Annotated in this window: 57 protein-coding genes and 2 other annotated features (1 of these 59 cut by a window edge); of the genes, 44 read left to right on the top strand and 13 right to left on the bottom strand. The window is 38.7% G+C overall.

The annotated features are described in order from the left end of the window. From polA to FLK20_RS01720, 4 genes are all read left to right on the top strand, one after another. Window positions 1-226, top strand: the final stretch of a protein-coding gene (gene polA, locus FLK20_RS01735; RefSeq protein ID WP_152654833.1) for a DNA polymerase I. It extends 2411 nt beyond the left edge of the window; only the last 226 of its 2637 coding nucleotides appear in the window; its start codon lies off the left edge, out of view; it ends in the stop codon at window positions 224-226. A 12-nt stretch (window positions 227-238) separates the two neighbouring features. Then, window positions 239-1081, top strand: a complete 843-nt coding sequence (gene mutM, locus FLK20_RS01730; protein WP_152654832.1) for a DNA-formamidopyrimidine glycosylase — start codon at window positions 239-241, stop codon at window positions 1079-1081. Further along, window positions 1081-1683 carry a dephospho-CoA kinase gene (gene coaE / locus FLK20_RS01725; protein ID WP_152654831.1) on the top strand — a complete coding sequence of 201 codons (603 nt, stop codon included), beginning with the start codon at window positions 1081-1083 and terminating at the stop codon, window positions 1681-1683. Before mutM ends, coaE begins: the two co-directional genes overlap by 1 nt. A 171-nt stretch (window positions 1684-1854) precedes the next feature. After that, complete coding sequence (locus FLK20_RS01720) at window positions 1855-2886, top strand: glyceraldehyde-3-phosphate dehydrogenase (protein ID WP_152654830.1); 1032 nt, start codon at window positions 1855-1857, stop codon at window positions 2884-2886. Window positions 2887-3110: 224 nt separating this feature from the next. On the opposite strand, the gene FLK20_RS01715 is transcribed toward FLK20_RS01720, so the two are convergent. Then, window positions 3111-4799, bottom strand: coding sequence for a methyl-accepting chemotaxis protein (locus FLK20_RS01715; protein WP_152654829.1), 1689 nt, complete (start codon window positions 4797-4799; stop codon window positions 3111-3113). A 451-nt stretch (window positions 4800-5250) separates the two neighbouring features. Between FLK20_RS01715 and FLK20_RS01710 the strand changes: the two genes are divergently transcribed. Genes FLK20_RS01710 through dnaI form a run of 4 tightly spaced genes read left to right on the top strand, consistent with a single transcriptional unit; the run spans window position 5251 to window position 8424 of the window. Continuing rightward, a complete protein-coding gene (locus tag FLK20_RS01710; RefSeq protein WP_152654828.1) occupies window positions 5251-5637 on the top strand; it encodes a cytosolic protein in 387 nt (128 codons plus the stop codon). A 16-nt stretch (window positions 5638-5653) separates the two neighbouring features. Next, window positions 5654-6133: a transcriptional regulator NrdR gene (gene nrdR, locus FLK20_RS01705; RefSeq protein WP_152654827.1), complete on the top strand. Its 480-nt coding sequence runs from the start codon at window positions 5654-5656 to the stop codon at window positions 6131-6133. Window positions 6134-6146: 13 nt separating this feature from the next. Continuing rightward, complete coding sequence (locus FLK20_RS01700; RefSeq protein ID WP_152654826.1) at window positions 6147-7472, top strand: replication initiation and membrane attachment family protein; 1326 nt, start codon at window positions 6147-6149, stop codon at window positions 7470-7472. Window positions 7473-7494: 22 nt separating this feature from the next. Beyond that, window positions 7495-8424: a primosomal protein DnaI gene (dnaI, locus tag FLK20_RS01695; protein WP_152654825.1), complete on the top strand. Its 930-nt coding sequence runs from the start codon at window positions 7495-7497 to the stop codon at window positions 8422-8424. A 350-nt stretch (window positions 8425-8774) separates the two neighbouring features. Here the strand turns inward: dnaI and FLK20_RS01690 are convergent, their stop codons facing one another. Further along, window positions 8775-9422: an HAD family hydrolase gene (locus tag FLK20_RS01690; protein WP_152654824.1), complete on the bottom strand. Its 648-nt coding sequence runs from the start codon at window positions 9420-9422 to the stop codon at window positions 8775-8777. Between the two features lie 245 nt (window positions 9423-9667). On the opposite strand from FLK20_RS01690, the gene ytxC reads away from it, so the two are divergent. The 7 genes from ytxC (at window position 9668) to FLK20_RS01655 (ending at window position 15710) form a co-directional block, all read left to right on the top strand. Beyond that, complete coding sequence (gene ytxC, locus FLK20_RS01685; protein WP_227994825.1) at window positions 9668-10501, top strand: putative sporulation protein YtxC; 834 nt, start codon at window positions 9668-9670, stop codon at window positions 10499-10501. 58 nt (window positions 10502-10559) lie between these two features. Next, window positions 10560-10798, top strand: a binding site (T-box leader). Between the two features lie 176 nt (window positions 10799-10974). Then, window positions 10975-12909: a threonine--tRNA ligase gene (thrS, locus tag FLK20_RS01680; protein ID WP_152654822.1), complete on the top strand. Its 1935-nt coding sequence runs from the start codon at window positions 10975-10977 to the stop codon at window positions 12907-12909. A 322-nt stretch (window positions 12910-13231) separates the two neighbouring features. After that, window positions 13232-13362: a sequence feature (ribosomal protein L20 leader region), on the top strand. A gap of 65 nt (window positions 13363-13427) precedes the next feature. Continuing rightward, window positions 13428-13934 (top strand): translation initiation factor IF-3, encoded by a 507-nt coding sequence (gene infC / locus FLK20_RS01675; RefSeq protein ID WP_152654821.1) that lies wholly within the window; start codon window positions 13428-13430, stop codon window positions 13932-13934. A gap of 32 nt (window positions 13935-13966) precedes the next feature. Next, window positions 13967-14161 (top strand): 50S ribosomal protein L35, encoded by a 195-nt coding sequence (gene rpmI / locus FLK20_RS01670; protein WP_042146308.1) that lies wholly within the window; start codon window positions 13967-13969, stop codon window positions 14159-14161. A 38-nt stretch (window positions 14162-14199) separates the two neighbouring features. Next, complete coding sequence (gene rplT / locus FLK20_RS01665) at window positions 14200-14556, top strand: 50S ribosomal protein L20 (RefSeq protein WP_152654820.1); 357 nt, start codon at window positions 14200-14202, stop codon at window positions 14554-14556. A gap of 127 nt (window positions 14557-14683) precedes the next feature. Beyond that, window positions 14684-14959 (top strand): DUF1294 domain-containing protein, encoded by a 276-nt coding sequence (locus tag FLK20_RS01660; RefSeq protein WP_152654819.1) that lies wholly within the window; start codon window positions 14684-14686, stop codon window positions 14957-14959. A gap of 118 nt (window positions 14960-15077) precedes the next feature. After that, window positions 15078-15710, top strand: coding sequence for a TVP38/TMEM64 family protein (locus tag FLK20_RS01655; RefSeq protein ID WP_152654818.1), 633 nt, complete (start codon window positions 15078-15080; stop codon window positions 15708-15710). Window positions 15711-15981: 271 nt separating this feature from the next. Here FLK20_RS01655 and FLK20_RS01650 read toward each other — a convergent pair whose 3' ends face one another. Further along, window positions 15982-16380: a sigma-w pathway protein ysdB gene (locus FLK20_RS01650; RefSeq protein WP_152654817.1), complete on the bottom strand. Its 399-nt coding sequence runs from the start codon at window positions 16378-16380 to the stop codon at window positions 15982-15984. Between the two features lie 281 nt (window positions 16381-16661). On the opposite strand from FLK20_RS01650, the gene FLK20_RS01645 reads away from it, so the two are divergent. The 8 genes from FLK20_RS01645 (at window position 16662) to FLK20_RS01610 (ending at window position 24343) form a co-directional block, all read left to right on the top strand. Beyond that, the gene (locus tag FLK20_RS01645) at window positions 16662-17369 is read left to right on the top strand and encodes an MBL fold metallo-hydrolase (RefSeq protein ID WP_152654816.1); all 708 of its coding nucleotides are present in this window, start codon (window positions 16662-16664) and stop codon (window positions 17367-17369) included. Continuing rightward, complete coding sequence (locus FLK20_RS01640) at window positions 17366-17938, top strand: TetR/AcrR family transcriptional regulator (protein WP_152654815.1); 573 nt, start codon at window positions 17366-17368, stop codon at window positions 17936-17938. The genes FLK20_RS01645 and FLK20_RS01640 overlap by 4 nt, the downstream gene beginning before the upstream one ends. Window positions 17939-18007: 69 nt before the next feature. After that, window positions 18008-18496, top strand: a complete 489-nt coding sequence (locus FLK20_RS01635) for a dUTP diphosphatase (RefSeq protein WP_152654814.1) — start codon at window positions 18008-18010, stop codon at window positions 18494-18496. A 27-nt stretch (window positions 18497-18523) separates the two neighbouring features. Then, complete coding sequence (locus FLK20_RS01630; protein WP_152654813.1) at window positions 18524-19609, top strand: M42 family metallopeptidase; 1086 nt, start codon at window positions 18524-18526, stop codon at window positions 19607-19609. Window positions 19610-19985: 376 nt separating this feature from the next. Beyond that, complete coding sequence (locus FLK20_RS01625) at window positions 19986-20969, top strand: ring-cleaving dioxygenase (protein ID WP_152654812.1); 984 nt, start codon at window positions 19986-19988, stop codon at window positions 20967-20969. 112 nt (window positions 20970-21081) lie between these two features. Further along, the gene (locus FLK20_RS01620; protein WP_152654811.1) at window positions 21082-22692 is read left to right on the top strand and encodes an IS1182 family transposase; all 1611 of its coding nucleotides are present in this window, start codon (window positions 21082-21084) and stop codon (window positions 22690-22692) included. A gap of 335 nt (window positions 22693-23027) precedes the next feature. Continuing rightward, complete coding sequence (locus tag FLK20_RS01615) at window positions 23028-23639, top strand: dihydrofolate reductase family protein (RefSeq protein ID WP_152654810.1); 612 nt, start codon at window positions 23028-23030, stop codon at window positions 23637-23639. Window positions 23640-23941: 302 nt separating this feature from the next. Beyond that, window positions 23942-24343, top strand: a complete 402-nt coding sequence (locus FLK20_RS01610) for a dihydrofolate reductase family protein (protein WP_152654809.1) — start codon at window positions 23942-23944, stop codon at window positions 24341-24343. 19 nt (window positions 24344-24362) lie between these two features. On the opposite strand, the gene FLK20_RS01605 is transcribed toward FLK20_RS01610, so the two are convergent. From FLK20_RS01605 to sspI, 6 genes are all read right to left on the bottom strand, one after another. Continuing rightward, window positions 24363-25007, bottom strand: a complete 645-nt coding sequence (locus FLK20_RS01605; protein WP_152654808.1) for a lytic transglycosylase domain-containing protein — start codon at window positions 25005-25007, stop codon at window positions 24363-24365. Window positions 25008-25106: 99 nt separating this feature from the next. After that, a complete protein-coding gene (locus FLK20_RS01600) occupies window positions 25107-25781 on the bottom strand; it encodes an ABC transporter ATP-binding protein (protein ID WP_227994810.1) in 675 nt (224 codons plus the stop codon). Then, the gene (locus FLK20_RS01595; RefSeq protein WP_152654807.1) at window positions 25765-26910 is read right to left on the bottom strand and encodes an ABC transporter permease; all 1146 of its coding nucleotides are present in this window, start codon (window positions 26908-26910) and stop codon (window positions 25765-25767) included. Before FLK20_RS01595 ends, FLK20_RS01600 begins: the two co-directional genes overlap by 17 nt. After that, the gene (locus FLK20_RS01590; RefSeq protein ID WP_152654806.1) at window positions 26907-28130 is read right to left on the bottom strand and encodes an ABC transporter permease; all 1224 of its coding nucleotides are present in this window, start codon (window positions 28128-28130) and stop codon (window positions 26907-26909) included. The genes FLK20_RS01595 and FLK20_RS01590 overlap by 4 nt, the downstream gene beginning before the upstream one ends. 47 nt (window positions 28131-28177) lie before the next feature. Beyond that, a complete protein-coding gene (locus FLK20_RS01585) occupies window positions 28178-29776 on the bottom strand; it encodes a DUF6583 family protein (RefSeq protein ID WP_194165491.1) in 1599 nt (532 codons plus the stop codon). 458 nt (window positions 29777-30234) lie between these two features. Continuing rightward, window positions 30235-30450, bottom strand: coding sequence for a small acid-soluble spore protein SspI (gene sspI / locus FLK20_RS01580; protein ID WP_152654804.1), 216 nt, complete (start codon window positions 30448-30450; stop codon window positions 30235-30237). A 101-nt stretch (window positions 30451-30551) separates the two neighbouring features. Here sspI and FLK20_RS01575 point away from each other — a divergent pair, with 101 nt between their 5' ends. From FLK20_RS01575 to pheT, 3 genes are all read left to right on the top strand, one after another. Beyond that, window positions 30552-31289: a TrmH family RNA methyltransferase gene (locus FLK20_RS01575; RefSeq protein ID WP_152654803.1), complete on the top strand. Its 738-nt coding sequence runs from the start codon at window positions 30552-30554 to the stop codon at window positions 31287-31289. A 489-nt stretch (window positions 31290-31778) separates the two neighbouring features. Beyond that, on the top strand, window positions 31779-32813 hold the full coding sequence (gene pheS / locus FLK20_RS01570) for a phenylalanine--tRNA ligase subunit alpha (RefSeq protein ID WP_152654802.1): 1035 nt from the start codon (window positions 31779-31781) through the stop codon (window positions 32811-32813). 20 nt (window positions 32814-32833) lie between these two features. Then, a complete protein-coding gene (gene pheT / locus FLK20_RS01565; RefSeq protein WP_152654801.1) occupies window positions 32834-35263 on the top strand; it encodes a phenylalanine--tRNA ligase subunit beta in 2430 nt (809 codons plus the stop codon). Between the two features lie 78 nt (window positions 35264-35341). Here the strand turns inward: pheT and ung are convergent, their stop codons facing one another. Together ung and rnhC are read right to left on the bottom strand one after the other, a co-directional pair. Further along, window positions 35342-36034, bottom strand: a complete 693-nt coding sequence (gene ung, locus FLK20_RS01560) for a uracil-DNA glycosylase (RefSeq protein ID WP_152654800.1) — start codon at window positions 36032-36034, stop codon at window positions 35342-35344. 13 nt (window positions 36035-36047) lie between these two features. Continuing rightward, window positions 36048-36968 carry a ribonuclease HIII gene (rnhC, locus tag FLK20_RS01555; protein WP_152654799.1) on the bottom strand — a complete coding sequence of 307 codons (921 nt, stop codon included), beginning with the start codon at window positions 36966-36968 and terminating at the stop codon, window positions 36048-36050. A 129-nt stretch (window positions 36969-37097) separates the two neighbouring features. Between rnhC and zapA the strand changes: the two genes are divergently transcribed. The 12 genes from zapA (at window position 37098) to uvrC (ending at window position 50441) form a co-directional block, all read left to right on the top strand. Next, window positions 37098-37358 (top strand): cell division protein ZapA, encoded by a 261-nt coding sequence (zapA, locus tag FLK20_RS01550; RefSeq protein ID WP_152654798.1) that lies wholly within the window; start codon window positions 37098-37100, stop codon window positions 37356-37358. A 5-nt stretch (window positions 37359-37363) separates the two neighbouring features. Next, window positions 37364-37915: a CvpA family protein gene (locus FLK20_RS01545; RefSeq protein ID WP_152654797.1), complete on the top strand. Its 552-nt coding sequence runs from the start codon at window positions 37364-37366 to the stop codon at window positions 37913-37915. 244 nt (window positions 37916-38159) lie between these two features. Next, window positions 38160-39872 carry a DNA polymerase/3'-5' exonuclease PolX gene (gene polX, locus FLK20_RS01540; RefSeq protein WP_152654796.1) on the top strand — a complete coding sequence of 571 codons (1713 nt, stop codon included), beginning with the start codon at window positions 38160-38162 and terminating at the stop codon, window positions 39870-39872. 33 nt (window positions 39873-39905) lie between these two features. Further along, window positions 39906-42251, top strand: a complete 2346-nt coding sequence (locus tag FLK20_RS01535) for an endonuclease MutS2 (RefSeq protein ID WP_152654795.1) — start codon at window positions 39906-39908, stop codon at window positions 42249-42251. 99 nt (window positions 42252-42350) lie between these two features. After that, window positions 42351-42761, top strand: a complete 411-nt coding sequence (locus FLK20_RS01530) for a DUF350 domain-containing protein (RefSeq protein ID WP_152654794.1) — start codon at window positions 42351-42353, stop codon at window positions 42759-42761. A 171-nt stretch (window positions 42762-42932) separates the two neighbouring features. Then, entirely contained in the window at window positions 42933-44636 is a 1704-nt protein-coding gene (locus FLK20_RS01525; RefSeq protein WP_152654793.1) for a long-chain-fatty-acid--CoA ligase, read from the top strand. A 212-nt stretch (window positions 44637-44848) separates the two neighbouring features. Further along, window positions 44849-45433 carry a fatty acid metabolism transcriptional regulator FadR gene (locus FLK20_RS01520; RefSeq protein WP_152654792.1) on the top strand — a complete coding sequence of 195 codons (585 nt, stop codon included), beginning with the start codon at window positions 44849-44851 and terminating at the stop codon, window positions 45431-45433. A 20-nt stretch (window positions 45434-45453) separates the two neighbouring features. After that, complete coding sequence (locus FLK20_RS01515; protein ID WP_370453146.1) at window positions 45454-46227, top strand: enoyl-CoA hydratase; 774 nt, start codon at window positions 45454-45456, stop codon at window positions 46225-46227. A 25-nt stretch (window positions 46228-46252) separates the two neighbouring features. Next, window positions 46253-47026 (top strand): electron transfer flavoprotein subunit beta/FixA family protein, encoded by a 774-nt coding sequence (locus tag FLK20_RS01510; protein ID WP_152654791.1) that lies wholly within the window; start codon window positions 46253-46255, stop codon window positions 47024-47026. A gap of 28 nt (window positions 47027-47054) precedes the next feature. Further along, the gene (locus FLK20_RS01505) at window positions 47055-48029 is read left to right on the top strand and encodes an electron transfer flavoprotein subunit alpha/FixB family protein (RefSeq protein ID WP_152654790.1); all 975 of its coding nucleotides are present in this window, start codon (window positions 47055-47057) and stop codon (window positions 48027-48029) included. A 152-nt stretch (window positions 48030-48181) separates the two neighbouring features. Further along, on the top strand, window positions 48182-48496 hold the full coding sequence (gene trxA / locus FLK20_RS01500; protein ID WP_152654789.1) for a thioredoxin: 315 nt from the start codon (window positions 48182-48184) through the stop codon (window positions 48494-48496). A 136-nt stretch (window positions 48497-48632) separates the two neighbouring features. Further along, window positions 48633-50441, top strand: a complete 1809-nt coding sequence (gene uvrC, locus FLK20_RS01495; protein WP_152654788.1) for an excinuclease ABC subunit UvrC — start codon at window positions 48633-48635, stop codon at window positions 50439-50441. A gap of 117 nt (window positions 50442-50558) precedes the next feature. Here the strand turns inward: uvrC and FLK20_RS01490 are convergent, their stop codons facing one another. Continuing rightward, complete coding sequence (locus FLK20_RS01490) at window positions 50559-51011, bottom strand: DUF2507 domain-containing protein (RefSeq protein ID WP_152654787.1); 453 nt, start codon at window positions 51009-51011, stop codon at window positions 50559-50561. A 545-nt stretch (window positions 51012-51556) separates the two neighbouring features. Here FLK20_RS01490 and FLK20_RS01485 point away from each other — a divergent pair. From FLK20_RS01485 to FLK20_RS01470, 4 genes are all read left to right on the top strand, one after another. Next, window positions 51557-52177, top strand: a complete 621-nt coding sequence (locus FLK20_RS01485) for a succinate dehydrogenase cytochrome b558 subunit (protein ID WP_152654786.1) — start codon at window positions 51557-51559, stop codon at window positions 52175-52177. Window positions 52178-52212: 35 nt separating this feature from the next. Beyond that, window positions 52213-53967, top strand: a complete 1755-nt coding sequence (sdhA, locus tag FLK20_RS01480; RefSeq protein WP_152654785.1) for a succinate dehydrogenase flavoprotein subunit — start codon at window positions 52213-52215, stop codon at window positions 53965-53967. Between the two features lie 15 nt (window positions 53968-53982). Beyond that, window positions 53983-54747, top strand: a complete 765-nt coding sequence (gene sdhB / locus FLK20_RS01475; protein WP_152654784.1) for a succinate dehydrogenase iron-sulfur subunit — start codon at window positions 53983-53985, stop codon at window positions 54745-54747. Window positions 54748-54874: 127 nt separating this feature from the next. Next, window positions 54875-55315, top strand: coding sequence for an acyl-CoA thioesterase (locus tag FLK20_RS01470; RefSeq protein WP_152654783.1), 441 nt, complete (start codon window positions 54875-54877; stop codon window positions 55313-55315). Between the two features lie 470 nt (window positions 55316-55785). On the opposite strand, the gene FLK20_RS01465 is transcribed toward FLK20_RS01470, so the two are convergent. Continuing rightward, the gene (locus tag FLK20_RS01465) at window positions 55786-56010 is read right to left on the bottom strand and encodes a helix-turn-helix domain-containing protein (RefSeq protein WP_040981732.1); all 225 of its coding nucleotides are present in this window, start codon (window positions 56008-56010) and stop codon (window positions 55786-55788) included. Between the two features lie 297 nt (window positions 56011-56307). On the opposite strand from FLK20_RS01465, the gene FLK20_RS01460 reads away from it, so the two are divergent. Both FLK20_RS01460 and racE read left to right on the top strand, forming a co-directional pair. After that, window positions 56308-56724: a MarR family winged helix-turn-helix transcriptional regulator gene (locus FLK20_RS01460; RefSeq protein WP_370453151.1), complete on the top strand. Its 417-nt coding sequence runs from the start codon at window positions 56308-56310 to the stop codon at window positions 56722-56724. A 24-nt stretch (window positions 56725-56748) separates the two neighbouring features. Beyond that, complete coding sequence (gene racE, locus FLK20_RS01455) at window positions 56749-57564, top strand: glutamate racemase (protein WP_152654781.1); 816 nt, start codon at window positions 56749-56751, stop codon at window positions 57562-57564. The last annotated feature ends 107 nt before the right edge of the window (window positions 57565-57671 follow it).

Below are 57671 nucleotides of genomic sequence, written 5' to 3'. Positions count from 1 at the left end.
TATCATAAAAAAAGCAATGATTGATTTGGATTATCGGATCAAAAAAGAAAAATTACAAACCAAGCTTTTACTGCAGGTCCATGATGAATTGATTTTAGAAGCACCGGAGGATGAAATTGACATTTTAAAGGAAATTGTGCCAGAGATGATGGAGAAGACAGTAGAGATTTCTGTCCCGCTAAAAGTCGATTATTCATATGGCGAGAGCTGGTTTGATGCCAAGTAAGGGGAAGAGAAAATGCCGGAATTACCAGAGGTAGAAACAATTAAAGAAACATTAAAATTACTTGTTCAAGGAAAAACGATAGAAAAAGTAGATGTTCTTTGGGCGAATATTATCAAGCAGCCAGACGATGCCGAAATCTTTAAGCATCTTCTCAAAGGACAAACCTTTCAACAGATAAACAGAAAGGGGAAATTTCTGCTCTTTTATCTGGATGATTATGTACTTGTGTCACACTTAAGGATGGAAGGAAAATATCGTTTGCATAAACCAGATGAAGGAATAGAAAAGCATACGCATGTTGTCTTTCATTTAAAGAATGGAGAGACATTACACTATAACGATGTTCGTAAATTTGGAACTATGCATTTATTAACCAGAGGGAGTGAATTCACACAAGCCCCTTTGATTACACTGGGTCCAGAACCATTTGAGGACGCTTTTACGACAGATTATTTTTATGGAAAACTAAAAAGTTCTTCACGATTTATCAAAACAGCCCTTTTAGATCAGAGTCTTGTTACTGGGCTTGGGAATATTTATGTCGATGAAACCCTGTTCCGTTCCGGCATTCATCCCTTAACTAAATGTAATGAACTGACAAGAAAAGAAGCTGCTGCGATCCGTTCTGCTGCAATTGAAACACTTCAAGAAGCTGTGGAAGCTGGTGGTACGACTATTCGCAGCTATGTAGACAGTCAAGGAAATATGGGGATGTTTCAACAGGTATTATATGTTTACGGCCAAGATAAGAAGCCGTGTAAAACATGCGGTGAGGAAATTATAAAAATGAAGGTTGGTGGACGAGGGACCCATATTTGCCTTCGTTGCCAGCCGCAAAAAAAGGTGAATGATTGATGAGTTTAGTGATTGGATTAACGGGAGGCATTGCCAGCGGGAAAAGTACAGTAGCAAAAATGTTTACTGAATTAAACATTCCGGTCATTGACGCGGATGTAATAGCAAGAGAAGTAGTGGAACCTGGCGAAGCGTCTTACAAGCAGATTGTAGAGGTGTTTGGTGAAGATATACTGGGTCCGGACGGTTCCATTAATCGTCCGAAGCTCGGTTCCATTATTTTTGCAAATGAAGAAAAAAGAGAACAGTTAAATCAAATTGTTCATCCGGCTGTCCGTCAACGAATGCTGAAGAAAAAAGCAGATTATATAGAACAGGGAGAAAAATGTATTGTGCTGGATATCCCCTTGCTGTTTGAAAGCAGGCTGACCGCTTTAGCAGATCAAACGCTAGTTGTATTTGCAGATGAAAAAACGCAACTTAAGCGTTTAATGGAAAGAAATCAGTTAAGTGAACAGGAAGCGATGAACCGGATTACATCGCAAATGCCATTAATAGAAAAGGCAAAGCTTGCTGATGAGCTGATCGATAACAGCCACTCCATAGAGAAAAGCAAAGAGCAATTATTCGCTTTACTGAAAAAATGGGAAATAATTGAATAGATAAATAATGAAAACACCATCTGAAGCTTTTAATAAAGCAAAGTTGGTGTTTTTCGTTCAAAAATACTATGAAATATTTATATATTTAATGACACACTTTCTTTAATATGTGTTATACTAATTGCATAAAAAGATAAAAAGTATAACATTATTGGGAGGAATAAAGTGCTTATGGGGAAAACGCGTATTGCAATAACAGGTTTTGGTCGTATTGGTAGAATGGTTTTTCGTCAAGCAATAGAGGAGGATAATTTGGAAGTTGTTGCCATTAATGCAACTTATCCAACAGACACAGTTGCCCATCTAATTAAATATGATAGTGTTCACGGTCCTTTTAAGGGCGAAGTGAAAGCGTTATCGGATAAACTAATCGTTAATCGAAAAGAAATTCAATTAGTTAATTCGAGAGAGCCTGAAAAATTGCCTTGGAAGGAACTTGGTATTGACATTGTTATTGAAGCAACGGGCAAATTTAAAACAAAGGAATCTGCAGGGCTTCATTTACAAGCGGGGGCAAAAAAGGTCATTATAACAGCACCTGGGAAACAAGTTGATAAAACGATTGTAATTGGCGTTAACGAAAACGATTATAGTCCGGAAAAAGATGATGTAATCTCCAATGCATCCTGTACAACAAATTGTTTAGCTCCTGTAGTAAAAGTCATTGATGATCACTTTACAATTAAAAATGGATTAATGACAACAGTCCATTCCTTTACGAATGATCAAAATAATATTGATAATGCGCATAAAGATTTACGTCGTGCGAGAAGCTGTACACAATCCATCATTCCGACAACAACTGGAGCTGCAAAAGCACTGGCAGAAGTAATGCCGCAGCTGAAGGGCAGATTGCACGGGATGGCTCTGCGTGTACCAACACCAAATGTTTCACTGTTAGATTTGGTGATTGATATTGAAGAAGATGTAACCAAAGAAGAAGTGAATACTTTATTTAAACAGGCAGCTGAAGGATATATGCGCGGCGTCATTCAATATTCTGATGAACCTTTAGTTTCTATTGATTATACGACAAGCGCTTATTCTGCAACTATTGACGGGCTGTCAACCATTGTTATGGATAATAATAAATTAAAAATTATTGCTTGGTATGATAACGAATGGGGTTATTCCAAACGTGTTGTGGATTTAGTTCGTTATGTTGGTTATAGGCTGGAGCAGAAGGTACGTTTAACCTCATAACAGGAAACTTCGTTGAGTGGGAGCCTTACAGCCAGTTATGTTGTAATAAATAAGAAAAAACATCCGTATGAATTCCCATACGGATGTTTTTTAATGGAATAATAAAGTATAAAATCTTGTAACGGTTTTAATAGAATCACAGTCCCAGAACATGCCAGTACAGGCGTTGGGACACGGTGTTACGTTGTTAGGCTGTAAGGGCGCTTTTCACTTTTCGTTCTTTTTTATACTTTAAATTTCTGCGTTTCTTCCTGCAGCTCTTGTGCAGTTTCACTCAGGGTTGTGGCAACATGAGCTACTTCATTCATTGTTGCCGACTGCTCTTCCATTGATGCGGCAATCGTATCAATATTTCCAGACATGACTTGAGAACCTGATGAAATTTCTGTAACAGAAGCGGAAACTTGTTCTGCACTTGCCGAGAGCTCCTGCGAGGTTGCTGAAATCTCTTGAATTTGAAGTGACATGCCATTAACAGCTTCTACAATAGATTCAAAGGATGAGCCGGCCTCGGTAATGACCTCTACCCCTTTTTGTACAGCAGGTAAAGCAGTTTGCATGGCTTTCTCAACATTTTCTGTATCATTCTTGATCTCTGTTGTTAACAGGCTGATAGAACTTGCTGATTTTTTGGATTCCTCTGCTAGTTTACGTACTTCATCAGCAACAACTGAAAAACCTTTCCCTTGTTCTCCTGCACGGGCAGCCTCGATTGCTGCATTTAGTGCCAATAAGTTGGTTTGGTCTGTGATATCGGTAATAACTTTGGTGATATTTTCAATTTCTTCTGTTTGCTTTGCCAATTTTAGCACAAGCTCATTTACAGAAGCTGCTGATTCATTAATATGATTCATTTGCTGCTGAGCATTATCAATGACCTTCGTTCCATTTTGAGCAGCCTCACTAGTTTCGCTGGAAGAAGAGTGAAGCGATTGTGCGGATTCGGCAATCCGCTGAACACCCTGGGCAGTTTCACCCATTGCAATAGAACTTTCATTGGCTGCATGTGCGGCTGTTTGGGAAGTTTCTGCGGTATCAGCGGCCTGCTTTGTTACTTCTTCTGTTGTGGCAGATGCTTCTTCAGCACTTGCTGAAAGCTCTTCCGATGATGCACCTAACTGTTCCGCATTTTGTTGGATACGGATAATTAAGTCACGTGTATTATTTTTAGAAGCGTTAAAAATTTCAGCCAGCTGACCAAGTTCATCTTTAGATTTAACTACGATGTCTTCTGTAGATAAGTCCCCATCGCCGAATTTCTTTGCAACATCCATAACACTTAATAATGGAGCTGTAATAGAACGGCGAACATAGAGCATTAAACCAATTCCAATGAGGATACTTACACTTAAAACAATGATTGAAACAACTTGTGCAGTGCCTATTGTTGACTCTATTTCTCTATCAATATTATCCATTTGTTCAATTTGATAGTTTGCCATTGCATCAGAAGCATCAAACATGGTTACATTGACATCCTGTACAGTTGTATTAACGATTTCTGTGGCCTGTTCGATATTATCATCATCGACTGCAGCGATAATATCTGGCATTATCTCATTGAATTCATCATTAGGAGTGTTAGCTTGCTCCCAATACGATCGCATTTCTTCAGATGCTAAAAATTCCTCCAATTCAATTAAATTTTCATCAATTTCCTGAGCAACAGTTAAGAGGTTTTCCCTATGTATGTTTTTCTCCGGCTCTAAAATCATCGACCGGACATGAAGTGCCTGCATAGCTACACCATAGCGGATATCTTCAATCAAAAGAAGCTGCTCTAAGCGCGAATCCATCGCTTCCTCTACTTCACTTTTAATATTTTTCAAATTCATCATGCTGCTGCTGACAGAAATGGCCAGTAAAACAATTAAAACAATAAAAGATAAATTTAACTTCTTTCCTACACTCATTTAAACATACTCCTTTTTAAAATGATAAAGTTCTTGCTAGAGGCTTCCTTAATTAATTCATCGGTATTTTATCGTCAATCTGTAATGGGTCTTTTGGATTATTTTTTTGAGGGTGCGATAAATAATTTCAGTGGAATGTAGATTGCGATAAAAATCAGGCATCTTTTCATATAATATATAGATGATTTTCAATGAAGCTCCACTCTAAGAACACCTTTTTATGTTAAATCGGAATGCTTCTTCATTTTAGGAAAGTAGTTTAAATGTCTAAATCATGTTAAAATAGTATACATGTAAATGTTAAATTTATAGGCGGAAGAAGTATGTGTTCTAAAAAAGCAAATAAAAAAGGATTGCAGGCTAAGGTCTCAGCCGTTATCATGTTGATGCTTCATTTTTGCTGGGCCTTCGAACACACACTTACTAGTGAAAATATAGGATGTGTATGTAAATGTCGATAGGATATAAAATGAAACGTTTTTTTAACAACCATGCAGAAACCAGTGATAATCATATAGATGCGTCTTTAAAAACAAGGTATTTTAAAGCCAGTAAAAATGCAGTCATTCAAGCCGTAGAGGATTATTTTAATGCAAGTCCAGATTTTTTAATTCACGCACGCTCAGATCAGCATGGAGAGATCAGTGCAACAAGCAAGCGAGGTAAAAAAGTATTTATTATTGCTACGGTTGTTATGGTTCGCCCGTATCAGACAGCGCTTGATTTTTCAGTGACAACAGAGACACCTGTCCAGATTGATTTTGGCTACAGCAATAAAGTGATAAAAAAAATCTATCAGCATGTAAGTGAACAGCTGCCAGTAATAGAAGGTAAATGAAGAAGGAGTGAACGAAATGCGTTGTTCCAACTGTAATAACAAAAATACGAAAGTGCTAGATTCTCGCCCGATAGAGGAGGGAGCAGCAATACGCAGACGCAGGGAATGTGAGAAGTGCGGATTTCGTTTTACCACTTTTGAACGAATTGAAGAAGTACCACTCATTGTCGTAAAAAAAGATGGCATGCGTCAGGAGTTTTCCAGGGAAAAACTTACCAGGGGGATTATCAGAGCCTGTGAGAAACGTCCGGTAGCAATAGAAACAATAGAAAGTATTGCTTTAGAAGTAGAAAAGAGTTTGCGAAATACAGGCAATTCAGAGGTATCCAGCCATACAGTAGGGGAGATGGTTATGGAAAGACTTGCAGAAGTGGATGAGGTATCCTATGTCAGATTCGCTTCTGTATATCGTCAATTTAAAGATATATCTGTTTTTCTGGACGAGTTAAAAGAAATTATTAAGACAGATAAACAAACACAGGAAGAGCAACAATAAAGGATGGGTTAACATGAATGCAATCGGAAAAATTCTTCCTATTGATGGGTATCATGTCGTTATGGACGAACAGCCTCCCATTGATTTTAATGCTTCTTTGACGCATTTTTATCAGCCGTTAATCGGGATTCAGGCAATTTCTTTATACTATACATTATTTTATGAGGCGGGTCATACGCAAAAAATGCAGACACACCATACGTTAATGACGTATTTAAATCTGACGCTGGATGATATTTACCGCGCACGTATAAAATTGGAAGCTATTGGATTATTGAAGACCTATAAACGAAGAGAAGACAACACTGACTATTATACGTATAGTGTGCAGAGTCCTTATTCTCCCGGCCATTTCTTGAAGGAAGCAATGCTGTCCCAGCTATTATTACATCATATAGGAGAACAGAAATATAATGCGCTTTACGCACGTTATGTAAAGGAGAGCTATCCTTACGGCGAGGAAGTGACAGCAGATTTTAAAGATGTGTTTGAAACAGTCACGCCATCTGCTTCTGCTGCGCTTAAGATGGAAAATAAGAAACAAAGCTCAGAAGCTGACTTAATGGATTTTTCCTGGATAGAACAATCCCTTCGTCAACGGTTTATTCCTGTGGAAAGAGTATTACACCCTGCAAATAAAAAGCTCATTTATCAGATGAAGGTATTATATGATGCAGAGAGTGTGGAAATAGAAAAAGCAATCCTATGGGCACTTGATGAGGACAATCAGCTGAATCTGGAAGAATTTAAATCAGCATGTCATGATATGTTTATTGCCCGTAATAATGGACAGGCTATTCGATTAAATGAAAAAGCAACAGCAGTCGATTCACAAACTGTAATGAAAAAGCCCGCAACAAAAGAAGAGCAGTTAATTCATGAATTAGAGACCATTTCACCAAAGCAATTGTTAGAAGATCTATCAGATGGAAATCATGCTTCAGAGCAGGATATTAAAGTTGTCCGTGAGGTGATGACGAATCAGGGGCTTCCAGCGCCGGTCATGAATGTACTCATTCATTATGTACTGCTTCAATCGAATATGAAGCTGTCTAAAGCATATATGGAAACCATTGCCGGTCATTGGTCAAGAGTTGGGTTAAAAACAGCAAAAGAAGCGATGAACTTTGCAAAACGAGAGCAGGAAAAATACAAATCTGCTAAAAATAAGCCAAGGAAGACAAATAATTATAATAACAATTATAAAAAAGAGGCCGTTCCGGACTGGTTCCATAATCGGAAAAAGAAAGCATCTAAAAATACAGCAGATACAAATATAAGTGAAAGAGAACAGCAGGAAATTGAAGCTAAACTGCAAAAATATTTAAATGAGAGCTAAGTATTCAAGGGGGAGATGATTGGTGAAGCCGATACAATCAGAATTAAAAGCATGGATAGATAGGAATGAGAATTTCAAATCCAATTACACTAGAATCAAAGAAGAAATTCTAAGTGATCCCTCTATTCAAGCATTTTTGCGCAAGCATCCCGAATTGACTGGTCATGATATTGAAAAGAATTTAATGCGGCTGTATGAATATAAATCACAATCGAAGCAATGCGACCGCTGTGCATCTTTCGGAGAATGTCAGAATATGATTCAAGGATACTCTCCTCTGTTAAGCATGGATAAAAATGAAATCAGACTCAGCTATGAAAAATGCCATTCCCGTATCCAGGCAGAGGAACAGGAGGCACAGCAAAAGCTATTTCAAAGTCTTTATATGCCTAAAGAAATTTTGGAAGCAAAGATGTCTGAAGTGATTCGGGATAAGTCGAGAATTACAGCAATTGGTGAGATTATCAGCTTTTTAGAAGAAGCTAAAACAAGTTTGCCAAAAAAAGGTCTGTATCTTTATGGTTCATTTGGAGTTGGCAAAACATATCTGTTAGGTGCAGTCGCAAATGAGCTGAAAAAAAGAAATTATGCAACGACACTGATTTATATGCCGGAGTTTGTCCGGGAAATAAAAGGCTCCTTTAAAGATGATTCTTTTAACCAAAAGATAGATTTTTTTAAGAAAGCAGACGTATTAATGCTGGATGACATTGGAGCAGAATTACAATCAGCCTGGTTTCGGGATGAGGTATTAGGTTCTGTCCTGCAATATCGGATGATGGAGGGCTTGCCTGTCTTTTTCTCCTCCAATTTTGATTTAGATCAGCTTGAGAAGGAATTGGCTGCGACAAGGAATGGAGTGGAAGAAGTAAAAGCGGGACGGATTATTGAACGCGTCAAGCAAGTAAGCAAAGTAGTAAAAATGTCCGGTGAAAATAGGCGAGATATTTAGAAGCGGATGCTCTCAGCAGCTATTTATCACAGTGTAACTCGCTGCAGGACTCCCGCTTTAAAGAAAGATCGAAAATTTTAATGGGAGTCGTACAGCCAGCAACGGCTCGATTGATTCAGGTCTGGATGTAGATCACAAAGGCATTACAGCAACTCTTTTCGATGGGACGGGTAATTGCAGTGCCAGTACCAGGACATTACGTACTTAGCCAGTGAGGATGAAATTTATAGATTTGTTCAGGAAAAAGGATTTCTGTTAAGGGGAAATCCTTTTTCCTATCTATGGCACTATAGTCTGCTGAAGTGCTCGTCTTTACCCTATTTTAATCCGGATGATCCAAAATAAGTTTGTCAGTTGCTATGTATAGTTTCCATGTACTCCATGAATTTACTCGTTGTATTAAAAAATAGGTCGGGAGCAGGATGGAAATGAGAGGATTGAACATTATCCAACCAATGCACACCAACCGTTACCACTTTAGCGGCTTTCCCAGCTTCGATATCTGCATTACTGTCACCGATAAACATTGCTTCATCATTGCGAAGTTTATACTTATTTAAAATCATATGAACCCCCTCAGGATCTGGTTTTGGATTAGTAACGTCATCTCCCGCTAACATAATATCAAAATATTTTCCAATTCCTAAAAATTTAAGAGATACGTGAAGCGCCCTAGAAGACTTCCCAGTAACGATTCCTAAAATAAAGCCTCTATCCTTTAAGTATGTCAGTAATTGATTAATGGATTCGTTTGATTTTACCAGCTCTAAGTGGTTGTCTTCATAAATTTGAAAGAAATGCTGGATAGCTTCCTCGTGCTGATGAACAGGTAATTCTTTTTTTATAATTTCAGGCTCTGTCGGCCCGAATTTGTTCATCACGTCTTGCGGCAGATAATCTATGCTTTTATACTTCTGAAAGACGGATTGCAGGGCAAAAATGCAGTTTGGCAAGGTGTCGGCCAGTGTTCCATCAAAATCAAAAATAATTGCTTTCATGATAAACGCTCCTTTTGCATCTTATAGTATTAATATTCGTGAAAAATGCGAAGAATCCTTTTCTGACATGTATAAAATCTTTTATAACTATCAGAAAAATGAATCAGGGCAGAGATGACTGAAGTTTTTTCCTATATAACAACAGGTAATTCTGCTAGTCTGACTAGTTTAAGCATTTTTATACAGCCTTGTCCATATAATTGTAACAGTTTGTAAGTGGATGAGGGTGATATGTATTGTTGGAAGTGTATTTTGAATCAGATAAAGAAGTGTCGGTCTTTCGTAATCAGTTAAGTCCATATAGAAAACAGATCAGAGTACATCAACAAGCAAATGCCATGTGGGGCAACCGGTTACGGCTGGAAGGTGATGCAGCGGAGTTAGAATTAATTGATATAATAAGCTCTGTGATGGCAGATGTATTTATAGAAGTGCATCTGTCTGACATCATCATTCGTGGAATTACAGATAAATATTATTTCTCAGACCCTGATGAAATCAATCGTATCTATGATTTTACTATGTGGATTTTATTTGAAACAGATTCGGATAATCAGTATTTACGTGACCATGTGGATACAAGGAAGCTTTTGCAGCATATCTTTTTTCTGCACGTAAAGGAACATAGGAGCATCCATTTCAGTGCTATTTTACATTTTCGATTGTCCCATTTTCTGGACTTTGTTCATGAATGTATCGGGAAAGCTATTGAAGAATTTAAACGGGAAGAGGACCATCAGACATTTATGGATATGCTGCGGCATTATATTGAGAATAAAGAGCACTGTGTAGACCTTGTTCATATAGAACAAGGGGAGAATTTTACTTTCTACAACGAAAAAGGGGAAGTGATTTCTAAAGATATGCTGCGTTTTTGGATGTATCAGGCGCCGTTATATGCGCTAGGCTTACATGAAAATGAATTTAATTTAAGTCCTCTGATTGCAATGTCTCCAGCAAGAATAAAAGTATATGGAAATGACCTTGCAGACCCTAAAACAATGACAATCATCAATATTTTTCAGGAAAGGGTACAGTTTGAACGAAAAGGGATCTCTATCCTTTCAAACCTGGATTAATGAATTGGACTTGCTTTTCAAACTCGGAAGGAATATAATACGGATAGAGTTTGAAAATGAAATTGCTGAGATGAGGACAAGATTATTTTCAGTTTACGTACTTAGAGAGGGAAGTCCAGGCTGCAAGCTTCCTTTCGTAATGAAGTAATTACCACCTCGGAGCATTACTGCTGAAATATTTTGAAGTAGGCAGTAACGTCCTATCTGCGTTAAAGATCAATGAAGCTGAAGGTAAAAGGGCTATTTTTATCTTCGGGAATTAGGGTGGAACCACGACATTAAACGCTCGTCCCTTTGCATAGCGCAAAGAGACGGAGCGTTTTTTTACTTTGAAAAAGTATAAGTACAGCGGTTTTGATGGGACGAGTAATCGCAAAAACTCTTCGGTGGGACGAGTAATCGCAGTCTCAGTCCCAGTTAAAGGCGTGGTGACAACCAAGTTTTCTAATATTTTATAAAGGAGTTCGATGAAAATGGCTGATTTAACAATTATGTTTCCAGATGGAGCTGAAAAGCAATTCCCTGCAGGAACTACAGGAGAAGATATCGCAGCTTCAATCTCTTCAGGGTTAAAAAAACAGGCACTTGCCATTAAGCTGGATGGGGAGGCTGTCGATTTACGCAGACCTCTTACAAAAGGCGGGAAAATTGAAATCATTACGTATCGTGACCAGGAAGGGCTGGAGATTGCACGTCACTCTACTGCCCATCTATTAGCACAAGCTGTGAAACGCTTATATCCTAATGTCCAATTAGGTGTCGGTCCGGTAATTGAAGAAGGCTTCTATTATGATATAGACATGGAGCATTCATTAACGCCGGAGGATCTCCCAAAAATAGAAAAAGAAATGAAACGAATTGTGGATGAGAACTTAGAAATAAAACGTGTGGAAGTATCCCGCGATGAAGCAAAAGCACGCTTTGCAGAAATTGGCGATGAATTAAAATTAGAGCTGCTTGATGCTATACCAGAAGATGAAACAGTAACGATTTACGAGCAGGGAGAGTTCTTTGACTTATGCCGGGGAGTGCATGTTCCTGCAACAAGTAAAATTAAAGCATTTAAATTATTAAGTATTTCCGGTGCTTACTGGCGTGGAGACAGCAATAACAAACAATTGCAACGTATTTACGGAACAGAGTTCGAGAAAAAATCACAATTAGATGAATATCTGCGCATTCTTGAAGAGCGAAAAGAAAGAGATCATCGTAAATTAGGCAAGGAGCTGGGGCTGTTTACTGTATCACAAAAGGTAGGCCAAGGATTGCCATTATGGCTGCCAAAAGGAGCAACTATCCGTCGTAATATTGAACGCTATATTGTTGATTTGGAAGAACGCTTAGGCTATGACCATGTATACACTCCTGTACTTGGTAATGTAGAGCTGTACAAAACAAGCGGACACTGGGATCATTACCAGGAGGATATGTTCCCGCCGATGGAAATGGATAATGAAGAGCTGGTATTGCGACCAATGAACTGTCCGCATCATATGATGGTTTTCAAAAATCAATTATGGAGCTACCGTAATCTGCCAGTTCGTATTGCTGAGCTTGGTACGATGCATCGTCATGAGATGAGCGGGGCGCTTGCAGGCTTGCAGCGTGTTCGTGCGATGACTCTGAATGATGCACATATTTTTGCCCGTCCCGATCAGTTAAAAGAAGAGTTTATCCGCGTTGTCGAACTTGTTCAACGTGTGTATAAAGACTTTGGAATTAATGACTACTATTTCCGTCTTTCATATCGTGATCCAGAGGATAAAGAGAAATATGTAGATAATGATGCAATGTGGGATAAAGCACAGGCAATGCTGAAAGAAACGATGGAAGACATGAATTTGGAGTATGTAGAAGCAGAAGGAGAAGCTGCTTTCTATGGTCCCAAGCTGGATGTTCAAGTAAAAACAGCATTAGGAAAAGATGAAACATTATCTACCGTTCAATTGGACTTCCACTTGCCAGAGCGCTTTGATTTAACATATATCGGTGAGGATGGAAAAGAGCATCGGCCGGTTGTGATTCACCGTGGTGTGGTGTCTACCATGGAACGTTTTGTCGCATTTCTTATTGAAGAATATAAAGGAGCTTTCCCAACATGGCTCGCCCCGGTACAGGCAAAAATTATTCCAGTCTCCTTGCAGGCACATCTTGATTATGCAAAAGAAGTGGAAGATAAATTACGTCAGCAAGGCATCCGTGTAGAATTAGACAGCCGTGATGAAAAATTGGGCTATAAAATACGTGAAGCACAGACGCAAAAAATTCCATTCGCACTTGTTCTGGGTGATAAGGAAATGGAGGCAGGCAGTGTCAACTACCGTCGTTACGGTGAACAAAATACAGAGACACTCGGATTTGATCGGTTTGTTGACTTTATCAAAAGTGAAATTGAGCAGAAGAAATAAGCAGTAATTTTATAGAAGGCTATTTTCATTTTTTTGAGGATATTCAAAAAGTCCAACAATAATGACACGGCGAATTCTATGGTTAACGTGTTTTTCGATGGGACTGCGATTACTCGCCCCATCGAAAAACATTGCTTTTTGAACGCACTTTAATGAGAATAACCTTCTTTTTATATTGCAATCGTGAATGGATTATTTTCAGAAAAACCATTGACATCCCTATATAACCATGCTATGATTCAATAGTTGTTTAAAACAAAGGATACAGTCCTTGACAGGAAAACGATAAAATGCTATATTGTAAAAGTTAATGATATGATCTAACGACAAGCAGAAGCACCCGCTTCTCACCTGATTGACACCTGTATAGGTAGTTGACTGGTTCATCACGATTCATGTTTACGAATGAGGAGATGTGTGGGTGCAAGTATGTACCGACACTTTTTTTATGTATTGAAATGACTTGTCAAGATAGATCAGTAACAAAATTTCGGAGGTGGCTGGCTATTAGCAAGGATATGAATGTTAATGAAAAAATTCGTGCAAGAGAAGTTCGTCTCATTGATTCAAATGGAGATCAGCTTGGAGTAAAATCTCGTAATGAAGCATTGGATATTGCTCAGAAGCGCAACCTTGATCTAGTATTAGTTGCTCCAAACGCAAAACCGCCGGTATGTCGTATTATGGATTACGGGAAGTATCGTTTTGAGCAGCAGAAGAAAGAGAAGGAAGCTCGTAAAAAGCAAAAGGTAATCAATGTGAAGGAAGTACGTTTTACACCTGGGATTGGTGACCATGACTTTGAAACGAAGCTTAAAAATGCACGTAAGTTCCTGGAAAAAGGGGATAAAGTAAAAGCTGCAGTTCGCTTCCGCGGACGCGCGATTACCCACAAAGAACTAGGAAAAGAAGTACTGGACCGTTTCGCTGAAGAAGTGAAGGATCTCGGCTCAGTAGAAACAAAACCGAAAATGGAAGGCCGTAATATGTTTATGGTGGTCGCTCCATTAAACGAAAAAAAATAAGCTTTTTTTGCAATGACTAGGAGGAAAAAATTATGCCTAAAATGAAAACTCATAAAGGTTCAGCAAAACGCTTCAAAAAAACTGGATCTGGAAAAGTAAAAAGATCTCATGCATACACTAGCCATATGTTTGCACACAAATCTCAGAAGCAAAAACGTAAATTACGTAAAGGAACGCTTGTTTCTTCTGGAGACTACAAACGTATTAAAGCAATGCTACCAAAATAATTAATTTAGATATGTAATTGAATCAGGAGGGATTTCTTATGCCACGTGTTAAAGGTGGAACAGTTACGCGTCGTCGTCGTAAACGCGTCTTAAAATTAGCAAAAGGTTATTATGGTTCGAAACGAACTCTATTTAAAACAGCGAAACAACAAGTTATTAAATCAGGTCAATATGCTTATCGTGACCGCAGACAGAAAAAACGTGATTTCCGTAAACTTTGGATTTCCCGTATTAATGCTGCTGCTCGTTTAAATGATATTTCTTACAGCAAATTAATGCACGGCTTGAAGCTTGCTGGTATTGATATTAATCGTAAAATGCTTTCCGATTTAGCTATTAATGACGAACAAGCATTTGCTCAATTAGTATCTCAAGCAAAAGACGCTTTAAAATAAACCAAAAAAGATCGCATCCAATTGGAGCGATCTTTTTTGATTTTCAAGGTCAATACACTTTAACATTGCAGGAAGCTAAGAGTTTCTTTATGATGAAAGGGTATCGTCATCTGAGCAGGAGGAGAATATGGAAAATTTATCATCATGGCTTATTTATTTACTTGTTGCGAATGTCATTGGATTTTATTTAATGTTTAAGGATAAACAGAAAGCCCGGCAGCATACATATCGAATTCCTGAGCGGACTTTTTGGCTGCTGGCTATTTTAGGAGGAAGTATCGGTATTTATACCGGTATGCAGACTTTCCGGCATAAAACAAAGCATAGGAGCTTCAAGGTTGGTATACCAGTTCTGATTGTTGTTAATGCCATTAGTTTTCTTGGCTTGATTTTCTTTCTCTGAGGAAATCCTTTGCTTTTATGAGGCGTTTAACTTGGAGGAATTCTTTTATCATACACAGCTCGTCTGGAAACATATATATGAATAGAAGTAACACCAGCTTCCTCGAGGAGGGATGACCATGGAATACGTTGGGAATTATTTGCTGGTGATTGTTGAGATGGGCGGTGTACTTTCTCCGTTGTTATTTATTTTGCTTCATCTCATCAGACCGATGTTGTTCTTACCAGTTGTTTTTATTTGTATTTCTGGCGGTATTTTATTTGGACCAGTTGCAGGAAGTGTTTATTCTATTATAGGGATTACAATGGCGAGCTTTCTTTTTTATGTGATGGCAGGCTGGATGCCAAAATCTATGGATAAATTAATTATTTTAAAGCAACGGCTGCTAGGCAGGAATACGGAAATGACAACAGCCCAAATCACTTTATTACGACTTATTCCCTTTATTCATTTTCACTTATTATCATTATGCTTGATTGAAACAAACCAAACCTTTAGAGGGTATGCAAAGTCTTCCTTTATATCAAATATTCCTCTGGCAATTATCTACACAAGTATAGGCGGCTGGATTTCTCAGCTTTCTCCGGTATATATCGCTGCTTTTATTATCGCCTTACTCCCAACCCTGTATCTTTTTAGGAGAAAAGAGATTATTATTAAGTGGCAGGAGTTTTTTGCTTCATCACCCTCCTGTGTCAAACATCAAGGATTACCGCAACCTTTAACACCTAGTAAAACAACCAGCTCTTAAGCTTAAGAGCTGGTTGTTTGAGTATAAAAAGCAAGAAGAAAGATATTCAAAGAGGTGATGAATAGCATGAAAGTTCTGCTCTGCTGAAATTGTGAACAGGAATGGAACATTCTTAAGCCCGTTTAGAACTTGAGACGCCATTGTTTTAACTGTAAAAAGAAGAAATTTTTTAAAAGAAAGTCGATTTATACATTGCTTTTCAGTTCAATTCCAGTGATTATGATAACTATCATGAATTTGCGGCACATGCCCCGGGTGATTATAGTTCCCGCTAGTCTTTTGTAATCTCTGTTATAATCAGCTCATTAATCGGGTGTTTCCACGTAATGGAAGCGTGCGGATAGTGAATCAGTATTTCCTGTTCCAGAAAGTACAAATCCTCCCTGGTTAACCCGCGCAGCTCTAAAGGATTTTTAACAGTAACGTGAATATTGACTACTTCAAAAGCATCTTCTGTTGTCCCTAAATACTTTTCTCCAATAAAAAGACAGCCTTTATAAGTTAATTGAAAATTTTTCTTGTTATTATTTTGTTCATCAAATAAATAAAAATCTTGATTTTCCTGAGAAAGACGCAGCTTTCGCTCAGGGTTCTTTAAGTATTGGATCCATGTATAAATTAACAGTGCAATTGCGATCACTAATAATATCCGAAAGATAATGATGACCATAATTATCTACTCCTTAGAACGTGCTATTACCACTACATACGAATGAGCCTCAAAAAAGTTTCAGGAGAATAATATTTTTTATAAAAAATTGCAGAAAGTTTATCACAGTCTTATTCAATGAGGGAAGAAAAGAACTTTCCTCTGAATGTCAGTTTCACTTAATATGTAATCCTTTGAAATTATAAAAAAGGATTGTGTAAACTTAAAGTTTAAGAAATATTCCTTGACCAAAACTAATCATATTAGTTAAAATACTAATATGATTAGTTTGAGGTGATGATATGAAAATAGAACGTTATCATAATTTATACCAGATTACATTTTTACCAAGCGCTTTTCCGATTAATTGCTTTGTTATGGAACAAGAGGACGGTTTGATCTGTATTGATATGGGAGTAGGAAGATTTGCTGATTATGTAAAAGAAATTGTACTTCAAACAGGGAAGCCTCTGAATAAATTAATGTTAACGCATGCACATAGTGATCATGTGAATGGTGTACCTTATTTTAAAGAAGTCTTTCCCGAAGTACCTGTGGGTATTTCTAAAAGAGACAGCTATTTATTAAAAAAGGATTTTCGGCTGCTGGAAAATGAGGCGGATAAACCAATAAAAGGCGGCTTTCCTAAAAATCTTATCCCAATAGATTTTACCTTCGAGGGAGGAGAGAAGATTGAAGCTTTAGAAGTCATTTCGAGTCCGGGACATACTCCAGGATCTGTCTCATTCTTCGAGCCGGAGCATAAAGTGCTTATTGTTGGGGATGCATTTCAAACAAGGGGAGGTATTGCCGTTGCAGGCGTATTAAAATGGTTATTTCCTTTTCCAAAAATGGCAACATGGAATAATGAAATAGCAGTACAGAGTGCCAAAAAGTTATTGTGCCTCCAACCTGAATTACTCGCAGCAGGGCATGGTAATGTCCTTGTTCATCCAGAAGAGCAGATGCAAGCAGCGATAAAAATAGCAGAGGCAGGGGGCAGAAAATGAAAAAAAAGATAAATCAAGAGACAATCATTGATGCAACATTAGCAATTGTTGAGGAACAGGGAATAGCAGGGGTTACGATAAAAAATGTAGCGATACAACTAGGTATCAAGCCGCCATCCTTATATAATCATGTCGTAAATTTAGAAGATTTACTAGATCTGGCTGCTCTGCGAAGCATGCGGAATTTGTATGAAGGGCTAATCGCAGCCGGTATCGGATTGGAAAAGAAGAATGCTCTTTGGGCGATTGCAGAGGAATACAGGAATTTTGCAAAGAATAACCCGGGTCAATATGCATTAGTGCAGAAAGTGGCACTGTGGAAAAGTGATGAAACAAAACAGATATCGGAGCAGATTTTGGCTATTTTTTTAAAAATCCTGCAAAAATACAAGCTAACGGAGGATGAAGCGATTCATTTTATTCGAACATTAAGAAGCTATCTGCATGGTTTTACCCTGCTGGAAGTAAATGAATCATATGGACTTCCGCAAGAGCTGGATAAGAGTTTTACAGCAGGATTGGAAATCATTTTTACAAATCTGGAAAATCATAAGAATGCAGAAGGCTAATCTTTAGAAACTGCTTATCTTAAAGCTATGTGATAAAATGGAAGACAGGATAGACAAGGAGGTATCACATTGGATTGGAATCAATTATTTGATATGCAAAAGGAATTGGATACATATATAGAAAACAATCATGATTTGTCAGATGTAAATTTATTTCATGAAAAGCAGCTGGCCTTGCTGGTGGAGCTTGGTGAGCTTGCAAATGAAACGAAATGCTTCAAATTTTGGAGTACAAAACCAAGAAACAGTCAGCAGGTTATTTTAGAAGAATATGTAGATGTGCTGCATTTTTTAATGTCGATAGGGATAGAGAAAGATTATATTTATCAAGAGGAAGAAAAGAAACAAGAAGCACTCCTTACAGAATCAGAATGCTTTTATCAGGTATATCAAAGAGCGATTGCATACCGGGAAGATCCGAAAAATGAAAATTATCAGCAGTTATTCAGCCGGTTCTTATATTTAGGAAATCAGCTCGGCTTTACGGATAAAGACATTCAACAGGCATACTGGGAGAAAAATCAGATTAACTATCAGCGTCAGGATCAAGGCTATTAAATCTTTTATCAAGGAGAGATATGGAATATGGAAAAGCTGGATGGCACATTAACAATGCTTAAGGATTTAACGGATGCAAAGGGAATACCAGGAAATGAAAAAGAGGTACGCGATGTATTTGAAAGCTATATAAAGCCTTATGCAGATGAACTGACAACAGATAATTTAGGAAGCTCAATTGCTAAAAAAACGGGAGATGCAAACGGACCGAAGATTATGATTGCCGGACATTTAGATGAAATCGGTCTGATGGTAACACGCATTGATGAAAAAGGCTTTCTTTATTTTCAGACAGCTGGCGGCTGGTGGAATCAGGTTATGCTGGCACAACGTGTGACCATCATGGGGGCAAAAGGAGCTGTGACAGGAGTTATCGGTTCCAAACCTCCACATGTACTCAGTCCGGAGGCTAGAAAGAAGCCATATGACATAAAAGATATGTTTATTGATATTGGTGCAGCAAGTAAAGAAGAAGCAGAGTCATTCGGCGTGAAACCAGGAGATTCTGTTGTTCCATATTTTGAATTTACACAATTAAAAAATGAAAAATTACTTATGGCAAAAGCGTGGGATAATCGCATCGGATTAGCAATTGCCATTGATGTATTGAAAGCTTTAAAGGATGAAAAGCATCCAAATACAGTCTACGGTGTAGGTACGATCCAAGAAGAGGTCGGTCTGCGCGGAGCAAAAACCTCCTCCCACCTGATTCAGCCAGATATCGGTTTTGGTGTGGATGTAGGTATTGCAGGGGATACACCTGGTATTTCAAAACGGGAAGCAGATAATAAGCTCGGTGAAGGGCCGCAGATTGTACTGTATGATGCTTCGATGATTTCGCATAAAGGGCTTCGTGATTTAGTTGTTGATACAGCAGAGGAGAATGGCATCCCATACCAATTTACATCGATTGCCGGCGGTGGTACAGATTCCGGTGCCATTCATTTAACCGGGAATGGTGTTCCATCTCTGTCTGTTACCGTAGCAACACGCTATATCCATTCACATGCAGGTATTCTCCATCGGGATGACTATGAGAATGCTGTGAAATTATTGACAGCTGTTGTCAAGAAATTGGATCGTGACACTGTAGATGCTCTCATTCAGGCTTAATAAGAGATTTTTACCGTATATTCGGAGAAACATCGAATATACGGTATTTTTTATAGAGAATCTAAGGAGTGCAGCGGTTTTTAGGGGGGAATCGCAGTCACAGCCCCAACGGAGATTCACGCTTTCCGTGGGCTTGAGCTCAGCCTCCTCGAAAAAAAGAAGTGCACTTTTTTCCTGCGGGGTCTTCTTCCGAGGAGATTGAAGCGTTGTCCGCGGAAAGCGACTTCCCGTAGCGGACATCTCCTTGGCAAGAATGCCTGTGTTTTGAAGTCTAAGTGATTTTCTTAGTTTTTCTTAAAGCTTGACAGAAAGAGAAACCTATGTTAATTTATACTTAATTAAAATATGTTTAATTAAGTATAAAGGAGTTTTTTTAATGAATCCAATCCGTGGAATGCACCATGTTACAGCCATCACAAGCAGTGCAGAAAAGAATTATGAGTTTTTCACATATGTGCTTGGTATGCGTTTAGTGAAGAAAACAGTTAATCAAGACGATATTCAAACATACCATCTATTCTTTGCAGATGATGAGGGCTCTGCGGGCACAGACATGACATTTTTTGACTTCCCGGGTATTCCGAAGGGTACTCACGGAACAAATGAAATCTATAAAACATCCTTACGCGTTCCAAGTGATGCAGCACTTGAATACTGGGTAAAGCGCTTTGACCGGCTCGGGATAGAACATACCGGAATAGAACAACAGTTTGATGTGAAACAAGTGTCCTTCTCTGATTTTGATGATCAAAAGTATCAGCTTGTGTCAGATGAAAATAATATCGGAAGAGCGTCCGGCACACCATGGAAAAACGGTCCAATTCCATTAGAATATGGAATAACAGGTCTGGGCCCTGTTGTAGTACGTGTTGCTGATTTTAACTTTTTCAAACAAGTGCTGGAAAAAGTATTTATGTACAAAGAAATTGCTGATGAAGGAGCATTTCATCTGTTTGAAGTAGATGAGGGAGGAAACGGTGCTCGAATCATCGTGGAGCATAATGAGGAATTACCTCCTGCCAGACAGGGCTATGGTACGGTGCATCATGCAGCATTATGTGTTGATGAAAGGGAAGATTTAGATACATGGCAGCAAAGAATTGAACAATTAGGCTTTCAAACCTCTGGATTCGTTGAACGCTTCTATTTTGGTTCCTTATATACACCAGTTGCACCCCAGGTATTATTTGAACTAGCAACAGCCGGTCCCGGATTTATGGAAGATGAGCCGTATGAAACGGTAGGAGAGAAATTAGCATTACCGCCGTTCCTGGAGCCGCAGCGTGAACAGATTGAAAATCAGGTAAGAGAGATTGATACGGTTCGCAGTAATAAAACAATTGAAAAAGAATATGAGTAAGGTATTTAAAAAAAGGGGCTGTTGCACAATCAGGTAACTGATCGTGCAACAGTTTTTTTGTGCACACAAAAAAACAGACCACAAAGGGTCTGCTCTCATGTATTATTAATTTATGACCAATAAAACAATAATACACCCTCAGTATACGCAAACTGCAGCGAATTATCAATTATATTTACCGATGGACGTAGAAGAAATGATTCCTTTAGAAGATTCGGTCCGACTCCACTGCCTCTTATGTGAAAGGATGGATTATAGAGAACTCTTACAGGCATACTCTCGAAAAGGGAGAAAACCGGCAGTCGATCCAGTCATTCTCTTTAAGGTCATCACCTATGCAGCCTCGCAAAAAATCTATTCTTCCCGGGAGATAGAAAAAGCATGTTGCCGGGATATCAATTTTCGTTGGCTGCTTCAAGGATATGCAGCTCCTGATCATTCTACCATCAGTCGATTCAAGCAAAAATATCTGACGGATACCGTGATGGAAAAGCTTTTTTTCCAACAGATAGAATGGCTCTATCAACAAAAAGCGATTACCGGTGAAACAATCTATATAGACGGGACAAAAATCGAAGCCTATGCCAACCGGTATTCTTTCGTATGGAAAAAGGCAATCACAAAGCATGAAGCCAACATGTATTTAAAATGGCAAGCCCTCCTGGAAGATATCAATACGACGTACTGTCAAATCTTCACAAGTACTTGCGAGACCTTTTTAGTGGATTTGAAAAAGGTACTTGCCTTCCTGGAGAAATTAAGGGAAGAAGAACAAATCACGTTTGTTTATGGCAAAGGGAAAAGAAAAAATGTCCTCCAACGTTATCACGAACAAGTAAAGGAAATGCTTCAGCGTAAAGAACAATATAATGCTTCCAATCAGATTATGGGAGAGAAGCGAAACAGCTATTCCAAAACAGATCATGATGCCACGTTTATGCGAATGAAAGACGATCATATGAGAAATGGACAACTTAAGCCAGCCTACAATATCCAAGCCGCCGTGGATGCGGAATTTATCGTCGGGATAGATGCCTTTTCCGATCGTAACGACACGACAACATTGATTCCGATGCTTCAGTACTTAAAGGAACATCTTCCCTTTACCTATCGCCATATTGTCGCAGATTCCGGGTATGAAAGCGAAGAAAATTATGTTTATCTAAAGAACGAAAAGCAGACGGCCTATATCAAGCCACAAAATCATGAACGCAAGAAAAAAGCAGCTTTCAAAAAGGACATTAAACAGCGAGAAAATATGGGTTACGACAAAAGCACAGATACTTATACCTGTGCCAATAACCGGCAGCTACATGTCCTCCGGAGTTACACACGAGCCTCGCAGACAGGCTACGAATCTCAGGTAACTGTCTATGAATGTGAAGACTGTTCAGGTTGCCCACTCAAAGAAAAATGTACCAAAGCGAAAGGGAATCGACAACTTCATGTAGCCAAAGCGTTTCTGGCTTATCGGGAAACAGCACAAGAAAATATTCTAACAGAAACGGGCACACTTTACCGTATGAATCGCTCCATTCAAGTGGAAGGAACATTTGGCGTACTGAAGGAAGATTATCATCTGAAGAAGTTTCACACGCGGGGAACAAGCAATGTGCGAAACGAGCTATTGATTCTGGCATTTGGTTATAATCTCAATAAAATACATACAAAAATACAAGCTGATCGCCTGAACCTCTATTATCATCCATTAAAGACAGCTTAAAAAATTTTTAAAAGGGGGAAGCTTATTTAAGTGTGTCAAAAAAACGGTCGATTTTCCTTTTATCACCATAAATAAAATAACTAATCTTAAAAAAGAGCAACTTAACAGAGAAAAAGAGCTGTCATCAAATGCATACCATGCATTTTGCGACAGCTCCTGCTGACTTAAAATTATTCCATTAAAGGGCCAGTTTGTTAAGTAAATCATATTGAACCCACAGGGGCAGTGATAGATATAAAAATATTAAAATAGCAAAATATAAGAAACGCAACATGTGTAATGATGATATGATGAGTTTATACAATGCTAAACCCCAAATGGAAAGGATGTAGTTAATGCGTAAAATCATTCTATTCATTCACAGTACTTTTAATGGAGTTGTCACTGGTGACCCGCGTGAGGACAAAACCAACTTCATGGTCTGGACAACTGACGCAAGCATGGAGGAAGGTTCTGAGTATCTATTAAATACGTTCGATACAGCTGATACTATTTTGCTTGGCCGCGGAACCTACGAAGACCTCTCTAGAAAGTGGCCGTCTATTAAAGACTGGTCAAACGTCAGCGATGTAGGTTCACGCCTGGGTGAAAAGATAAACAATGCCCACAAACTAGTTGTAACCGGCGATCGCTCACTCGACGAGCTAAAATGGGGAGAATTTGAAGCTCCAAAACAATTGACTGGCAGTAATATAGAAGAGCAAATTAAGGGCCTAAAAAATGGTAACGGTGGCGATATAGTTATTTTTGGTAGCCCAACGCTTGTGCGGTCACTTGCAAACGCAAATCTAATTGACGAATATCAGGTACTCGTACACCCGGTGGTGGTAAACGTAGGAGAGCGTTTGTTTGACAATCTTAAGGAGCAGAAGGACTTCCATCTCGTGGACGTCAAAACACTTACGGATGGTTCCCTCTTGGTAACCTACGAACCTGCTAAAGCTTAGCTCAACCAGACAAATCATTACTGGCAAGACGATGTTCAACAAAAGGGTCAGATTGTTGAACAATGGAAATGGTTTGAAGTCAGAATTAGAACAATATATTTTTATTACACAAAATGTGGTTTTGAAATAAAGTTTGATAGAAACAATCCTTTACGATAGTCTGTTCGTATAGGGTTGTTTTTTAATTCTGATAAATTAGAATGGATAATGGAATAAGAGAAGAGTCTTTGAGCAATCGACACGAAATCTCCAGAAGTTTTATATGCTACACTATAAAAAAATATAGGAGAGGGGAATGAACCGTGCGCAAGGTTATCTATTCGATGCAAATGTCCCTCGATGGCTATATCGAGGACGCTTCAGGTGCCATCGGCTTTACTCCCGACCGGGAATTACACGAGTATATGAATACCCTGGAAGCCCAATCCGATACGCATATTTATGGAAGACGGCTCTATGAAGTTATGAACGGCTTCTGGCCCACTGCTGAGGACGATCCCAACGCTGCGCCCGAGATCGTTGAATATGCCCGCATTTGGAATGCACTCGATAAAGTGGTTTTTTCGCGAACACTGAAGTCAGTTGAGGGGCGTGCTCGTCTTGCTAAGTCAGACATCGCCAGCGAAGTTNAAATGCATACCATGCATTTTGCGACAGCTCCTTTTTTTATGGTGGGTTTGAATTGTTGTGCATACTTTTATTAGCTTGAAATCAGTTTGATGCTTAAGAACGGTAAGTATTCATTACTTTTGATACATAAGCAGATGTTTCCTTAAACGGCGGAATACCCCGGTATTTATCTACATTTCCAGGACCGGCGTTATAAGCAGCTAAAGCTAATTCTGTATTGCCATTATATCTTTTCAGCATTTGGCTTAGATACTTTGTACCGCCTTCAATATTCTGGCGTGGATCATAAGCATTTGCGACACCTAAACCTGCGGCTGTCCCCGGCATCAATTGCATTAACCCCTGAGCACCGACATGGCTTCTGGCATTAGGGTTATAATTTGATTCATGCTGAATAACGGCATGAATTAATCGCTCGTTGACATTGTATTTATTTGCCATTTCTTGAACAATGCCTTGATAATTGGTCCCGCTTTTATTGACGGTCTGATTGGAAGCAGCCTGTACAGGTGAAGCTGTTTGAGCTTGAACTGCCGATGAGGGTATAAAATTAGACCTTTGAATATTAGATCCAAAATCCTGCGCTGTACGTTCTTCTGCTTCACGAATGCGTTCCAGCAGCAATTGCTGAAAAGATTTTCCGCCAAAGCCCGTATTTTCTTCTGCGATACTGCTTGAAGCAGAAGTCATCGCTAAAGCATCTAAGGGATTTGTCCGTTGATTTGTATTGATTTCCATTTATATTCACCATCCATATGAGCTGAAAATTGATTGTTTGTCCGGGTTGTTTATATCTAATTACTCCTATTTTATCGATTCTGTCCCCTTAACGCAATATTATATAGAAATAATTTTCATATCGGCTTCCCGTAATAAATTTTCATAGAATGGATCATTGCCAATACATACGACAGCATCACAAATACTTTGGATTTCATCCATATCATGTGAAGTATACATAATCATTTTATGGTCAACTTTTGCTTTTTGCTTCAGGTACCCGGCAATTTCTTTTTTGGAGCGTAAATCAATGCCCACTGTCGGCTCGTCCAGCAATAATAATTCCGGGTTATGAATCAAGCTGATTGCCATGTTCAATTTTCTTTTCATTCCGCCAGATAAAGTATGAACAGGCTCCTCCCATTTTAACAATTCCATATCTTCACAAAGCTGTTTTAATTCATTTTTTGAGCGATTTACCCAAGAAAGTTTTTCGAAAAATATCATGTTTTCTGCTACTGTCATATCTTCCCATAAAGCAATATCTTGCGGGACAAAGCCAACCAGTTTGCGAAGCTGTCTGCGATTTTTTCCATATGTCCATTTTCCTAAGCGTATACTGCCTGTATTTGCTTTTGAAATAGTCGCTAAAATATGCAGCAGAGAAGACTTACCTGCTCCATTTTCGCCTACTAAGCCGATAATCTCTCCAGAATGGACTTGAAAAGATAGGTTTTCAAGCACTTTCTTTTTTCCGAATGATTTAGATACATTTTCAATTTCCAGCTGCACGATGGTAAACTCCTTTCACATACCAGATGATCAAACAAATCAGTCCAATAAATGTCCAACCGCTCCATGTTTCTTCATAGACTATTTGTCTTAATGGATTTAAATAAGAAATCCAGGGATAGCTTTCATAAATACCGTCCATCGGTAATATAATTCCGCTAATGATAATCGTTACTAAAATAATTAGAACAGTAGTTATATAGTAGGGGAGCTGCTTTTTAAAAGCTAGCCCAATCAAAAAGACAAGCATACAAGTTGTTATACGAAAACTAATCAGATACGTAAATTGTGATATATGAAAGCTTTCAGCATATAAAATATGGAAGGCTCCCCATGTGAGTATATCTAATACAAATAAACCAACGCTGTAAAGTAAGAGATTAGATAATAAATATGCCTGAAAAGAAAAACGATTAAAAGTAAAGCGAATACGGGCTGTTGCATTTTTTTCTTTTATCAGCCAATCGAATAAAAAGAAGGTAGATAAAAGGGAAAATACAGACCATAGCCCCCAGGGATTTTGAAATAAAGAAAACCCTGTATCCGTTTCAGCTTCCTCTCCAAGTAGAGTGAAATTGGTAAAAATCAGATTTTCACTTTCTTCAATCGAATAAATTTCATTGATTATCTCATCAAAGGAAGGAATAGCAGAATGATTTAATGCTTCACCTAAATCCATAATGGTATATGCAGTTTTTGATTTCCCGCTGTCCTCCTGTACAAAGGAAGCAATCATTTCTGCAACCGGTGTATAACCCATCGATAAATCTGTGCGATAGCTTGTAACTAATTGATCTCGCTGACCGGCCTGAACTGCAGCTGCGTATCCTTCTTCAATAATAAATGCACTGTCTAATTCATGTGTTGCTACCATTTGTCTCGCTTCTGCTTCATTTTCTACTTCAATCACACGAATTAAATCAGATGATGCCAGCTTTTCTTTTAAGTCAATTGCCATGCCGGATTCTTCTTCCAGAATCACTCCAACAGGAATGGCACTTTGGTTTTGAATCAGTTCCGTGCCAGACATAAACATCCATGTGAAAAGAATGGGAAAAACAGCCCAAAATAATATAGAGAGAAACTGTTTTTTCATATGCATCAAGCGGGTGGCTATAATATCTATCATATGCTTCGCTTCTCCTTCCAGCTTAATAGTCCCAGTAATACAAATAGCAGAGCACCGATGAGCAGTAGGCTGGAAGTATATTCTGCATAATGTCTCCCGTTAAGTATAATTTCTTGAAGCCAATAAAGGCTATTATAAGCATAAGAGTAGGGGAGATAATCTTGAACTCCCAATGGCAGGTAAAGCATCGGTATTATTGCACCGCTAAAGAGTATCAAAATGGATACAAAGATTATTTGTGCAAGCAATCTTAATTTTAACGATGAAATAAGTGCCTCAAAAATCGCTAAAGAGAGAATAAAACCAACCTGATAAACAGTGATAAGTATCAGCGTGCGATTGATATTTTCCTGATTAAGCTCAATGTTTAAGAAATAGAGCAATGCAAAAAAGGAAAGCCAGGCTAAAATAAGAGACAGCACGAGTGTAACCATTATTTTGGCGAGCATCTGTCTAAGCTGTGTAGCCCCATACAATCGAATACGCTGGCTGATCAGTGGCGGATTTTCTTTTGTAAAAAAGTAATATAAGGAAAAAAGCCAAAGACTGCTAATGATAAACCAGCCTCCCAAGCTAAAGTAAGCGATAGGGGAAGAGCTTGCCTGATTGGATAAGGACTGTTCCTTTATTACCTGATCTCTGCCAATTGTATACATTAGAAACTCCTGAAATTGTTCAAAAACAAAGTCATTTCTTGCTTCATCTTCCATTTGAAATTGTCTGGCATAATAATTGATTGTCAGAATGTTAGCCTGTGAAGAACGAATATGCCGAATAACACTCTGCAGGGTTTCGTTAATCATGTAGCTTTCCAGCTGCTGCTTCCGGTTGCCGACAATGGGAACTTCTACAGAGTATCCCTGGTATAAGTCTTGGATAAAACCTTCCGGAAAAGCGATATATGTACTTAAATGATTTAATTCGATCTGCTCGATTGCTTCTTCCTCGGATAATTCATTGACTTCTAAAAAATCGATGAAGCCTGAGGATTGTTCTAATAGTTGTACCATCATTTCTGTTTCTGTTGAATTATCTAAATCAACTAAACCTAATTGAATGGCTTCATTTTCTTTCTGGCTAAAAAAACTGACAACAATGACCATCATAAGTCCGGCTAAAGCAAGAGGAAATATGAAAAGAAGAGGAAGTGAATACCACTTCCTCTTAAGCTGCCGTATATGATTTTTGATAAAAAGCCCGGTTTGCTTTAGAAAAATCATGATTATGCACACTCTTTTCTTTCTAATTCATTCTTGTAACGGTCCGTTTAGAAGCCAAATTGCATTAACCATTGCTGGAACTGATTGCTAAAGTCACCTTCAAAATATTGCTGCAGCTCCTGAGCAGACATTGCACCAAGGTCAACGACATTCGATGTATCAACGCCTTCTACAGCGTCAATGACAGCACCTTCAACGTTGAGATCCATAGAGACATTATCAACATATCCAGGGAAATCTAGTGCAATATTATTGTTTGAATTCATTTGATCTCCATCATAGGTAGAATCGCCGGTCCAGCCAAGATTAATCGTTTCGTTTTCTGCAGTAAATTGCAGCTGACGGTCGAAATTACGAGTGGAACCATCTACCGATTCATCTCCTGTATAGGAAGCAGTAAATTCAAATGGCGTATAGCTGTCTTCAAATACAAAAGTAAGATTTGCATTATCTGTAAGTGAGTCTCCAGTACCTTGAAAATCGCCATCAAATTTAATGGAGCCTTCATTATATTCATCGTGCATTTTTAAAGTGTGGTCAAAATAAATTTGGTCATCATTCAATAATTGTCCACCTGTTAGACTGATAGTTATTGGCTCTTCTCCCTCAGGTGCTAGACTGATAGAAAAATCACGCTGGACAACTTTGTTATCAGAAACCCAAAGTGTAGATTGAAGTCCTTCTGGAAATTGGAAGTTTTCAATGGCTTCGATGCCTTGCTCCATAGCGGCATCAAATTCTTCTAACACTAAATCAAGCTCTTCTTGGATAAGCTCAGGATCTTCAAGCGGCATATAAGCAGTTCGTTCAAACTGACTTTGTAAAATTTCTTTAAATTGGTCGTCACCCTGCATTTTTTCTAAAACAGAAGTGATAACAGATTTAAGCTCGTCTTCAGACAGATTCATCGTAATTTTCTCAGCACTGATGGAATCCCCATTTACTTCTACATCTTCATTCTCACTTGCAAATGCATCATCTGAAAGCTGGTCATAAATAAACATGATGTATTCATTTTGGATATATTCTTTTTCTTCATCCGTTAATAAAGCAGTATTATCTCCAAAGACAAGTTCTTCAATACCTAGTTGTTCATTTCCCGTAAAAGTGTAAGGATCGAATTCAGCTAATACGCTGCCGATATCCTCATCAGAAATCTTTAGAACTTCTTCCAGAAAAGGAAGCTCTGCATACACGTCAGAACCATTGATATAAGCACCGACCCCGTCAAAATTCATACCTGCAACATTTAAGGATAGACCAGTGTAGGCTTGCGAATTTTCAATATCCGTCTCAGAATTGAATGAAAGCTCCGCGTTGGAAAGCATAGCAATGATTTGAGGATCCACATAATATGCATTTTCAAGTCCTTCAAGATTTAAACCAATATTAACAGATTGAGAAACTGCATTCTCCCTTGCCTGCTCATACCAGTTCCATTCATCCTCATATCTTGTTTCCAGGAAGTCTTGCAATTGTTCAACAGAATTTTTCTCTGCAAGGAAATATGTTTCTTTTGGTGTAGAGCCTGTCAGGAAGAAGGCGGCTGCACCTCCGCCGGCAAGCACGATTACCGCAATAATAATAGCAATAATTCCTTTGGATAACCCTTTTTTCTTTGGTTGTTCATTATTATTTTCCACCAAAGTAAATGCTCCTTTCTTAAACTATATTTGTGCATATTGCACATGTTGAAATGATCATAAAAGCTTAGCATATGTAGCTGTTGTGCCAGACTGCTATTCTTTTTTTCATACTATAAATTATATTCATCAGCTGAGAATTAGAATCAAAAATTTACAATATGAAAATCAACCCTAACTTGTTATAACATTAAAGGAATCAGTAGTCAAACCCTTCTTAAGAATAGCTAAGCTTGATTTCTTATTCCCTTTTTAGAATAGCAGTAAACGGCTTGACAGCAGATTAATGAACCAAATATGCTTCCTTTTATTAATATGAAATACGAAAGAAAATTACAAAAGGTTTCAAAGTTTGCTAGATTTGTCGAATTTTTAAAGAAAATGACCCGAAACAACGCTTGCTTTTTATACGTGCGCTGTTTCGGGCGATATTTTTTGGAGAAATATAAAGAATCAGCAGATTATATATCGTTCTGGATTCCTGCCTCCAGGGAAGATATCATTTCTTTTTTCTCCTCCTCATTGGAATGATTCCAAATCAGTTCAAAAAGAACTCCAAGGCCAGGCAGCATTTTCTCTTCTCCATTATTAATCGCATCAACAATAGTTGCTTCTAATTGCTCTTGATCATTATTTGAGATGTTCGCATAAATTGCTTTACGGATATTTAGATCCATCGTTATCCACTCCTTATTTAAGATATTAAAAGTAGTTTGACCGGAAGTTGTGAATTTATGTATGATGTAGTTAGAATTTAAAATTGGATAGGATGAATATAGTGATTACATCTGTGAAGAATGAGAAAATAAAAGCGTTAAAAAAATTACAGCAGAGAAAATATCGAAAGCAGACGAATACTTTCTTGATTGAAGGTACACATTTAATAGAAGAAGTATTAGCAAGCGATTGGACAACAAAAGAAATTATTGTTTCCGAAGAGGCTTCTGTACCTGAATCAGCAGCTAACCTTCCCGTTACCGAAGTAACCAGACAGGTATTTAAAGAACTTTCCTTTACTGCCTCACCTCAGGGAATTATGGCTGTGATCGAAATGAAGAAAGAGAATGTCGTAAATGGAGGGGTAGTTGTTCTGCTGGATGCTATCCAGGACCCGGGGAATTTAGGAACGATTATACGTACTGCGGATGCAGCGGGTGCTGATGGAATTGTGCTCGGTGATGGTTGTGTCGATTTGTATAATGATAAAGTGATCCGTGCAACACAGGGGTCTATCTTTCATTTGCCAATCTCCCATGCTGATCTGGAAGAAGAGGCTGCCCGGCTAAAAGAAGCAAATTTTACTGTCTGGGCTACAGCTTTGGAAAAAGCGGAAAATTATAAAAAGTTGCCCATTCCGCAAAAAACAGCAATTGTCTTTGGCAATGAGGGAGCAGGAGTAAAGGAATCGTTATTAGAAAAAGCGGATGAACGTGTGACAATTCCTATCCTTGGCAAGGCAGAATCATTAAATGTCAGCATTGCAGCAGGTGTTTTATTATATTATTTAAAGAATTAGTCTTGCAACGGAGGCATAATTTTTCTATAATAACTGTATTCCATAAAAAATTGATATGTTCTCACAGCTTGAGAGCAAACAACAAAACGCAATGAAAGAGCAAGTAATTGCCATGTAGAAGTGTTTGTTCAAAAGACTGCCCAATTAAGCAAGAAGATCCGGCAATGCAGAGAATTGCAGCTTATCATTGGGTGACTTTTTGAACATCCTCTAAAAGTGATTCAGGGAGGAGATGTCTTGACTGGAAGCATCTCTATCATTCAGGTTAATTACGTTTCACTCTGGAGCGGACACTTGGACCATATGAGAATGTAAAGGTGATTCGGATGCCATCCGTTATGAGGCAAGAGTTGGATTGGGTATGTTTATTCAGTCAACAAGGGTGGTACCGCGACCATATAGCTTCGTCCCTTTTTTAGGAGACGGAGCTTTTTTATGTTAAAAAAGTCCATTCAAAACAAGGAAAGTATTAAAAGGAGGTATTTGGCGATGAAAGAAGAATTGCAGGCGATAGAAGAAGAAGCTCTTGCAGCTATTGAGCAGGCAGAGGACAGCCAGGCATTACAAGAGATGAAAGTAAAATATTTAGGAAAAAAAGGCTCTTTAACAACCGTTCTTCGTGGTATGGGGAAACTATCCAAGGAAGAACGTCCAATTGTTGGCGAACTTGCTAATAATGTTCGTGCATCCATCACAGAGGCGTTGGATGTTAAAACAGAAAAATTAGAAAGAGATGCGCTTGATAAGCAGCTGGAAGCAGAGACCATCGACGTAACATTGCCGGGGAACCCTGTCCATGTTGGGGGGAGACATTTATTAACCAGCATTATGGAAGAGATAGAGGATTTATTCATCGGCATGGGCTATGAAATAAAAGAAGGTCCAGAGGTAGAAACAGATTATTATAATTTTGAAGCATTAAATTTACCAAAAAATCACCCTGCCCGCGATATGCAGGATACTTTCTTTATTACCAATGAATTGCTCCTGCGTACGCAGACATCACCTGTTCAAGCACGGACGATGGAAGCTTATCAGGGAAAGCGCCCGATTAAAATGATTTGCCCGGGTAAAGTGTACCGCCGTGATACAGATGACGCAACACACTCTCATCAATTCAGACAAATTGAAGGTTTAGTAGTAGATAAAAATATTACATTAAGTGATCTAAAAGGTACATTAGATGTATTTGCGAAAAAAATGTTCGGGAAAGATCGTAAAATTCGCTTACGTCCTTCATTCTTCCCTTTCACAGAACCATCTGTTGAAATGGATGTATCCTGTAAGGTGTGTAATGGAGAAGGATGTTCGGTTTGTAAACAGACTGGCTGGATTGAAATTTTAGGCGGCGGAATGGTTCACCCTCGTGTATTGGAAATGAGTGGATATGATTCCACAGTTTACAGCGGATTTGCATTTGGAATGGGGCAGGAGCGTATTGCGATGTTGAAATATGGTGTAAATGATATTCGTCACTTCTACACCAATGATGTCCGTTTCTTGTCACAATATCATCAAGCGTAAGAGGAGAAGGAGGAGAGTATATGCTTGTTTCCTATAATTGGTTACGAAATTATGTCAATTTAGATAAAGTAACACCAGAAGAATTAGCAGAAAAAATAACACGGTCTGGTATTGAAGTAGAAGGGATCGAATATCTGGCTCCCAAAAGCGAAAATATTGTCGTCGGATATGTGAAGTCCTGTGAGAAGCATCCAGACGCAGATAAATTAAACTTATGCCAGGTGGATGTTGGAGAAGAGTCCCTGCAAATCATCTGTGGTGCACCAAATGTTGGAGCGGGGCAGAAGGTCGCCGTTGCAAAGCCGGGGGCTAAGCTTCCTAATGGGATGAAGATCAAGAAGGTGAAGCTGCGTGGCGTGGAATCAAATGGAATGATTTGTTCTTTGCAGGAGCTCGGGCTGGATGAAAAATACATTCCTGCCGATGTTGCAGAGGGAATCTTTGTTTTCCCGGATGATGCAGAAGTCGGTACTCCGGTACAGGGATTATTGAACCTGGATGATGCTATTTTAGATTTAGATGTATTGGCAAACCGCCCTGATGCTTTGAGCATACTTGGTGTAGCATACGAGGTGGCAGCCATTTTAAATCAGCCAATCACTTTACCTGACGAAAATCTTACTGTCGATCAATCGTTACAAGCCAAGGATTATATTGATGTGAAAATTGATTCCATTGAAAACAATCCGTACTACGGTGCTTTTGTTATAAAGGATGTCGAAATAAAGCCGTCCCCATTATGGATGCGTAATTATTTAATGGCATCTGGTATTCGCCCGATTAACAATGTTGTAGATATTACAAACTTTGTGTTATTAGAATACGGACAGCCGCTGCATGCTTTTGATTATGATCAATTTGGTTCAACAGAGGTCGTCATCCGTCAAGCAAAAGAAAATGAGACAATGGTTACTTTAGATGATCAGGAACGCCAATTAAATGGCAAGAATCTTGTCATCACTAATGGTACAGACCCTGTCGCTCTGGCTGGAGTAATGGGTGGCGCAGATTCAGAGGTAACAGATGAAACAACAAATATCCTGTTAGAGGCGGCATATTTTGACTCTGCTTCTGTACGCCACACTGTAAAACAAACCGGTCTGCGCAGTGAATCAAGTACTCGTTTTGAAAAAGGTGTTGATCCAAATCGGGTGAAACGCGCTGGGATCCGTGCCTGTATGTTACTTCAGAAATACGCAAATGGAAAAGTAGCAAGCGGTGTTGTAGAAGTAGACAAATTGGATAAATCGGAGAAGTCTGTCACCATTACAATAGCAAAAGTAAATCAACGGTTGGGAATGGAATTAGATGAAAAAGACGTGACTGCTGTCCTTACGCGTCTGCAATTTGAATTCAGTATACATGGAGAAGAAATTATTGTTCAAGTTCCGACACGCCGTCAGGATATTTCTATTTTTGAAGACATTCTGGAAGAGGTTATCCGTATTTATGGTTATGATCATTTACCATATACGATTCCGCAAGGCTGGGTGCAGGCTGGCGGTTTAACAGATATCCAGTTATTACAACGGGAAATCAAAAACTATTTATCAAGTGCCGGATTAATGGAAACATTAACGTACTCCTTAACAAATGAAAAGGATGCAATGCGCTTCTTGACACCAGATATTAATGAGGAGCCTGCTTATTCGGTCGGGCTGGCTATGCCAATGAGTGAAGAACACAGTCATCTTCGTCTAAGCCTTATTCCGGAAATGCTCCGTGTTGTACAGCATAATGTAGCTAGAACTCAAACAGATTTAGCTTATTTTGAAATTGGTAAAGTATTTGTTTCCCGGGAAGAAAAGGTAACAAAGCAGCCAATTGAAAACCTGCATGTTGCCGGTGCATTAACAGGTTTATGGCATAATCATCCGTGGCAGCAGGAGAAGCAGCCGGTGGATTTTTATGTTGCAAAAGGAATTATTGAAGGCTTGTTTGCTCATTTAGAATTGGATGTCACCTTTGTACAGACAAAAATGGCTGATATGCATCCGGGACGCTGTGCAGAAATCAGATTAAACAACAAAGGAATTGGCTATGTTGGTCAGATTCATCCGCTGACAGCAAAAGGCTATGATGTGAAAGAGACATATGTTTTTGAAATAAATTTGGAATCGGTATTTTCTGTACACCAGTTGATACCTTCCTTTACCGACATTCCGCGCTATCCATCGGTAACGAGAGATATTGCATTTATCCTGGATATGGATGTTCCTGCCGGTAATGTTCAAGAGGTTATCAAGGAAATCGGAGCTCCACTGGTAAAAGAGGTATCTATATTTGATGTCTATCAGGGAGAGCATATGGAAGAAGGCAAAAAATCGGTTGCATATCGACTTCTATATCAGGATCCAAGCCGTACGTTAAAAGATGATGAAGTGGATGCTTCTTATCAGGCGATTATTGAAAAAGTAAATAAACAATTTGGATCCTATGTCCGCTCATAATCAGGGCGAAAGAGAGCCGCTACCACAGTTTTATAACTGTGGTAGCGGCTCTAATCATATAGCGGAAATATCCTGGGCTCAGTTATCCGGATTCACAGTCAAAGGAAGCTGCCAATCAATAGGAGGAAGATTTTCCTGCTTTAAAATGGCGTTTGTTTTTGAAAAGTGACGGCATCCAAAAAAGCCGCGGTGTGCGGATAATGGACTGGGATGCGGTGATTTTAAAACGTAATGCTTATTGGTATCAATTAATTCTACCTTCTTTTGTGCTGCAGCTCCCCATAATAAGAAAACAACAGGATGATCCTTTTGATTTAACGAATAAATCACCTGATTCGTAAATTGCTCCCAGCCTTTATTTTTATGAGAATGCGCCTGATGTGCACGGACAGTCAGGACATTATTAAGTAAAAGCACTCCTTGTTCCGCCCATTCTTTCAGATAGCCATGGGAAGGAATTTTAAAATTGACATCAGCAGCCAACTCCTGATACATATTTTTTAATGAAGGAGGAACAGGGATTCCGGGTTGTACAGAAAAACTTAAACCATGTGCCTGATTAGGGCCATGATAGGGGTCTTGACCTAATATAACAACCTTCACGTTCTGAAAATCCGTGAAATGCAGAGCATTAAAAATATCGTACATATCAGGATAAACAATGTTAGAACGATATTCCAATTTTAGAAATTCCCGTAAGTGTTTATAATAGTCTTTTTGAAATTCTTGCTCTAAAACTTGTCCCCAGTCATTTTTTAAAGGTATATTCATTATAGCACCTCATTTAGTGTAAATATTTCTTTGCCTTTTTTGTATTAGCAAAATGAAGTTTAGCAACATGACCCAGCCGTTGTTCGCCATGAGCCTCTATATAGCTTGCAGCTGCCTTGTCAACTTTACTTGATGCGCCCTTTGGCAACAGAATACCTGCCTCTTCCGATAATTTGTCCATTGCTGTTACGAATCGGGCTCGGGCTAAAATAGAGGCAGCAGCAACATTAATAGAGTGACTTTCTGCTTTTGTAATAAAGGTTGTTTTATCATGAAGCTTTAACCTCTCCGTTTGCAGATAGCGCTTATATACGGCAGGTTCACAAAATTGATCAATGACAATCCCGTCATAAGCTGTTGCATCTAACTTTTTAATTAATTTGTCAATGGCATGGTGATGGAGCATTGCTTTCATTTTTCCTTGCGACCAGCCTTTATTTTGCAGGTGATTGTACTTTTTGTTCCCTAATTTAAGGATAGTGTAGAAAATAGGGAGCTTTAAAATTTCTTGTGCAATATGATGGATGATACTATCTTTTAAATGCTTAGAATCTTCTACACCCAGTTGTTTTAATTGGTCCTGCTGCTCTTTTGTTGCAAAAACGGCAGCAACTGTAATTGGCCCAAAGTAGTCGCCGGTTCCAGATTCGTCTGAGCCAATATGATTTTGATGAAATATATCTGTGTCTATATTTGGAGAATGCATTGCTTTCCTTGTCGATGTAACGACAGCTGCGCCTTTCCACTGGGCACTTTCCTTCTCCGGCTGACTGCCTTGAAAAAGGACTTTGCCAGAGTGATATGCTGTGATGACAGCATAGGGGGTTTTTGCCCGGAAAACAGCTCCCCGGGGTGTTTTCTCTAAGCAAGCGTGATAATGGTTTCTCATTTCTGTTATTTCAGATGCAGGTAAGGTTAATACTTCTTGGCCCAAAGCTTCATTCCTCCAATCATTAGATACCTATGACTATAGCAAAAATAGCCGGATTTTGAAATACTTCTTTTTACGGAAAGTTCATGTTAATATATAGTAGAATCATCGTTGCACAGGAGGCAGCAAAAAATGACAGACAATGAAAAAAAACGTATAACTGTTGAAATATACAATCGAACTTACCATGTTATTGGAACAGAATCAGAACGCCATGTTCAACTAGTGGCAAATTTAGTTGATCAAAAAATGAATGAAATCCATGATGTAAATAAACAATTAGATACAGCCAGTTTAGCAGTATTAACTGCTGTGAATACGATGAATGATTATTTAAAACTAAAAGAGGACTATGCAACACTTTTAGGTTCATTACGAAAGAAAGAGGAATAACAAACATGATTAACTTAATTTTAATTTTTCTTTTATTATTTGGAATTTTGATGGGATTGAAAAGAGGGTTTATCCTGCAATTATTCCATTTAACCGGGTTTATTATTGCTTTTATTGTTGCAGTAATGTATTTTCGCCCATTTGGAGAAAGACTTTCTATATATATTCCTTACCCTGATCTTTCAGGTGATGGAGCCTGGTCAGCATTTTTAGAAAACCTGCCTATAGAAGCGGCATTTTACAATGCGATTGCCTTTGCGATTATCTTTTTTGCAGTAAAGTTTATTTTACAGATTATCGCTTCGATGTTGGATTTTGTAGCTGCTATTCCAGTAATCAGCTTTATCAATAAAATCTTAGGGGCTGCTCTCGGCTTTGTTGAAGTATATCTGATCAGCTTTATTATTTTATATATCCTGGCCTTAACACCAGTCGGTGGGATACAGGAAGCGATTCAAGGATCTTCTCTGGCAATGCGTATTATTGAACAAACGCCGTATTTTTCAGAACGGATTTTTGAATTATGGTTTAATTTGACGGAATCTCTGACTAAATAGAGTTGTTGGTCATGAACATGATAATAAGCAAAACTGACTCAAACTAAAATAGCTTGAGTCAGTTTTGTTACGGAATGAGTGTCCGTAATTTCCTCTATTACATACAGAATAAAAATTTCCTGTGCATGGGGAAAAACGGTCACTTCATTTCCTGATTTACTCAACTAGGATTTAGCAGCGGAAAACTTCCCCGCTAAATCAAGTTTCTTTTTATGTAAATAGTGAAAGAATAGGGTGAAAGTATATGAATAAAAAAGATATCATTCGTTTGCTGGAGAAAATAGCTGTTTATATGGAGCTGAAAGGCGAAAATCCTTTTAAAATAAGTGCTTATCGAAAAGCTGCACAAGCGATTGAAACGGATGATCGCAGCTTAAATGAAATAGATGACTTTACCAAAATGAAGGGTATCGGAAAAGGAACTGCTCAAGTAATTACAGAATTTATTAAAACAGGTCACTCAGAAACCTTAAAAGAGCTGGAAAAGGAAGTACCTGCCGGACTCGTTCCTTTATTGGACTTGCCTGGTCTAGGAGGAAAAAAGCTCTCGAAGCTTTATCAAGAACTGGATGTAGTGGATGCTGAGACCTTAAAAGAAGCTTGTCTGTCCGGGAAGGCGGAAGCTTTACCGGGGTTCGGCAAGAAATCGGTGGAGAAAATTGTTGCAGCCATAGAGGAAGCAGGTAAAAGACCAGAACGAATTTCCATTGCGATGATGCTTCCAATTGCCGAAAAGGTAGAAGCCTATTTAGATAATATTTCCGGTATTATCCGTTATTCCCGGGCAGGAAGCATCCGGCGCATGCGTGAGACGGTAAAAGATCTTGATTTTATCATTGCTACAGATAACCCGGGTGAAGTAAAAGAAGCGTTAATAAAATTCCCCTCCATCAAGAATGTTATTGCTAACGGAGAGACAAAGGTATCCATTACATTGGAAGAGGTCTATGATATTAATGTTGATTTTCGTCTGGTTACTAACGGGGAATTTGCATCGACGCTACACCACTTTACCGGCTCAAAAGATCATAATGTGGCAATGCGTCAGCTTGCAAAGTCACGCGGTGAAAAAATCAGTGAATATGGTGTAGAAGTGGAGGAAACAGGAGAGACACTTCAATTCGAGACGGAGGAGTCCTTCTTTCATCATTTTGGCCTGCATTTTATTCCGCCGGAGGTTCGTGAAAATACGGGAGAAGTAGAAATATTTAAGGATAACCAGGAATTAATCCAGCTTTCTGACATCCGTGGAGATTTGCATATGCATACTACCTGGAGTGATGGTGCACAGTCTTTGGACGAAATGGTTGAAAAGGTAAAGAGTATGGGCTATTCCTATATGGCAATTACAGACCACTCTAAATACCTGCGGGTAGCGAACGGGTTAAATGAAGAGCGTCTTCGAAAGCAGCGGGAAGAAATTAAGGTGTTAAATGAAAAATATTCAGATTTCCATATCTTTTCTGGGGTAGAAATGGATATTCTGCCGGATGGAAGCTTGGATTTTGATGATGATTTTCTAAAGGAAATGGATTTTGTGATTGGTGCGATTCATTCCAGTTTTCAGCAATCTGAACAAGATATTATGCGCAGATTGAATAATGCACTGGATAACCCATACGTTTCTATTATTGCCCATCCGACAGGAAGACTTATCGGCAGAAGAGACGGGTATAAGGTAAATGTAGAGCAGTTAATCAAAAAAGCAAAAGAAACAAATACAGCATTAGAAATCAACGCTAATCCAAATCGTCTTGATTTATCTCATGAATGGGCTAAAAAAGCGCAGGAAGCAGGCGTAAAGCTTGTTATTGACACGGATGCCCACAACTACCATATGCTCAAACATATGCAATATGGTGTAGCGACTGCCCGCAAAGGCTGGATCAAACCATCCACAGTCATCAACACATGGTCAAAAGAAGAACTAATCACATTTTTTAATCGGACAAGGTAAGAATATTAATTTTTAATAAAAGAGGGTTTTAAAATGAACGAACGCGTATTAAAAACGCTTGAATTTCACCGCCTTGTTGAAAGGCTTCGTGATCAGGCAGAAACCTCGATAGGGAAGGATTTAGCATCTAAGATACACCCTAAGGCCTCGCTGGATGAAGTGGAGGAATTACAAGCACAGACAGATGAAGCAGTACAGATTTTCCGGCTTAATAAAGTGATTCCTTTAGGCGGTATATCAGATATTCGGCCGAGTGTAAAACGCAGCGCAATAGGCAGTGTTCTGTCAGCAGATGAGATCTTACGTGTTGGTGATACTTTATATGGAGGCAGACAGGCAAAAAGCTTTTTGGAGCAGATCGAGGATTTGGAAATACCTATTCTTCAATCTGCAGCAGCAAATATTATTGCTATCCGAGATTTGGAACAGCATATTAATAGTTGTATTGATGACCACGGTCAGGTAATGGATGCTGCCTCTCAAGCATTACGATCTATCCGCAGTTCTATTCGAACTTATGAAAGCAGTGTAAGGAGCAAGCTGGAAAACTACACACGTTCTAATAGTAAGATGCTTTCTGATGCAATTATTACGATTCGGAATGATCGCTATGTTTTACCGGTAAAGCAGGAATATCGCGCAGCTATTGGCGGGATTGTTCATGATCAATCATCATCTGGTCAAACATTATTTATGGAGCCCAAAGCAGTAGTGGATATGAATAATAAACTGCAGGATTTATTTTCTAAGGAAAAACAAGAAATAGAACGTATTCTAAAAGAACTCAGTGGACATATTGCTGCCTATGAGCAAGAGCTGTTAAATAATGTGTACTGGCTTTCCGTAATTGATTTTATCAGTGCCCGGGGAAAACTTGCACAAAAAATGCATGCGGTAAGACCTAAGATGAATATACATGGTTATATAAAGATGCAACAGGCAAGACATCCATATATTCCAGAAGATCAAGTTGTTCCGAATGATGTGGAAATGGGGAAAGATTATCAGGCGATTGTTATTACAGGGCCCAATACAGGCGGAAAGACCGTTACTTTAAAAATGGTTGGTCTATGTACGTTAATGGCTCAGTCCGGGTTACAGGTGCCTGCACTCGATGGCTGTGAAATGCCGGTATTTGATGAGGTATTCGCTGATATTGGTGATGAACAGTCAATTGAGCAAAACCTAAGTACCTTTTCATCGCATATGACAAATATAGTAGAAATTATGAAGCATGTCACAGATCAATCACTGGTTTTATTTGATGAACTAGGCTCGGGAACAGATCCGCAAGAAGGGGCTGCTTTGGCAATGTCTATTCTGGATGAGGTTCTATCCAAAAATGCAAGTGTGATAGCAACAACCCATTATCCGGAATTAAAAGCTTATGGATATAACCGAGCACAGGTTGTCAATGCTTCTGTTGAGTTTAATGTAGAAACATTAAGACCTACCTATCGGTTGTTAATTGGCGTTCCGGGACGCAGTAATGCATTCGATATTTCGAAGCGGCTAGGCCTTGATGAGGGTATTATTAATCAAGCCAAGCAGCTGATTGGTTTAGATTCCCACCAAGTGGAAAATATGATAGCCTCTTTGGAACAATCACATACAGAAGCAGAAAGAGACTATGAGAAAGCACATCAGATATTGGAAGAAAGTGAAAAGCTTCATCAAGAATTGACCAAAGCAATGAACAGATGGGAGGATAATAAGCAAAAAATCTATAGAAAAGCTGAAGAGAAGGCTGAAAAAGCATTGCTTCAAGCGCGCCAGGAAGCAGAAGAAATTGTGCAGATGATGCGCAATATGAAAGATCAGTCCGGAATGAAAGAGCATGAGTGGATAGAAGCCAGAAAAATGCTTGATGAGGCGATGCCCAACTTAAGCAGTGATAAAGCAGCTGTCAAAACGGAGAAGAAACAGGAGGATAGTGAGTTAAAGCCGGGTGATGAAATTAAGCTGCTTACTGTCAATCAGCTCGGCGAGGTTGTAGAAAAGGTGAATGACAAGGATTATATGGTCCAGGTCGGTATTATGAAGGTGAAGGTAAAACGATCCGATTTGGAGCTTGTAAAGAAGAAGAAAAAGAAGCAGGCTGAACCTGTAGCTACTGTCAGAGGCAGTACTCAGCATGTCAAAACAGAATTAGATTTACGCGGGGAACGCTATGAGGATGCAATTCACAAACTGGAAAAGTATGTCGACGATGTATTGCTGGCTGGTTATGCACAAGCATCGATAATTCATGGAAAAGGTACAGGAGCATTGAGAAAAGGTGTTCAGGATTTTGTGAAGCGCCATCCGCACATTAAGGGATCCAGATCAGGTGAGGCTGGGGAAGGCGGGAGCGGTGTGACGGTTATCCGTTTTGAATAAGCAGTACAGGATTTCATTTATTTGTTTAGGAACATTGGAAGAAGGGATGCATAACTTCACGAAAACGAATCCCTTTTTCCCAATGAAGGAGCGAGAAAAATGGAAGGTTTTTGGGACAATATTTTAATAATAACGGCAGCAAGATATAGTGTATTTATTTTATCAACTCTGCTCTTTTTAGCTATTTTTGAGCTGGTAACCTCCTATAAAAACTGGGAGGAAATTAAAAATGGAAACTTGGCTGTCGCGATGGCTACGGGAGGAAAGCTATTTGGTATAGCCATGATTTTCAGGTTTTCTATTGAGCATAATGATAGTTTATTGGTATCTATGGGCTGGGGAATTTATGGTTTTGTCCTATTGATAGCAGGGTATCTATTTTTTGAGTTTTTAACCCCCTTTATGAAAGTAGATGAAGAAATTGGCAATGGCAATAAGGCTGTCGGTTTTATCTCTATGGCCATTTCTGTCGGGTTAGCGTATGTTATCGGTGCAAGCATCGTAGGTTAGGAGGACAATGTGTGATTTTTGAACGTTTGGCAAAAATATTAATAGCTGTAGGAATGACCTTTTTCATAGTAGGAATTATTTATTTGATATTCTAAAAATTAGCTATTGTTTTTAAAAATAGCAAATAATCGTTATAATAGGTATAGAACTAAATTGAAGGAGGAATATTTTATGGTGGAAAAAAGAGCTTGGCATGATCGTTATCCAGAGGATTTACCGATAACGATGGAGTATGATAAGTGTACCCTGTATCAATATTTAGTCGATGCTGCTAAGCAAAACGGCGAAAAGAAAGCGCTTTATTTCATGGGGAAGGAAATAACGTATAAAGAGCTTTACGAGGAAGCGAAAAAAACAGCAAACTATCTGCAGTCTATCGGTATCAGGAAAGGGGACAGAGTTGCTATCTTGCTGCCAAATACGCCTCAAGCTGTCATTAGTTATTATGGTATTTTAATGGCAGGAGCTGTAGCCGTTCCAACAAACCCGCTTTATACAGAAAGAGAGTTAATCTTTCAAATGAATGATGCGAAGGCACGGGCAATTATTTGCCTGGATATTCTATTCCCGCGTGTAAACAGTGCCCGTTCACATACGACACTTGAACACGTTATAGTAACCGGTATCAAAGATTATCTTCCGTTTCCTAAAAATATAATCTATCCATTTATACAAAAGCGGGAGTATAATATGGTTGTCAAAGTAGACCCCAGTAATGATACACATGTATGGAAAAGGATGATGGAACAATCTGTGGCTGATTATTTAGAATCACCTATTGATCCTGAAGAAGATCTGGCACTCCTGCAATATACTGGCGGAACAACCGGCAACCCCAAAGGAGTAATGCTTACCCATTATAATTTAAGTTCGAATGTGCAAATGTGTGAAACCTGGCTTTCGCGCAGTGGAGAGCAAAATAAGCAAGATGTCGTTCTCGGTATTCTCCCGTTTTTCCATGTATATGGTATGACTGCCGTAATGAATTTTGCGATTAAAAAAGCCTCTAAAATTATTCTGATTCCTAAGTTTGATGCAGGTGATTTATTGAAGGTTATAGATAAGCAGAAACCTAATCTTTTCCCGGGAGCTCCAACAATTTATATTGGTCTGTTAAACCATCCGGATTTAGAGAAGTATGATTTATCCTCTGTAGATGCATGTATTAGCGGATCAGCACCATTACCGGTCGAGGTGCAAGAGCGTTTTGAACGAATTACAGGAGGGAAGCTTGTAGAAGGATATGGGTTGACAGAGACCTCTCCCGTAACACATGCAAATTTTGTGTATGCTGAACGCATTAATGGCAGTATTGGTGTTCCATGGCCGGATACAGATGCAAAAATTGTACAAATGAGTGAAGCTGGTTTAGAAGAAGTTCCTACAGGAGAAATTGGAGAAATTGCTGTAAAAGGACCGCAAGTTATGAAAGGCTACTGGAATAATGAAGAAGAAACGGCCAATACTCTGAAGGATGGATGGCTGTTAACTGGCGATTTAGGTCGTGTTGATGAGTCCGGTTTTTTCTATGTAGTCGACAGGAAGAAGGATATGATTATTGCGGGTGGTTTTAATATTTATCCAAGAGAAATAGAAGAAGTTTTATATGAGCATGAAGCTGTCCAGGAGGCGGTAGTAGCAGGTGTACCTGATCCATATCGGGGAGAGACTGTAAAAGCCTACATCGTGCTGAAAGAGGGGGCAAATCTTACGGAAGAGGAATTAAATGAGTATACTAGAAACTATCTGGCAAGTTATAAAGTTCCAAGGATTTATGAATTCCGTGACGAATTGCCAAAAACAGCAGTTGGAAAAATATTAAGAAGAAAACTGATAGACGAAGAGAAGCAGAAACAAGAAGCAACATCTGTTTGAGCCTCGTGCTCTTTTTCTTTTTTTCAGAGATTTATAAAAATCAGCTGGAAATATGCACCTACGATTTTATGATGGAATCACATTTCTATTCAATTGTGCAGAAATAATCTAAGATAAAGCAGCTTTCCGTTGACATTAAACGGCGGGGATTGTATATTAAAAATATGAATGACTATTCACTCATTTTTTATTATATAATCAAGGAGTAAATTATGAAAAATCAAAAACCAAAATATCATCAAATTATTGAAGCTGCTGTAAAAGTAATTGCTAAAAATGGATACCATGGCTCACAGGTTTCAAAAATAGCGAAGGAAGCAAACGTTGCTGACGGTACCATTTATTTATATTTTAAGAATAAAGAACATATTCTTGTTTCCTTATTTGAAGTCAAGATGGGGGAATTTATTGAACAAATAGCTAAAACAATTGAAGAAGGCGGCTCTGCTTCAGATCAGCTGTATACCTTGATTAAAATGCATTTTCAGCAGCTTTCTTCGGACTATTATTTAGCTATTGTAACCCAGCTGGAGCTGAGGCAATCAAACATTTCTTTAAGACTGCAAATTAATCAGGTTTTAAAGCCTTATTTAACAGTGATTGACGGGATTGTCAAAAAGGGGATGGAGCAACAGCAATTTAGAGAAGATCTTAGTGTCCCTTTAGCCAGACAAATGATTTTCGGAACATTGGATGAGATTGTGACAAATTGGGTTATGAAGGAACAGAAGTATAATCTTATTGAAATGGCTCCTGAGATTCATAGAATGCTTGTCAGCGCACTGGCTTCTAAATAAAATAAAGAGGGGTGATGGTTTTGTCCATTATGGATTTAACAATAGCAGATAAGGTAGCTTATTTAACGATAAAAAGCCCTCCTGCTAATGCATTATCTTCAAAAATTATTGCAAGGCTGGATGAGCTGTTAACACAAATCGAAAATGAAGCTGAGGCCAAAGTTCTTGTCCTGCAGGGAGAAGGCAGATTTTTCTCGGCAGGGGCAGATATTAAAGAATTTACATCGCTTCAAGAAGCTTCCGAATATGAAAGCTTAGCCAAGAATGGTCAAGATATTTTTCAGAGAGTAGAGCATTTTTCCCTACCTGTCATCGCATCCATACACGGTGCTGCCTTAGGAGGAGGGCTGGAACTTGCAATGGCTTGCCATATCAGGTATGCGACAGCTGACGCGAAGATAGGCCTTCCAGAAATGAATTTGGGTATTATTCCCGGATTTGCAGGGACACAGCGCTTACCACGATATGTAGGGAATGCAAGAGCATACGAGATGATTTTAACCGGAGAACCTATTTCAGGAAAACAAGCAGAAGAATGGGGACTGGTGAATCGCACTTTTGAGGAAGATGACCTGGCAGAGAATGTTCATCAATTAGCTCAGAAAATTGCTGCGAAAAGTAAGCCTGGCATCAACCGAATCATGCAGCTGATCCCATATGCAAATACAAGTCAATTTGAAGAAGGAGTAAAAAAAGAAGCCAGTTTGTTTGGGGATGTTTTTGGCTCAGAGGATGCGAAAGAAGGTGTAAGCGCTTTTATTGAGAAAAGAGCAGCCAACTTCAAAGATAAATAGATTTTAGTTTGTTAGGAGGAAAAATATGAATATTTATGTATTATTGAAAAAAACGTTTGATACGGAAGAAAAAATTACTGTGCAAGATGGCAGAATTGAGGACGATGGTGCAGAATTCATCATCAACCCTTATGATGAATATGCGGTTGAAGAAGCAATCGTACAAAGAGATAAACATGGCGGTGAGGTCACTGTCGTCACAATTGGTGATGAAGACTCTGAAAAGCAGCTTCGGACAGCACTTGCCATGGGAGCAGATAAAGCCGTTCTTATTAATACAGAAGAAGATTTAGAGGATGGAGACCAATTTACAACAGCAAAAATTTTAGAGGCATTCTTTGAAGACAGGGAAGTGGATTTAATATTAGCGGGAAATGTAGCCATTGATGAAGCAAGCGGTCAAGTCGGGCCAAGGCTGGCGGAGCTTTTAGGAATTTCCTGTGTTACGACAATAACCAGTCTGTCTGTTGATGGTGATGCCGTAGCAATTGAAAAAGATGTTGAAGGCGATGTGGAAATTATTGAAACAAGTCTGCCAGTATTAGTTACTTGTCAGCAAGGGTTAAATGATCCGCGTTACCCATCCCTGCCAGGTATCATGAAAGCGAAGAAAAAGCCGCTTGAGGAATTAGAAATCGATGATCTGGATTTAGATGAAGATGACGTGGAAGCAAAAACAAAAACAATTGATATTTTTCTGCCGCCGGAAAAAGAGGCGGGCAAGGTGTTGGAAGGAGAAATAGAGGATCAGGTGAAGGAGCTTGTTTCCTTGTTGAAAAATGATAAAAAGGTACTTTAATTGAGCCCAGTGAAAGGAGTTCATAACAATGAGCGACAAATTATTAGTGATTGGTGAAGTAAGAGAGAATGATATCAGAAATGTTTCCTTTGAGGCAATTGCAGCGGCGAAACAAATCGATGCAGATGCTGAAATTGTGGGTGTGTTACTTAGCGGCAGTGATTTAACAGATGCCGGTGAGGAGTTAATTACTTACGGCGCAGACCGTGTTGTAACTGTGACACATGACAATTTAAAATCGTATACATCGGAAGGGTATGGACAGGCAATTTTAGAAATCATTGATGAATTATCGCCAAAAGGGATTGTAATGGGGCATACATCAATTGGTAAGGATTTAACACCAAAAATTGCGAGCCGGCTATCTGCCGGGCTGATCTCTGATGTTGTAGATATTGAAAAAGATGGAGCTGACACTGTCTATATCCGTCCTATTTATTCCGGCAAGGCATTCGAGAAAAAAATATTTGAGGATGATTTTACATTTGTTACAATCCGTCCAAATAATATACCAGCACTTGCCAAGGATGAATCAAGATCCGGCGAAGTAACTGGTAAGGATATCGATATAAAAGATTTGCGTACGATCGTGAAAGATGTTGTCCGTAAATCGGCTGATGGAATTGATCTTTCGGAAGCCAATGTTATTGTAGCAGGTGGCCGGGGAGTAAAGAGTGCCGATGGCTTTAAACCGCTTTATGAGCTTGCGGAAGTGCTGGGAGGTGCTGTAGGCGCATCCCGTGGAGCCTGTGATGCAGATTATTGTGATTATGCACTGCAAATCGGGCAGACGGGAAAAGTGGTAACGCCTGATTTATATATTGCTGTTGGTATTTCAGGTGCGATTCAGCATTTAGCTGGAATGTCAAACTCCAAGGTTATTGTTGCTATTAATAAAGATGCTGAATCAAATATCTTTAATATTGCGGATTATGGCATTGTCGGAGATTTATTTGAAGTTATTCCGCTGCTCATTGAAGAAATTAAAAAAGTAAAAGCATAGAACTGTGCAAAAGGTCTGTGAGAAATGCTATCACACAGACCTTTTGAAGTTTATTGCAAATCTGCATAAGCAAACTATTAGGCAGTATACTTATACGGTGATATACTCATACTAAGCTTATTTAAGCTGTATGTTTGAAGGAGGTAAAAATAATGGCAATTAAAAATGTAACGGATCAAAACTTTACAGAAGAGACGTCAAAAGGGCTTGTGCTTGCTGATTTCTGGGCTCCATGGTGTGGACCTTGTAAAATGATTGCTCCTGTTTTAGAAGAAATCGATGGAGAAATGGAAGAAAAAGTACAAATCGTGAAACTAGACGTTGATGAAAACCAGGAGACAGCAGGGAAATTCGGTGTCATGAGTATCCCGACACTTCTTTTATTCAAAGATGGCGAAGTGGTAGACCAGGTTATTGGTTTCCAGCCTAAAGAGGCACTAACTGATTTAATCAATAAACATGCCTAATATAGTAAATTTTTTTCTGTTATTATCACAATACATGATAACAGAATGAATCTCTGTTTTTAGTGAAAAAAAGAAAATCCCTTTGTCATCATGCAGATGAAAAGGGATTTTCTGATACATAGAGGGTTGGTTATATATGAATAAAGAAGCGATTGAAAAAAAACTGTCCATTTTACCGATGCAGCCAGGCTGTTATCTGATGAAGGACAGGCATGGAACGATTATATATGTAGGGAAATCTAAGAAACTCAGGAATCGTGTACGCTCCTATTTTCGTGGAGCAAATGACAGGAAGACACAGCGTTTGGTGCAAGAGATTGCCGATTTTGAATATATGGTTACATCATCTGAGATAGAAGCGCTTATCTTAGAAATGAATTTGATAAAAAAATATGACCCTAAATATAATGTGATGCTGAAGGATGATAAATCGTATCCGTATTTAAAAATTACCTCGGAACGCCATCCGCGGTTAATTGTCACCAGACAGTTGAAAAAAGACAAAGGGAAGTACTTTGGACCTTATCCAAATGTGATAGCAGCTAGAGAAACCAAAAAACTTCTTGATCGAATCTATCCGCTCAGGAAATGCAATAATCCTCCCGGAAGACCGTGTCTGTATTATCACATGGGACAATGCTTAGCCTGCAGTAAAAATCCGCCATCCAAAGATGCTTATCAGCAGATTGTTCAAGAGATAACTTCTTTTTTACAAGGCGGCTTTAAAGATATTCGAAAACGTCTGACCAGGGAAATGACGGAAGCAAGTGAAGTGTTAAATTTTGAAAGAGCAAAAGAACTTAGAGATACGATTCAATACATCGATGCAACGATGGAGCAGCAGAAAATGACAGCAAATGATTTGACAGACAGAGATGTTTTTGGATACAGCTATGATAAAGGCTGGATGTGTGTACAGGTCTTCTTTATTCGTCAAGGAAAGCTGATTGAACGTGATGTCAGCGTATTCCCGTTTTATGATAGTGCAGAGGAAACCATTATCAGTTTTATTGCACGATTTTACCTGCAGGAAAACCACTTGAAACCGAAGCAGGTGCTAGTCCCAATTGGCATTGATGATGAGATACTGGAGAAACTGCTTGAAGTTGATGTCCATACACCGCTTCGTGGCCGTAAAAAGGAAATGGTTGAATTAGCTGGTAAAAATGCCAAAATTGCTTTAAATGAAAAATTCCAGTTAATTGAGCGTGATGAGGAAAGAACTTTTCAAGCAGTAGAAGATTTGGGTGATTATCTGCATATAGAGATGCCGCACCGAATTGAAGCATTTGATAATTCAAACATTCAAGGAACAGATCCTGTATCTGCCATGATTGTTTTTGAGGATGGGAAGCCGAATAAGAAGGAATATCGCAAATATAAAATTAGAGATGTCAAAGGACCGGATGACTACGATACGATGCGGGAAGTCATACGCAGGCGTTATACAAGGGTACTTCGTGAGAATCTTCCTTTACCGGACTTAATTATTGTTGATGGAGGGAAAGGACAGATGTCAGCTGCGGCAGACATACTGGAAAATGAGCTTGGTTTAAGTATTCCGCTTGCCGGTCTAGCCAAGGATGACAGGCACAAAACAAGTGAACTGCTATATGGTGATCCTCCTGAAGTGATTCCTTTACAGCGTCAGTCACAGGCTTTTTATTTGGTGCAGCGGATACAGGATGAGGTACACCGCTTTGCAATTTCTTTCCACAGACAACTAAGAGGAAAAGGGTTGTTTCAATCAGAGCTTGATCGCATTCCCGGTGTAGGTGAAAAACGGCGTAAGCTTCTGCTGACACATTTCAAATCGATAGAAGAGATAAAAAATGCATCGTTAGAGGATATGCGCAAAATTGGGATACCGAAAAATATTGCGACCGAAATAATCGGGCATTTAAAAGAACAGGAAACAGAAAAAAACGATCGTGAAATTAAATAAGTTTCACGATCGTTTTTAGCTTGATGAAAAAGAATCAGGAATGAATAAATGATAGCTGCTGAATTTGATCATGGTTTAGACAGGCAGTGCGGTTTCTGGCTGCACCTTTAAAAATGATTAGTCCTGTATATAAACTGTAAATTCAATTTGCTTTAGACGGCGATGGACAGATTCAAGGCATTCACAATCCGCACCTTCTAATTGCTGGAGTGCTTCTGCTACTATTCCAGCTTCTAAGCGGAAATCGGTCTCAATGTTTGATTTTAATTTCGTAACAATAGCATCTGATAAAAGGTAAAATGTTTTTACTTTCTTTTTATCCTTTACCAGATCCAAAACACCAAGCCCCATTTTCTCAAAAAATAAGCTCAGATCTTCCAGACTATTAAATTCAAATTTACGGGCTAAGTTTCTTCCTAAAAAATAGAGTAAGGTTTCTTTTTCTTCTCCAAACAGCTCCGGTAAGCCGACATATCGTAAAATATCATATCCCGCACCATCACTATATAATTGTCCTAATTCATTTATATCTAATTTTTGATTACCGCCGTTCTTTGACACTACTTTCATCCTTTCTTTCACACCTCGTCCATGTTAAATGTCTATGGTTATTATGTATTGTTGACAGTTGATTAGCAAGTATTGAAACCAACATATTTTAAATTTAAATGTATGTTCAAAAAGTTATTTTGGCCGGGCTTTTGGAACACTCTCTTTAAAAAAGCTTGTTTACAAGATTATCATTGAATGAATTCGTAAACGAAGTTAAATATCTCTATAATAATAACATTACCTGCGATTTTTCTAAATCTTTTTCTAGATTTTTAGGGGGATTTTTTGTTTTATCTTCTATTTCTGTTTGAAAAATTGCGTGTATGATAGAGAAATGTCCTGCCATTAATTCTTTTTCTTTATCCGGTAAATGCCAGGTGAAATACCTCTTTATTTTCTTTAAGAAGGTAGTTGGGAATTCTTGACGCTTTACACTGTAAGAAGTACAATAAGAATTGTTATTGACTGTACTGTAAAAAATAAATTTTAATATTTTTGTAAAGCGCTTTATTTTTTATAGTATACATAAGTTTAGAAACTATCTTTAAAAAAGGGGGGTAAACATGGCAGAGCAACGTGAGTTCTTCTTTAGAAGACTACATTCGCTACTGGGAGTTGTGCCTATTGGTATTTTCCTGGTACAGCATCTATTTATCAATCATCTTGCTGTGTATGGGGAAGAAGCATTTAATGCGGCAGCCGGGTTTATGCACGAATTACCATTTGTATTGTTGCTGGAGACATTCGTAATCTATTTACCAATTCTGTTCCATGCAATTCTGGGTGTTTATATTGTCTTTACATCCAGATACAGTACACGCCGTTATGGTTTTTTCCGCAACTGGATGTTCGCATTACAACGGTTTACCGGAATTATTCTTGTTATCTTCATTGCATGGCACGTATTTGAAACACGGGTTCAGGTTGCTTTAGGGAATGCAGATGTAAATTATAGCCTGATGGAAGGGATTCTGTCCAGTACGCCAATGTTTTGGTTTTATGTGGTCGGAGTAATCTCGGCTGTATTCCATTTCGCAAATGGATTATGGAGCTTCCTGGTAACATGGGGAATTACACAAACTCCAAAATCACAGCGCATTTCTACGTATGTGTGTCTGGCTGTGTTCTTGGCAGTCAGCTATTTAGGAATAAGATCATTACTTGCATTCGCGTATGGCGTTTAAATGGTAATGGAATGAAAGAGGGAGTGAGCTAACGGATGAGTAGTAATCGGAAAGTTGCTGTAGTCGGCGGTGGTTTAGCCGGTTTGATGGCTACAATCAAAGCTGCTGAAGCAGGAGTAAAAGTAGATTTATTTTCTATCGTACCTGTAAAACGTTCTCACTCTGTGTGTGCACAAGGCGGTATCAATGGAGCTGTTAATACAAAAGGAGAAGGAGATTCTCCAGATTTGCATTTTGACGATACAGTTTATGGCGGAGATTTTCTCGCCAATCAACCGCAAGTAAAAGCAATGTGTGATGCTGCACCGGGTATTATACATATGTTTGATCGTATGGGGGTTATGTTTAACCGTACACCGGAAGGATTATTAGATTTCCGACGTTTTGGCGGTACGCAGATGCACCGTACGGCATATGCAGGGGCAACGACAGGTCAACAATTATTATACGCATTAGATGAGCAGGTTCGCCGCTATGAAGTAGAAGGGCTTGTCACTAAATTTGAAGGCTGGGAATTCCTTGAGGCAGTAATTGATGATAATGGTGTCGGCAAAGGAATTGTGGCACAAAATGTAAAAACACATGAAATTAAGGCATTTCGTTCAGATGCAACGATCTTTGCAACTGGAGGACCTGGAATTATTTTTGGTAAATCAACAAACTCGATGATTAACACAGGCTCTGCTGCAAGTAAGCTCTACTTGCAAGGCGCGAAGTATGCTAACGGTGAATTTATTCAAATTCATCCGACTGCTATTCCTGGAGATGATAAGCTCCGGTTAATGAGTGAATCAGCCCGTGGAGAAGGCGGACGGGTTTGGACTTATAAAGATGGAGAGCCGTGGTATTTCTTAGAGGAAAAGTATCCGGCATATGGTAACCTTGTACCTCGTGATATCGCTACACGTGAAATTTTTGATGTATGTGTGAATCAAAAACTTGGTATTAATGGCGAAAATATGGTTTATCTGGATTTATCTCATAAAGATCCAAAAGAGCTGGATATTAAGCTTGGAGGAATTATTGAAATTTATGAGAAATTTGTTGGTGAAGACCCGCGTAAGGTTCCAATGAAAATCTTCCCTGCTGTACATTATTCGATGGGTGGCTTATGGGTTGATGAAAAACAAATGACAAGCATTCCTGGAATTTTTGCTGCTGGTGAGTGTGACTATTCTCAGCATGGCGGAAATCGTCTGGGTGCGAATTCCTTGTTGTCTGCAATTTATGGCGGTATGGTTGCCGGTCCAAGTGCCATTGAATATATTGACGGACTGGATGAGCATGTGGAGGAGCTTCCGGATGAACTCTATCAATCTCGTGAAGAAGCAGAAAAGAGTGACTTTGATAAGCTGATGAATATGCAGGGAACTGAAAATGCATATCAAATTCATAAAGAACTTGGAGAGTGGATGACAGACAATGTAACAGTTGTTCGCGAAAATGAAAAGTTGCTAAAAACAGATAAGAAAATCGTTGAATTGATGGAGCGTTGGGAAAATATCAATATTAATGATACATCCCGCTGGAGCAATCAAGGCGTTATGTTTACCCGTCAATTAAAGCATATGCTGCAATTAGCCCGTGTGATTACAATTGGTGCTTATAATAGAAATGAGAGCCGTGGTGCGCATTATAAACCGGAATTCCCGGAACGTAATGATGAGGAATGGTTAAAAACAACGATTGCTGAATATGATGCTAAAAAGAATGAGCCTGTATTTAGCTATGAAGAAGTGGATGTTTCCCTGATTCCGCCTCGAAAACGAGATTATACAACTAAACATTAGAAAGGAGTAAACGAAATGGCTGAGCAAAGTAAAGTTACTTTTATTATAACTAGACAAGACGGCCCGGATGCTGCTCCTTATGAGGAAACATTTGAGGTACCTTATAGACAGAATATGAATGTTATTTCTGCTTTAATGGAAATCCGAAAAAATCCTGTAAACAGTAAAGGAGAGCAAACTACACCTGTCATGTGGGATATGAACTGCTTAGAGGAAGTTTGCGGTGCCTGCTCGATGGTTATTAATGGAACGGCGAGACAGTCCTGTGCAGCACTAGTTGATCAGCTGGAACAGCCAATCCGTTTAGAGCCAATGTCTACTTTCCCGGTTATCCGTGACCTTATTATCGACCGGGAGCGCATGTTTGATGCTTTAAAACAAGTAAAAGCATGGATTCCGATTGATGGAACGCATGATCTGGGTCCTGGACCGCGTATGCCGGAGAATAAACGTCAGTGGGCGTATGAATTATCGAAATGTATGACGTGCGGTGTTTGCCTGGAAGCTTGTCCAAATGTAAATGACAGTTCGAATTTCATTGGTCCTGCTGCTATTTCCCAGGCACGTTTGTTTAATGCTCACCCAACTGGTGAAATGAATGCCAGTGACCGTTTGAACGGTTTAATGGAAGCTGGGGGAATTGATGGCTGCGGAAACTCTCAGAACTGTGTTCAAGTTTGTCCAAAAGGGATTCCTTTGACAACTTCTATTGCAGCAATGAACCGTGCTACCAATATTCAAGCATTTAAAAACTTCTTTGGAAGTGACACAGCACTTTAATGTATGACCTAATAGAAAAACCCTAGCCATTTTATCTGGTCAGGGTTTTTCTTAATTAAGTGATGGAAACGCTTAAAAAACAGACGGACAGCAAGTATAAAATATGTACAAGAGAGGTAATCGTTGTATGAGCCGTATTTCTTATATTGAAAATTTTTCAGCATGGGAGAAAGAATTCTCCTTTTATGTTCCGATATCGATTCGATTTTCCGAAACAGATATGTATGGTCATGTGAATAATATTTCACCTTTTATTTATTTTGAAGAAGCACGTATCGCTTATTTAAATAGTATTGGATTTTTATCAAAGGATATGCGCCAAAAAGATGGGATTGTTGTTGCTGATTTACAGTGTAACTACCTGAAGGAGCTTTATTTTGGCGATATTATTCGTGTTTATGTGAAAACAGCCTCAGTTGGTACTACTTCTTTTGATATTCATTATAAAGTTATGAAGGAGGATGAGATTGTTCTGACAGCACGGGGCAGGCTGGTTTATATGGATACGGAGAAGAAAGCGCCAAAAAAACTATCCGCTGAATTAAAGGAAAAGTTAATGGATAGATAATTTGTAATCCACAATGTATTACAAAGTTTCATATAAAGAAAGCCACCCTATTTTTCACGATGACTTCTATATCTTGTTCTTTAGCATTAGCAGCGTGTTCATTGCTAAATCAGCCAAAGACTAGTTGTGGTTGTACTATCAAAGACCTTTTTGAAAAGCTTGAATAAGCTAAATAACGTTCAGCGTAAATGTGTATTTTTCCTTTGAACATGGATTTGCAGTGAAATAAAATAGTCTGAGCTTATTTTTCAAAAGCTCAGACTTACACAGCACCCTTATATAGCCCTAGATTTTTCCTGTAAGGAATGACGATAAATAATACAATTGCATGGTGAGCACAATGTCTAAAAACCTCACCAATAAACGCATGACTTAGCTTGAGTTCAAAACAATAATCAAATAGAAAAAGAAAATAAATGTATTTTGATCTCGAATGACACCTGGCTTATCGATTTCTCCTTTAGGTGTATTTACAGCTTTAATTCGCCCATGCGAAGCAATTCGACAACAGCCTGTGAACGGCCTTTTACCCCTAGTTTTTGCATCGCGTTTGAAATGTGATTCCTTACAGTTTTTTCTGAGATGAATAGCTCTTGGGCAATCTCTTTTGTTGTTTTATCTTGTACTAATAGTTCAAACACTTCTTTCTCGCGTTTGGTCAGTAGCTGCTTCGGTTTATACCCATTATCCTTCAAATGTTACCCCCTCCTTGCTTTATAGAACTGCATCATGAAGGGAATTTATTTAGTCGATATAGCTTATGAAGATTGAAACAAAAGAGTGCGTACATTTTTAGAAGGGGTTTGTATTTAAAACAGCTTTTCTTTAAAAAAGTTTTCAAGAAACGATTTTTAGTTTACTATGTATTACAAGTATATAATAAATGCCTTTACCATAGACGCTGTATTGTGCGTGTTAAAATACTTGGAATGGATTTTATTTTAGGGGGTAGCAAGTTGGAAAAAAATAAAGAAGTAGAAGCTGTTAATAAAATGGAGAAGCAATTAAGATATATTTCCGGCATGATTAAACAAAATGGACGGAAAATTTTACATCATTATCCGATTACTTCTCCGCAGTTTGTTGCTTTGCAATGGCTGCTGGAGGAAGGTGATTTGACAGTTGGTGAGTTGTCCAATCGGATTAGCCATGCATTTAGTACCACCACAGATTTAGTTGATCGATTAGAGAAAAATGACTTAGTAGAACGTGTTCGTGATACAAATGACCGTCGTGTGGTAAGAATCCATCTATTGGAAAAAGGAAAGCATATTATTGAAGAGGTTATTCAAAAAAGGCAGGAATATTTGCGGGATGTTTTATCTCCATTTTCAGATGAGCAGAAAGAAACATTAAATGAGCTGTTGAGCTTCCTACATGATGAAATGAAACAAGTTAACGAAAAGTAAAGAAGAATAAAGGGAGAGAGAACTTTGAAACAGCCAATTGGTGTAATCGATTCAGGTGTAGGCGGGTTAACGGTTGTTCATGAACTAATGCGGCAGCTGCCTAAAGAACCGCTTATTTACTTAGGAGATACAGAAAGATGTCCGTATGGACCAAGAACCGAAGAGGAAGTAAAACAATTTACTTGGGAAATGGTTCGTTTTTTACTTAAAAAACATATAAAAATGCTTGTGATAGCCTGTAATACGGCAACAGCATTTACAATAAAGGAATTACAAGAAAATCTGGATATCCCTGTTATTGGCGTGATTAAGCCCGGTGCAAGGGCGGCGATTAAGTCAACAGAGAGTAACTATATCGGTATTGTTGGAACAGAAGGGACGGTGCGAAGTGGAGCATACAGTCATGCACTTCGTCAAATTAAGTCTGATATTGAGGTTATTTCTTTAGCCTGTCCCCTGTTTGTTCCAATGGTGGAAAAAGGGATACTGGATGGTCCGGAAGCAAAACAAGTAGTAGAAACAACATTAGTGCCGATTCTAAAGCATGATAGAATGGATACCTTAATTTTGGGCTGTACCCATTATCCATTATTAAAAGATATCATTCAACAGGTTGTCGGTCATGATATTACTGTTATTTCTTCCAGTGAAGAGACGGCCAGAGAAACGAGTACAACCTTGGATATTCACCAAATTGCGAATGATGATGACTGGATGCCTCCCCATGAATTTTATGCGACAGGAGATTTGAATATATTTATTGAAATCACACAAAGAATATTTAAGGATGGTAATTTTGAGGTTCTAACGATTAAGCATGCAGACTTGAAAGATATTTAGAGCCATTCGCTCGCTTCTGTACTGCAATGGAAATTAATCTCCATTGCAGTACAGGAGTTTTTTATAGAAAAATTTCGGATATCCGGTTTCGTTTCCCGCAGTATAAA

Origin of the sequence: Oceanobacillus sp. CFH 90083 (assembly GCF_009389585.1) — a bacterium.
Lineage (GTDB): Bacteria > Bacillota > Bacilli > Bacillales > Amphibacillaceae > Oceanobacillus.
Note: the sequence above shows the minus strand (reverse complement) of the source record. Positions and strands in the feature narration are given on the sequence as shown.

Bases quoted from the DNA above. Each gene is read 5' to 3' on its own strand.
- coaE (WP_152654831.1), top strand. From the start codon at position 1,081: ATGAGTTTAGTGATTGGATTAACGGGAGGCATTGCCAGCGGGAAAAGT.
- FLK20_RS01720 (WP_152654830.1), top strand. From the start codon at position 1,855: ATGGGGAAAACGCGTATTGCAATAACAGGTTTTGGTCGTATTGGTAGA.
- mutM (WP_152654832.1), top strand. From the start codon at position 239: ATGCCGGAATTACCAGAGGTAGAAACAATTAAAGAAACATTAAAATTA.
- FLK20_RS01715 (WP_152654829.1), bottom strand. From the start codon at position 4,799: ATGAGTGTAGGAAAGAAGTTAAATTTATCTTTTATTGTTTTAATTGTT.
- FLK20_RS01645 (WP_152654816.1), top strand. From the start codon at position 16,662: ATGAAAATAGAACGTTATCATAATTTATACCAGATTACATTTTTACCA.
- FLK20_RS01640 (WP_152654815.1), top strand. From the start codon at position 17,366: ATGAAAAAAAAGATAAATCAAGAGACAATCATTGATGCAACATTAGCA.
- zapA (WP_152654798.1), top strand. From the start codon at position 37,098: ATGACAGACAATGAAAAAAAACGTATAACTGTTGAAATATACAATCGA.
- sdhB (WP_152654784.1), top strand. From the start codon at position 53,983: ATGGCTGAGCAAAGTAAAGTTACTTTTATTATAACTAGACAAGACGGC.
- rplT (WP_152654820.1), top strand. From the start codon at position 14,200: ATGCCACGTGTTAAAGGTGGAACAGTTACGCGTCGTCGTCGTAAACGC.
- FLK20_RS01595 (WP_152654807.1), bottom strand. From the start codon at position 26,910: ATGATAGATATTATAGCCACCCGCTTGATGCATATGAAAAAACAGTTT.
- FLK20_RS01530 (WP_152654794.1), top strand. From the start codon at position 42,351: ATGGAAGGTTTTTGGGACAATATTTTAATAATAACGGCAGCAAGATAT.
- ung (WP_152654800.1), bottom strand. From the start codon at position 36,034: ATGAATATACCTTTAAAAAATGACTGGGGACAAGTTTTAGAGCAAGAA.
- FLK20_RS01625 (WP_152654812.1), top strand. From the start codon at position 19,986: ATGAATCCAATCCGTGGAATGCACCATGTTACAGCCATCACAAGCAGT.
- FLK20_RS01710 (WP_152654828.1), top strand. From the start codon at position 5,251: ATGTCGATAGGATATAAAATGAAACGTTTTTTTAACAACCATGCAGAA.
- FLK20_RS01630 (WP_152654813.1), top strand. From the start codon at position 18,524: ATGGAAAAGCTGGATGGCACATTAACAATGCTTAAGGATTTAACGGAT.
- FLK20_RS01615 (WP_152654810.1), top strand. From the start codon at position 23,028: ATGCGTAAAATCATTCTATTCATTCACAGTACTTTTAATGGAGTTGTC.
- FLK20_RS01700 (WP_152654826.1), top strand. From the start codon at position 6,147: ATGAATGCAATCGGAAAAATTCTTCCTATTGATGGGTATCATGTCGTT.
- FLK20_RS01620 (WP_152654811.1), top strand. From the start codon at position 21,082: ATGACCAATAAAACAATAATACACCCTCAGTATACGCAAACTGCAGCG.
- infC (WP_152654821.1), top strand. From the start codon at position 13,428: ATGAATGTTAATGAAAAAATTCGTGCAAGAGAAGTTCGTCTCATTGAT.
- FLK20_RS01545 (WP_152654797.1), top strand. From the start codon at position 37,364: ATGATTAACTTAATTTTAATTTTTCTTTTATTATTTGGAATTTTGATG.
- pheS (WP_152654802.1), top strand. From the start codon at position 31,779: ATGAAAGAAGAATTGCAGGCGATAGAAGAAGAAGCTCTTGCAGCTATT.
- FLK20_RS01505 (WP_152654790.1), top strand. From the start codon at position 47,055: ATGAGCGACAAATTATTAGTGATTGGTGAAGTAAGAGAGAATGATATC.
- FLK20_RS01525 (WP_152654793.1), top strand. From the start codon at position 42,933: ATGGTGGAAAAAAGAGCTTGGCATGATCGTTATCCAGAGGATTTACCG.
- FLK20_RS01460 (WP_370453151.1), top strand. From the start codon at position 56,308: ATGGAGAAGCAATTAAGATATATTTCCGGCATGATTAAACAAAATGGA.
- FLK20_RS01590 (WP_152654806.1), bottom strand. From the start codon at position 28,130: ATGATTTTTCTAAAGCAAACCGGGCTTTTTATCAAAAATCATATACGG.
- FLK20_RS01490 (WP_152654787.1), bottom strand. From the start codon at position 51,011: ATGAAAGTAGTGTCAAAGAACGGCGGTAATCAAAAATTAGATATAAAT.
- nrdR (WP_152654827.1), top strand. From the start codon at position 5,654: ATGCGTTGTTCCAACTGTAATAACAAAAATACGAAAGTGCTAGATTCT.
- FLK20_RS01470 (WP_152654783.1), top strand. From the start codon at position 54,875: ATGAGCCGTATTTCTTATATTGAAAATTTTTCAGCATGGGAGAAAGAA.
- FLK20_RS01650 (WP_152654817.1), bottom strand. From the start codon at position 16,380: ATGGTCATCATTATCTTTCGGATATTATTAGTGATCGCAATTGCACTG.
- FLK20_RS01655 (WP_152654818.1), top strand. From the start codon at position 15,078: ATGGAATACGTTGGGAATTATTTGCTGGTGATTGTTGAGATGGGCGGT.
- FLK20_RS01605 (WP_152654808.1), bottom strand. From the start codon at position 25,007: ATGGAAATCAATACAAATCAACGGACAAATCCCTTAGATGCTTTAGCG.
- pheT (WP_152654801.1), top strand. From the start codon at position 32,834: ATGCTTGTTTCCTATAATTGGTTACGAAATTATGTCAATTTAGATAAA.
- polX (WP_152654796.1), top strand. From the start codon at position 38,160: ATGAATAAAAAAGATATCATTCGTTTGCTGGAGAAAATAGCTGTTTAT.
- trxA (WP_152654789.1), top strand. From the start codon at position 48,182: ATGGCAATTAAAAATGTAACGGATCAAAACTTTACAGAAGAGACGTCA.
- FLK20_RS01520 (WP_152654792.1), top strand. From the start codon at position 44,849: ATGAAAAATCAAAAACCAAAATATCATCAAATTATTGAAGCTGCTGTA.
- sdhA (WP_152654785.1), top strand. From the start codon at position 52,213: ATGAGTAGTAATCGGAAAGTTGCTGTAGTCGGCGGTGGTTTAGCCGGT.
- sspI (WP_152654804.1), bottom strand. From the start codon at position 30,450: ATGGATCTAAATATCCGTAAAGCAATTTATGCGAACATCTCAAATAAT.
- FLK20_RS01660 (WP_152654819.1), top strand. From the start codon at position 14,684: ATGGAAAATTTATCATCATGGCTTATTTATTTACTTGTTGCGAATGTC.
- FLK20_RS01535 (WP_152654795.1), top strand. From the start codon at position 39,906: ATGAACGAACGCGTATTAAAAACGCTTGAATTTCACCGCCTTGTTGAA.
- thrS (WP_152654822.1), top strand. From the start codon at position 10,975: ATGGCTGATTTAACAATTATGTTTCCAGATGGAGCTGAAAAGCAATTC.
- FLK20_RS01690 (WP_152654824.1), bottom strand. From the start codon at position 9,422: ATGAAAGCAATTATTTTTGATTTTGATGGAACACTGGCCGACACCTTG.
- uvrC (WP_152654788.1), top strand. From the start codon at position 48,633: ATGAATAAAGAAGCGATTGAAAAAAAACTGTCCATTTTACCGATGCAG.
- rpmI (WP_042146308.1), top strand. From the start codon at position 13,967: ATGCCTAAAATGAAAACTCATAAAGGTTCAGCAAAACGCTTCAAAAAA.
- FLK20_RS01485 (WP_152654786.1), top strand. From the start codon at position 51,557: ATGGCAGAGCAACGTGAGTTCTTCTTTAGAAGACTACATTCGCTACTG.
- FLK20_RS01510 (WP_152654791.1), top strand. From the start codon at position 46,253: ATGAATATTTATGTATTATTGAAAAAAACGTTTGATACGGAAGAAAAA.